68 protein-coding genes and 1 riboswitch (2 of these 69 cut by a window edge) are annotated in these 57671 nt (G+C 33.2%); of the genes, 5 read left to right on the top strand and 63 right to left on the bottom strand.

Annotated features, from left to right (window positions below; all coding sequences use genetic code 11):
• The 6 genes from PYW35_RS03360 to PYW35_RS03335 form a co-directional block, all read right to left on the bottom strand.
• Positions 1 to 723, bottom strand: the 5' portion of a protein-coding gene (locus PYW35_RS03360; RefSeq protein WP_103322392.1) for a hypothetical protein. It extends 48 nt beyond the left edge of the window; only the first 723 of its 771 coding nucleotides appear in the window; it begins with the start codon at positions 721 to 723; the stop codon falls past the left edge of the window.
• Between the two features lie 64 nt (positions 724 to 787).
• Positions 788 to 1201, bottom strand: a complete 414-nt coding sequence (locus PYW35_RS03355; RefSeq protein WP_103322358.1) for a DUF2712 domain-containing protein — start codon at positions 1199 to 1201, stop codon at positions 788 to 790.
• A gap of 186 nt (positions 1202 to 1387) precedes the next feature.
• The gene (locus PYW35_RS03350; protein ID WP_103322357.1) at positions 1388 to 2050 is read right to left on the bottom strand and encodes a DUF2750 domain-containing protein; all 663 of its coding nucleotides are present in this window, start codon (positions 2048 to 2050) and stop codon (positions 1388 to 1390) included.
• 97 nt (positions 2051 to 2147) lie between these two features.
• Complete coding sequence (gene ldmS / locus PYW35_RS03345) at positions 2148 to 3341, bottom strand: L-aspartate--L-methionine ligase LdmS (RefSeq protein ID WP_103322779.1); 1194 nt, start codon at positions 3339 to 3341, stop codon at positions 2148 to 2150.
• Positions 3338 to 4525 carry a M20 family metallopeptidase gene (locus PYW35_RS03340; RefSeq protein ID WP_103322778.1) on the bottom strand — a complete coding sequence of 396 codons (1188 nt, stop codon included), beginning with the start codon at positions 4523 to 4525 and terminating at the stop codon, positions 3338 to 3340. Before PYW35_RS03340 ends, ldmS begins: the two co-directional genes overlap by 4 nt.
• Positions 4526 to 4584: 59 nt before the next feature.
• Positions 4585 to 4684: riboswitch (SAM riboswitch) on the bottom strand.
• Positions 4685 to 4727: 43 nt separating this feature from the next.
• A complete protein-coding gene (locus PYW35_RS03335) occupies positions 4728 to 5270 on the bottom strand; it encodes a GrpB family protein (RefSeq protein ID WP_016911952.1) in 543 nt (180 codons plus the stop codon).
• Between the two features lie 136 nt (positions 5271 to 5406).
• On the opposite strand from PYW35_RS03335, the gene PYW35_RS03330 reads away from it, so the two are divergent.
• Entirely contained in the window at positions 5407 to 5874 is a 468-nt protein-coding gene (locus tag PYW35_RS03330; RefSeq protein ID WP_103322777.1) for an S-ribosylhomocysteine lyase, read from the top strand.
• Positions 5875 to 5926: 52 nt separating this feature from the next.
• Here the strand turns inward: PYW35_RS03330 and PYW35_RS03325 are convergent, their stop codons facing one another.
• From PYW35_RS03325 to PYW35_RS03305, 5 genes are all read right to left on the bottom strand, one after another.
• Positions 5927 to 6277, bottom strand: coding sequence for a DoxX family protein (locus PYW35_RS03325; RefSeq protein ID WP_016911950.1), 351 nt, complete (start codon positions 6275 to 6277; stop codon positions 5927 to 5929).
• Positions 6277 to 7461: a phosphopentomutase gene (gene deoB, locus PYW35_RS03320; protein ID WP_103322776.1), complete on the bottom strand. Its 1185-nt coding sequence runs from the start codon at positions 7459 to 7461 to the stop codon at positions 6277 to 6279. The genes PYW35_RS03325 and deoB overlap by 1 nt, the downstream gene beginning before the upstream one ends.
• 11 nt (positions 7462 to 7472) lie before the next feature.
• Positions 7473 to 8774: a pyrimidine-nucleoside phosphorylase gene (locus PYW35_RS03315; RefSeq protein ID WP_103322775.1), complete on the bottom strand. Its 1302-nt coding sequence runs from the start codon at positions 8772 to 8774 to the stop codon at positions 7473 to 7475.
• An 81-nt stretch (positions 8775 to 8855) separates the two neighbouring features.
• Positions 8856 to 9518 (bottom strand): deoxyribose-phosphate aldolase, encoded by a 663-nt coding sequence (gene deoC, locus PYW35_RS03310; protein WP_103322774.1) that lies wholly within the window; start codon positions 9516 to 9518, stop codon positions 8856 to 8858.
• Between the two features lie 84 nt (positions 9519 to 9602).
• Positions 9603 to 10538: a DNA-binding transcriptional repressor DeoR gene (locus PYW35_RS03305; RefSeq protein ID WP_103322773.1), complete on the bottom strand. Its 936-nt coding sequence runs from the start codon at positions 10536 to 10538 to the stop codon at positions 9603 to 9605.
• Between the two features lie 109 nt (positions 10539 to 10647).
• Here PYW35_RS03305 and deoD point away from each other — a divergent pair, with 109 nt between their 5' ends.
• Positions 10648 to 11358, top strand: coding sequence for a purine-nucleoside phosphorylase (gene deoD, locus PYW35_RS03300; protein WP_016911945.1), 711 nt, complete (start codon positions 10648 to 10650; stop codon positions 11356 to 11358).
• Between the two features lie 143 nt (positions 11359 to 11501).
• On the opposite strand, the gene PYW35_RS03295 is transcribed toward deoD, so the two are convergent.
• The 25 genes from PYW35_RS03295 to dhaK all read right to left on the bottom strand — a co-directional run bounded on the left by PYW35_RS03295 (position 11502) and on the right by dhaK (position 37798).
• Positions 11502 to 12758 carry a (Fe-S)-binding protein gene (locus PYW35_RS03295; RefSeq protein ID WP_103322772.1) on the bottom strand — a complete coding sequence of 419 codons (1257 nt, stop codon included), beginning with the start codon at positions 12756 to 12758 and terminating at the stop codon, positions 11502 to 11504.
• Entirely contained in the window at positions 12748 to 14157 is a 1410-nt protein-coding gene (locus PYW35_RS03290; protein ID WP_103322771.1) for an FAD-binding oxidoreductase, read from the bottom strand. The genes PYW35_RS03295 and PYW35_RS03290 overlap by 11 nt, the downstream gene beginning before the upstream one ends.
• 239 nt (positions 14158 to 14396) lie before the next feature.
• Positions 14397 to 14840 (bottom strand): Dps family protein, encoded by a 444-nt coding sequence (locus tag PYW35_RS03285; protein WP_016912487.1) that lies wholly within the window; start codon positions 14838 to 14840, stop codon positions 14397 to 14399.
• A 179-nt stretch (positions 14841 to 15019) separates the two neighbouring features.
• On the bottom strand, positions 15020 to 15934 hold the full coding sequence (locus tag PYW35_RS03280; protein WP_103322770.1) for a D-ribose ABC transporter substrate-binding protein: 915 nt from the start codon (positions 15932 to 15934) through the stop codon (positions 15020 to 15022).
• Positions 15935 to 15957: 23 nt separating this feature from the next.
• A complete protein-coding gene (locus PYW35_RS03275; protein ID WP_016912485.1) occupies positions 15958 to 16896 on the bottom strand; it encodes an ABC transporter permease in 939 nt (312 codons plus the stop codon).
• The gene (locus PYW35_RS03270; RefSeq protein WP_103322769.1) at positions 16877 to 18373 is read right to left on the bottom strand and encodes a sugar ABC transporter ATP-binding protein; all 1497 of its coding nucleotides are present in this window, start codon (positions 18371 to 18373) and stop codon (positions 16877 to 16879) included. The genes PYW35_RS03275 and PYW35_RS03270 overlap by 20 nt, the downstream gene beginning before the upstream one ends.
• Before the next feature lie 12 nt (positions 18374 to 18385).
• Positions 18386 to 18775 carry a D-ribose pyranase gene (rbsD, locus tag PYW35_RS03265; RefSeq protein WP_103322768.1) on the bottom strand — a complete coding sequence of 130 codons (390 nt, stop codon included), beginning with the start codon at positions 18773 to 18775 and terminating at the stop codon, positions 18386 to 18388.
• Positions 18768 to 19649: a ribokinase gene (gene rbsK, locus PYW35_RS03260; RefSeq protein WP_103322767.1), complete on the bottom strand. Its 882-nt coding sequence runs from the start codon at positions 19647 to 19649 to the stop codon at positions 18768 to 18770. The genes rbsD and rbsK overlap by 8 nt, the downstream gene beginning before the upstream one ends.
• A gap of 1 nt (position 19650) precedes the next feature.
• Complete coding sequence (locus tag PYW35_RS03255) at positions 19651 to 20616, bottom strand: LacI family DNA-binding transcriptional regulator (protein WP_103322766.1); 966 nt, start codon at positions 20614 to 20616, stop codon at positions 19651 to 19653.
• Between the two features lie 66 nt (positions 20617 to 20682).
• Entirely contained in the window at positions 20683 to 21069 is a 387-nt protein-coding gene (locus tag PYW35_RS03250) for a thiol-disulfide oxidoreductase DCC family protein (RefSeq protein ID WP_016912480.1), read from the bottom strand.
• 88 nt (positions 21070 to 21157) lie between these two features.
• Positions 21158 to 22579 (bottom strand): Na+/H+ antiporter NhaC, encoded by a 1422-nt coding sequence (gene nhaC / locus PYW35_RS03245; protein ID WP_103322765.1) that lies wholly within the window; start codon positions 22577 to 22579, stop codon positions 21158 to 21160.
• A gap of 126 nt (positions 22580 to 22705) precedes the next feature.
• The gene (locus PYW35_RS03240) at positions 22706 to 23068 is read right to left on the bottom strand and encodes a transcriptional regulator, SarA/Rot family (RefSeq protein WP_016912478.1); all 363 of its coding nucleotides are present in this window, start codon (positions 23066 to 23068) and stop codon (positions 22706 to 22708) included.
• A gap of 705 nt (positions 23069 to 23773) precedes the next feature.
• Positions 23774 to 25147: an alanine/glycine:cation symporter family protein gene (locus PYW35_RS03235; protein ID WP_103323438.1), complete on the bottom strand. Its 1374-nt coding sequence runs from the start codon at positions 25145 to 25147 to the stop codon at positions 23774 to 23776.
• Positions 25148 to 25368: 221 nt separating this feature from the next.
• Positions 25369 to 26739, bottom strand: coding sequence for an EVE domain-containing protein (locus tag PYW35_RS03230; RefSeq protein ID WP_103323439.1), 1371 nt, complete (start codon positions 26737 to 26739; stop codon positions 25369 to 25371).
• Between the two features lie 207 nt (positions 26740 to 26946).
• Positions 26947 to 27945 carry a LysM peptidoglycan-binding domain-containing protein gene (locus PYW35_RS03225; protein ID WP_016912733.1) on the bottom strand — a complete coding sequence of 333 codons (999 nt, stop codon included), beginning with the start codon at positions 27943 to 27945 and terminating at the stop codon, positions 26947 to 26949.
• A 244-nt stretch (positions 27946 to 28189) separates the two neighbouring features.
• Entirely contained in the window at positions 28190 to 28420 is a 231-nt protein-coding gene (locus tag PYW35_RS03220; RefSeq protein ID WP_016912732.1) for a hypothetical protein, read from the bottom strand.
• Positions 28421 to 28435: 15 nt separating this feature from the next.
• Entirely contained in the window at positions 28436 to 29377 is a 942-nt protein-coding gene (manA, locus tag PYW35_RS03215) for a mannose-6-phosphate isomerase, class I (protein ID WP_103323440.1), read from the bottom strand.
• Positions 29378 to 29556: 179 nt separating this feature from the next.
• Positions 29557 to 31092: an AbgT family transporter gene (locus PYW35_RS03210; RefSeq protein ID WP_103323441.1), complete on the bottom strand. Its 1536-nt coding sequence runs from the start codon at positions 31090 to 31092 to the stop codon at positions 29557 to 29559.
• A 754-nt stretch (positions 31093 to 31846) separates the two neighbouring features.
• Positions 31847 to 32539: a LutC/YkgG family protein gene (locus PYW35_RS03205; RefSeq protein ID WP_103322733.1), complete on the bottom strand. Its 693-nt coding sequence runs from the start codon at positions 32537 to 32539 to the stop codon at positions 31847 to 31849.
• Positions 32539 to 33969 (bottom strand): LutB/LldF family L-lactate oxidation iron-sulfur protein, encoded by a 1431-nt coding sequence (locus PYW35_RS03200; RefSeq protein ID WP_103322732.1) that lies wholly within the window; start codon positions 33967 to 33969, stop codon positions 32539 to 32541. Before PYW35_RS03200 ends, PYW35_RS03205 begins: the two co-directional genes overlap by 1 nt.
• Position 33970: 1 nt before the next feature.
• The gene (locus PYW35_RS03195) at positions 33971 to 34705 is read right to left on the bottom strand and encodes a (Fe-S)-binding protein (protein ID WP_016911144.1); all 735 of its coding nucleotides are present in this window, start codon (positions 34703 to 34705) and stop codon (positions 33971 to 33973) included.
• A gap of 380 nt (positions 34706 to 35085) precedes the next feature.
• The gene (locus tag PYW35_RS03190; protein WP_016911143.1) at positions 35086 to 35790 is read right to left on the bottom strand and encodes a FadR/GntR family transcriptional regulator; all 705 of its coding nucleotides are present in this window, start codon (positions 35788 to 35790) and stop codon (positions 35086 to 35088) included.
• Positions 35791 to 35875: 85 nt separating this feature from the next.
• Complete coding sequence (gene dhaM, locus PYW35_RS03185) at positions 35876 to 36241, bottom strand: dihydroxyacetone kinase phosphoryl donor subunit DhaM (RefSeq protein WP_016911142.1); 366 nt, start codon at positions 36239 to 36241, stop codon at positions 35876 to 35878.
• A 3-nt stretch (positions 36242 to 36244) separates the two neighbouring features.
• Entirely contained in the window at positions 36245 to 36820 is a 576-nt protein-coding gene (gene dhaL, locus PYW35_RS03180) for a dihydroxyacetone kinase subunit DhaL (RefSeq protein WP_016911141.1), read from the bottom strand.
• A 12-nt stretch (positions 36821 to 36832) separates the two neighbouring features.
• Positions 36833 to 37798: a dihydroxyacetone kinase subunit DhaK gene (gene dhaK / locus PYW35_RS03175; RefSeq protein ID WP_103322731.1), complete on the bottom strand. Its 966-nt coding sequence runs from the start codon at positions 37796 to 37798 to the stop codon at positions 36833 to 36835.
• 277 nt (positions 37799 to 38075) lie between these two features.
• Between dhaK and PYW35_RS03170 the strand changes: the two genes are divergently transcribed.
• The gene (locus tag PYW35_RS03170; RefSeq protein ID WP_016911139.1) at positions 38076 to 38534 is read left to right on the top strand and encodes a MarR family winged helix-turn-helix transcriptional regulator; all 459 of its coding nucleotides are present in this window, start codon (positions 38076 to 38078) and stop codon (positions 38532 to 38534) included.
• Entirely contained in the window at positions 38527 to 39963 is a 1437-nt protein-coding gene (locus PYW35_RS03165) for a YhgE/Pip domain-containing protein (protein ID WP_233709607.1), read from the top strand. Before PYW35_RS03170 ends, PYW35_RS03165 begins: the two co-directional genes overlap by 8 nt.
• Before the next feature lie 114 nt (positions 39964 to 40077).
• On the opposite strand, the gene PYW35_RS03160 is transcribed toward PYW35_RS03165, so the two are convergent.
• The 3 genes from PYW35_RS03160 to PYW35_RS03150 are packed head-to-tail and all read right to left on the bottom strand — an operon-like array spanning position 40078 to position 41771.
• Positions 40078 to 41082 (bottom strand): zinc-binding alcohol dehydrogenase family protein, encoded by a 1005-nt coding sequence (locus PYW35_RS03160; RefSeq protein ID WP_016911137.1) that lies wholly within the window; start codon positions 41080 to 41082, stop codon positions 40078 to 40080.
• 23 nt (positions 41083 to 41105) lie between these two features.
• On the bottom strand, positions 41106 to 41546 hold the full coding sequence (locus PYW35_RS03155; RefSeq protein ID WP_103322729.1) for a GNAT family N-acetyltransferase: 441 nt from the start codon (positions 41544 to 41546) through the stop codon (positions 41106 to 41108).
• Between the two features lie 21 nt (positions 41547 to 41567).
• Complete coding sequence (locus PYW35_RS03150) at positions 41568 to 41771, bottom strand: DUF1272 domain-containing protein (RefSeq protein ID WP_016911135.1); 204 nt, start codon at positions 41769 to 41771, stop codon at positions 41568 to 41570.
• 88 nt (positions 41772 to 41859) lie between these two features.
• On the opposite strand from PYW35_RS03150, the gene PYW35_RS03145 reads away from it, so the two are divergent.
• Complete coding sequence (locus PYW35_RS03145) at positions 41860 to 42006, top strand: hypothetical protein (RefSeq protein ID WP_016911134.1); 147 nt, start codon at positions 41860 to 41862, stop codon at positions 42004 to 42006.
• Positions 42007 to 42028: 22 nt separating this feature from the next.
• Here PYW35_RS03145 and PYW35_RS03140 read toward each other — a convergent pair whose 3' ends face one another.
• The 24 genes from PYW35_RS03140 to rplE all read right to left on the bottom strand — a co-directional run.
• Entirely contained in the window at positions 42029 to 42490 is a 462-nt protein-coding gene (locus PYW35_RS03140) for a DinB family protein (RefSeq protein ID WP_103322728.1), read from the bottom strand.
• Positions 42491 to 42946: 456 nt separating this feature from the next.
• Positions 42947 to 44623 carry an RNA-binding domain-containing protein gene (locus PYW35_RS03135; protein ID WP_204107800.1) on the bottom strand — a complete coding sequence of 559 codons (1677 nt, stop codon included), beginning with the start codon at positions 44621 to 44623 and terminating at the stop codon, positions 42947 to 42949.
• 255 nt (positions 44624 to 44878) lie between these two features.
• Positions 44879 to 45271 (bottom strand): 30S ribosomal protein S9, encoded by a 393-nt coding sequence (gene rpsI, locus PYW35_RS03130; protein ID WP_016911124.1) that lies wholly within the window; start codon positions 45269 to 45271, stop codon positions 44879 to 44881.
• Positions 45272 to 45290: 19 nt separating this feature from the next.
• On the bottom strand, positions 45291 to 45728 hold the full coding sequence (rplM, locus tag PYW35_RS03125; RefSeq protein ID WP_016911123.1) for a 50S ribosomal protein L13: 438 nt from the start codon (positions 45726 to 45728) through the stop codon (positions 45291 to 45293).
• A gap of 209 nt (positions 45729 to 45937) precedes the next feature.
• Positions 45938 to 46741 carry a tRNA pseudouridine(38-40) synthase TruA gene (gene truA / locus PYW35_RS03120; RefSeq protein WP_103322223.1) on the bottom strand — a complete coding sequence of 268 codons (804 nt, stop codon included), beginning with the start codon at positions 46739 to 46741 and terminating at the stop codon, positions 45938 to 45940.
• A 10-nt stretch (positions 46742 to 46751) separates the two neighbouring features.
• Positions 46752 to 47549, bottom strand: coding sequence for an energy-coupling factor transporter transmembrane component T family protein (locus PYW35_RS03115; RefSeq protein WP_016911121.1), 798 nt, complete (start codon positions 47547 to 47549; stop codon positions 46752 to 46754).
• A complete protein-coding gene (locus tag PYW35_RS03110; protein WP_016911120.1) occupies positions 47542 to 48405 on the bottom strand; it encodes an energy-coupling factor transporter ATPase in 864 nt (287 codons plus the stop codon). Before PYW35_RS03110 ends, PYW35_RS03115 begins: the two co-directional genes overlap by 8 nt.
• A complete protein-coding gene (locus PYW35_RS03105) occupies positions 48402 to 49208 on the bottom strand; it encodes an energy-coupling factor transporter ATPase (protein ID WP_103322224.1) in 807 nt (268 codons plus the stop codon). The genes PYW35_RS03110 and PYW35_RS03105 overlap by 4 nt, the downstream gene beginning before the upstream one ends.
• 336 nt (positions 49209 to 49544) lie before the next feature.
• Positions 49545 to 49910: a 50S ribosomal protein L17 gene (gene rplQ, locus PYW35_RS03100; protein ID WP_016911118.1), complete on the bottom strand. Its 366-nt coding sequence runs from the start codon at positions 49908 to 49910 to the stop codon at positions 49545 to 49547.
• A 16-nt stretch (positions 49911 to 49926) separates the two neighbouring features.
• Entirely contained in the window at positions 49927 to 50871 is a 945-nt protein-coding gene (locus tag PYW35_RS03095) for a DNA-directed RNA polymerase subunit alpha (RefSeq protein WP_016911117.1), read from the bottom strand.
• An 82-nt stretch (positions 50872 to 50953) separates the two neighbouring features.
• Positions 50954 to 51343, bottom strand: coding sequence for a 30S ribosomal protein S11 (gene rpsK / locus PYW35_RS03090; protein ID WP_016911116.1), 390 nt, complete (start codon positions 51341 to 51343; stop codon positions 50954 to 50956).
• A gap of 22 nt (positions 51344 to 51365) precedes the next feature.
• Complete coding sequence (rpsM, locus tag PYW35_RS03085; RefSeq protein ID WP_016911115.1) at positions 51366 to 51731, bottom strand: 30S ribosomal protein S13; 366 nt, start codon at positions 51729 to 51731, stop codon at positions 51366 to 51368.
• A gap of 19 nt (positions 51732 to 51750) precedes the next feature.
• A complete protein-coding gene (rpmJ, locus tag PYW35_RS03080; RefSeq protein WP_016911114.1) occupies positions 51751 to 51864 on the bottom strand; it encodes a 50S ribosomal protein L36 in 114 nt (37 codons plus the stop codon).
• A 32-nt stretch (positions 51865 to 51896) separates the two neighbouring features.
• A complete protein-coding gene (gene infA / locus PYW35_RS03075; RefSeq protein ID WP_001118443.1) occupies positions 51897 to 52115 on the bottom strand; it encodes a translation initiation factor IF-1 in 219 nt (72 codons plus the stop codon).
• Positions 52116 to 52423: 308 nt separating this feature from the next.
• The gene (locus PYW35_RS03070; protein WP_016911113.1) at positions 52424 to 53071 is read right to left on the bottom strand and encodes an adenylate kinase; all 648 of its coding nucleotides are present in this window, start codon (positions 53069 to 53071) and stop codon (positions 52424 to 52426) included.
• A gap of 18 nt (positions 53072 to 53089) precedes the next feature.
• A complete protein-coding gene (gene secY / locus PYW35_RS03065; RefSeq protein WP_016911112.1) occupies positions 53090 to 54391 on the bottom strand; it encodes a preprotein translocase subunit SecY in 1302 nt (433 codons plus the stop codon).
• Positions 54391 to 54831, bottom strand: a complete 441-nt coding sequence (rplO, locus tag PYW35_RS03060; RefSeq protein ID WP_016911111.1) for a 50S ribosomal protein L15 — start codon at positions 54829 to 54831, stop codon at positions 54391 to 54393. The genes secY and rplO overlap by 1 nt, the downstream gene beginning before the upstream one ends.
• Before the next feature lie 30 nt (positions 54832 to 54861).
• On the bottom strand, positions 54862 to 55041 hold the full coding sequence (gene rpmD / locus PYW35_RS03055) for a 50S ribosomal protein L30 (protein ID WP_016911110.1): 180 nt from the start codon (positions 55039 to 55041) through the stop codon (positions 54862 to 54864).
• A 16-nt stretch (positions 55042 to 55057) separates the two neighbouring features.
• A complete protein-coding gene (gene rpsE, locus PYW35_RS03050) occupies positions 55058 to 55558 on the bottom strand; it encodes a 30S ribosomal protein S5 (RefSeq protein WP_016911109.1) in 501 nt (166 codons plus the stop codon).
• Between the two features lie 18 nt (positions 55559 to 55576).
• On the bottom strand, positions 55577 to 55939 hold the full coding sequence (gene rplR / locus PYW35_RS03045; RefSeq protein WP_016911108.1) for a 50S ribosomal protein L18: 363 nt from the start codon (positions 55937 to 55939) through the stop codon (positions 55577 to 55579).
• A gap of 27 nt (positions 55940 to 55966) precedes the next feature.
• Positions 55967 to 56503, bottom strand: coding sequence for a 50S ribosomal protein L6 (gene rplF, locus PYW35_RS03040; RefSeq protein WP_016911107.1), 537 nt, complete (start codon positions 56501 to 56503; stop codon positions 55967 to 55969).
• A 29-nt stretch (positions 56504 to 56532) separates the two neighbouring features.
• A complete protein-coding gene (rpsH, locus tag PYW35_RS03035; protein ID WP_016911106.1) occupies positions 56533 to 56931 on the bottom strand; it encodes a 30S ribosomal protein S8 in 399 nt (132 codons plus the stop codon).
• Positions 56932 to 56960: 29 nt separating this feature from the next.
• Complete coding sequence (locus PYW35_RS03030; RefSeq protein ID WP_016911105.1) at positions 56961 to 57146, bottom strand: type Z 30S ribosomal protein S14; 186 nt, start codon at positions 57144 to 57146, stop codon at positions 56961 to 56963.
• Positions 57147 to 57173: 27 nt separating this feature from the next.
• Positions 57174 to 57671 carry the 3' portion of a 50S ribosomal protein L5 gene (gene rplE, locus PYW35_RS03025; RefSeq protein ID WP_016911104.1) on the bottom strand. The gene runs 42 nt beyond the window's last position, so 498 of the gene's 540 nt are visible here — the last part of the coding sequence; its start codon lies off the right edge, out of view — the gene reads right to left on this strand; the stop codon is at positions 57174 to 57176.

Raw genomic sequence — 57671 nt, 5'->3', positions numbered from 1 at the left:
TAAACTGATAAACAATATAAAAGTTAACACAATCGGTAAAACTTCTATATACATAAATTCTGTCCTTCCCATTAAGAAGTATATTGGTGGAACTATAAATGGTTTATAAGGCAAGTTTGTTAATATAATTAATAAAATTTGAAAGATAAAGGGACCAATAATTGCTAATACCCTTCTATTAGCATATATAGAAAGTGTTATCGCAAACACATTCATGATGGCACCCCAAATACCGGCCAATAAGATATATAATAAGATATATAGTAACGGCATTGCATAATATAAAGAGACACTTAAAGTCGAAGAACTATATATGCCTATTGGTTTGTTCGTAAATCTTTCCGGAAGTATATTAGGTAGTATTAAAAATTCACCTATAAAATTTATTAATAAAGGGATTATTACAAGTAGCGAAGCAACAATACTTGAGTATAAGATCACCTTTATATCTACTGACTTATTCCCGTGATTTATATATGCATGATGCAGTAAATGTTGTTTACGATCTTGTATAAAAATATCACTTACACCAACAGATACAGCTAAAGGCATAATCAATAGATAAACGATTCGAAAACCACTAGAACCATCAAATAATAAAGATTGTGTATAAGGTGTATTTTCTAACAGTCCATAAATACTGTAAGTCTGATAAGCATCGTATAAATGCAACAGAGCAATTGTCGTTAAAATGATAAATGATATAAATAGCTGCAACCTCATTATGCGTAATTTCATATATTTTAAAATTGTTAACACCTTCTTTTAGAACCACAACATGGCTTAATTACTTACTATCCGGACTCCAAACACCATTAAAATAACCATTAGAATACGATTTAGCATCAATTCTGACTGCAACACCTGATCCATATTTTTCAACGGCTAAATTATATAGCTTCGTTACTTGACCTCTAGTAACCCAATAACTATGACCATTAGATACATCACGTCCATCGTATAAGGCCGCCCATATATACATACCTCTTATTCTTCTTGAGTTCTCGCTAACTGTTCCATAGTTTTTATTGTAGTATGCAGATGTATTCAATTTTTTTCTAGCTGGCGTATGATCATAAGGACTCCATATCCTAAATTCATTTTTCCAATACGTATCTCCAGTATTCCCTTGCGCTTTAGCGACAGTTTGACATGTTAATAATAAAATCAAACAAGATATGATTAAAGAAATTCTTTTCATACAAATCACTTTCTTCCCTAATTTATTCCATCATGATGTTGGAAATATTATAATACCTTGTAAGCATTTTTACAATAATCGGATAATATTATATTATTAATTAATTACAATTAATTAATAAAACAAAAAAAGACTGTTGCTATTTAGCAAAAGTCTTTTTAAATCACTATTAGTTTGTTTAATTTTCTAGCAAGGCATTGCTTTTAATACTGCTTTTGGATCTGTAATTGTACCAATCATACCTGATTTCAAGTTAATACCTAAAGCGATATTTTCTTGTTTCAAGTCTTCTAACCATTCTTCAAATACTTCTGTTTCTACTTCGATAATATCGTATTCTTCAAAGTCATCACGTTGTACTTTTTCAGCGAGTTTACGTGTACTCCAAACAGTCATCATGTTCGGCAAACTTGCATCTTCTTCTGATACAATGATGAATTGTTTTTGCCCCTTAACTGTTAACCCGTATACATAACTTTCATAACAAATATCTTCTGCAAACTCTTCAATTCGGATATCATCTAGTTCACTCATAATTTCTTCAATAAATGAAATTGCTTCTAATTCTATTCCCTTGTTATTTTCATATTTTTCTATGATGAATTTATCTTCTTCATCTAGAATGTCATCCATTTCATATGTTACAAATCTGTCTAGGTCTAATTCCATAATTTTATCATATTGAGTTATGTTAAACTCTTTTAAATATGATTCAGCAAATTCTTTTTTTGACCAAATAAGACGGTTGTCTGTATTTTCATCTCTTAGAATCTTGCGATCAATTAAAACAACGTAAAATTTTTCTTTAGCTAATATTTGTTTGAACATAGACATATCCTGGATAGCCATTGTCATACCACCCTTATTTTTATATTTAATCCCAATAAAATATAGTATAGTTAAAAGGTATAAGTCAATAAAAATTACATTAAATGAAGAAAAATTTTTATTCGCTGTTTTTACTTAGTTCTTCAAGAAATGATTGTTCTCTTTCTAAAGCTTTAGATTCGTTTTCTGCATGCCATATTCCAGCAAATCTTGACTTCACTTTACCTTTACCAAAGTAATCTCCATCATAGTAAGAAAGTGGATATAAATATCCTTCTTCGATGTATTTTTTGATTGTATTTATAAAATGTGTATTATCCCCTTTAGCGTGATAACTTAAAAATTTGTGGAATCCTTTGTTCAATCGTTCTTTAAGTAAAAGCATGCTCGTTGAGCCATTTTGTCTAAAGTTTAAATCAATCGCAAATATTTGTTCATCTTTATCGATTAATAGGTCAAAACCTGAAACGCCTTTATACCCGTGCTCTACACCTTTTTTCATAATTTCGCACCCTGCATCTATTACACTTTTCGGTACTTCTTTTGAATTGATGTTGCCATTATAAAAGCCATATTTATCCGTGAGTTGTTTTACAGCGCCTATATATTGAATACCTGTTTTTTCACTATATGCATATTGCACACAATAATTTTCGATTTCTTCTATAAATTGCTCAATGATAATTTGCTTTGTGTCAGTAGCTTCTTTAATGCGTGCTATTGCTTTTTGTAAGTCTTCTTCATTATAACATATCATCACGCCGTAACCGCCGGCAGTGGGCAACTCATCACCTGGTTTAAGAACGACTGGTAGTTTCCAACTTTTCATTTTTTCTTCAAAGTCTTTACTATTTACTATTTCTCGCTTAGGTAAATATTTACCATCTGTCCATTGGTCTAATTTAGATTTATTATTTAAGTCTATAAACCGTGATTTATGGACTGCATATAAGTCATCTTCACACAAATGTTCTCCATGAATATATTGGAAAAATATTTTCTTATTATCACGGGTTAATTGTTGAATTAAATTCTCATAACTCTCTCTGTCTTTATAAGTATAAATATTATCTGGAATTTCCACATTTACTAATTTTAATAAACTTTTAACATTATTGGTTAAACATGCTTCATGAACGATCATAGGCATATTACTTATGATTAATTCTCTAGCAGTTAAAAAATCGGATTGTGCTTCTTCAGTTGTTAACCATGGATTATCTTCATATGAAGGTCTCGAATTATAAACGACATAATCTCCATACAAATCTTTAAGTGTTAATGTTAGTGGCTTCCCATACTCATTTTTCATAATAAGTTCTCCCTTAACGTTTGATGATGCTCGATAATTTCATTTCTAAGGGACGCGTTTTCTATAAGCTCTAAACCCATTGAGGCTAATATTTTCGCACCGCTTATTAATGCTTTATCGCCTTGCTTACTGGCAGCTGCCTGACAAAATTCTTTCGTGTGGCCGACTAGATTAGATGGTCCTATTTTAATGTGTGGATGTATAGTCGGTACGATATGACTTACATTCCCTGTATCTGTCGAACCGAAACCAAAATCATCATCAATTACTGCTTCACCAATTTTTTCAGCGTGTTTTCTAAACAATTCATCTAGAGGTTTATTAATAATGAATTCATTCACACCATTTTGTATTGGTCGTAATTCATATGTACCACCCGTTTGTATAGCTGCCCCTTCAGCTATTTTACGTACTTTATCTGTCAGCATATCTAATTGTTTACGAGAAGTCGCACGTGTATAGAAGCGTGCATGCGTGAAATCAGGAATAATATTCGCCGCTTCTCCCCCATTTAAAATAACGCCATGTACTTTATCTGTTTTTTTAATTTGTTGTCTTAACATACTTACCCCATTAAAAAATGACAACATAGCATCGAGTGCATTTACAGCTTCAAAAGCGTTCTCAGAAGCATGCGCACTTTTTCCATAGAACTTCACATCAAATACGTCAACAGCCAGTGAAGGCACTGTTACATAAGTCTCATGCCCTGGATGTACCATTAGCGCGACATCGATGTTATCTATAACGCCTGCTTTAACATAACTCGCTTTGGCACTACCGTTAATACCGCCTTCTTCAGCTGGACAACCTAGTACAACGACTTTACCACCTACTTGATCCACAACTTTAGACAAACTTATACCGGCTAAAACACTAGACGTTCCGATAATGTTATGGCCACACGCATGACCTAGTCCAGGTAGTGCATCGTATTCAGCTAAATAAGCAATCGTTGGTCCTTCTTTGTTTGAATCATATGTCGCAATGAAACCTGTTGGATGATTCGCAATGTTTTTCTCTATTTTAAAATGATGACTTTTCAATTGATCACTTAATAATCGAGATGCAAAAACTTCTTCATTCCCTAGTTCAGGACGTTCATGAATTTGATGACTCATTGATAAATACAGGTGCTTATTCTGTTCTATATAATTTATAATATTTTGTGATAAATTGCTCATTAACGATTCACCTTTCCAATATAAAGGCGCACTACTTTGTAAGGAGTGCGCCAATCGATCATTTATCTTCCAGTTAACAACTGTAGGAATTGGCACCTTTCCATCATAGGAGGTTGCTGGACTTCATCGGGCCCTTCCCTCAGTCACTCTTGATAATACGTATGAAATTTGATTTTAATTCTAACCTTACCACTCGGATATGTCAATGATTTGTCGCAATATCATTTGACTTTAAATACCATTTCTCTGCTTTTTTCTCAAACTCTTTAATCATACTATCTTTACCTTTATAGTATTCGTCACTATCACCAGGATAATCGACAACTAAATCATGTTTTAAACGACTATATCTTTCTCTCTCTCCGTTAAAAGTTCTTAAATAATCTCTAAAAGATAATAATCTTAATATATGTGGACTATCTTCATCATATATATGTAAGTGGTGAGAAACCTCTCCATAATTATCGTATTTTTTAAAGTACCTATTTCCGATGACACCACGTTCACCTTTAGATTCATATCCTAAAGCTGATAATTCTTGAGTAAACGCATCAATAGCTTTACTATCTTTTACCACTATTAATATATCTATAATCGGCTTCGCAGATAATCCAGGAATTGCCGTTGACCCAATATGTTCTATGTTTATACTATGTTCTTTCAATAACGACTGTAAATGTTTTTTCTCTTCAAGAAAAAGATGTTGCCATATACTGTCGTAAGGGACTACTTGTAACCTTTCCATCTCTTCACCTAATTTCAGAATAATTTATTATATTATCTTATAAAGTAACACATAAAGAAAGTAAAAGAAATCTGAATTGATTGTTTTTTCAAAACTTAGTTGATATAATCAATCCGAAATCAAAGGAGGAATCTTCATGACAAAAATGAATGTTGAAAGTTTTAATTTAGATCATACGATAGTAGACGCACCATTTGTAAGACTTGCTGGAATCAAAGAAGGACAAAATGGTGATGTTATTCATAAATATGATATTCGTTTCAAACAACCAAACAAAGAACATATGGAAATGCCTGCATTACACTCATTAGAACATTTAATGGCAGAAAACATTAGAAACCATACTGACAAAGTAGTAGACGTAAGTCCAATGGGTTGTCAAACAGGTTTCTATGCTTCATTTATAAACCATGACGATTATGACGATGTACTTTCTATTTTAGAAAAAACATTGAAAGATGTTGAAAAAGCAACTGAAGTGCCAGCTTGTAATGAAGTACAATGCGGTTGGGCTGCAAGTCACTCATTAGAAGGCGCTCAACAATTAGCAACTGAATTTTTAGCTAAAAAAGAGAGCTGGAAAAATATTTTTAAAGAAGATTAATAAAATAAAAGATCTCCTCATTAGGTTAAGCCTAGTGAGGAGATCTTTTATTTTACATTTTTCTTACTAATTTAATGAGTACATATTGTAAAGGTAGTCTTCCCCACAATGCCCATTTTGGTAATACTTTGCCGTTTAATGGAATATTTTTTTGTGCCATATAAACGTTTGCTGGAAATACTGCTACTAAGAACCATTCGATTAGTTTTTTAGTTAGCTCACTTGGCTTTTTCAATATTAGAAGTAAACCAAATATGATTTCCATTACGCCAGTTATCCAAATAATCGCTTTTTTAAATGGTAAATAACTTGGTACAATAGCTTCAAAACCTTCTGATCTTACAAAATGCATAACACCAGCAAAAGTAAATCCTATTCCAAAAATTCGTCTAACCCATTTCATTACTTAATCCCCATTTCCTTTAAATAACTTTTCCCGAATTTAGGTAATGTTACTTTAAAGTTATCGGCAATTGTTGCACCAATTGAGCTAAATGTATTATCTCCAGATAATTCACGATACTCATTTATACTTGGACTAAATATTAATAACGGTACATATTCACGTGTATGATCTGTTCCAGGCGCCGTTGGATCATTGCCGTGGTCAGCAGTAATGATGACTAAATCATCTTCTTGCAAGACAGATTGTAGCTCTTCTAGTCGATTGTCAAACTCTTTAATAGCTTGAGCATAGCCTTCTTTATCTCTTCTATGACCATATAAAGCATCGAAATCAACTAAGTTTAAGAAACTGATTCCTGTAAAATCACTTTTCACAACATCGATAAGTTTATCCATGCCATCCATGTTATCTTTTGTTCTAATAGATTTTGTAACGCCTTCGCCATCATAGATGTCATTAATTTTACCGATTGCGATAACATCATAGTCAGCATCTTTCAAAGTATTCATAACTGTTTCGCCAAATGGTTTCAATGCATAGTCATGTCTATTTGAAGTTCTTGTGAAATTACCTGGTTCTCCTACATATGGACGTGCAATAATTCTACCTATTAAATATTTTGGATCTTTTGTTAATTCTCTTACTTTCTCACAAATATCATATAATTCTTCTAAAGGAATAACATCTTCATGAGCAGCAATTTGTAAGACTGGGTCTGCTGAAGTATAAACAATTAAATCGCCTGTTTCCATTTGATGTTTACCATATTCATCGATAATCTCTGTACCAGAAGCTGGTTTATTAGCGACAACTTTTCTACCAGTCATTGATTCAATTTCTTTAACTAACTCTTCTGGAAAACCTTCTGGATAAACTTTAAATGGTTTATCGATATTTAAGCCCATGATTTCCCAATGTCCTGTCATTGTATCTTTGCCTACTGAAGCTTCACTTAATTTAGTGTAAAAAGCTTCTGGCTGATCCACTTTATTAACAACTGGTAAATCAGCTATATTGCCTAGTCCTAATTTTTCAAGGTTAGGCAAAGTTTCATTAAAACCTTCAAGTGTATGTTTTAATGTATGTGAACCTTCGTCACCGAATGCTTTAGCATCTGGTGCTTCCCCTATTCCTACTGAATCCATTACTATTAAATGAATACGTTTAAAACGGTTTGTCATTTGACACACTCCTAATCTGTAATCACTTTATGGATTAAAGTTGGTTGAACTTGTTCATCAGAAATTGTGATGTTCTCTAATATTTTAGACTCTACATCTTCAACATCTTTATTATTAGCATAAATAGTAACTAACGATTCACCTTTTTCAACTTTATCTCCAACTTTTTTATTTAATACTAAACCGACTGCCAAGTCAATTATATCATCCTTTGTTGCTCTACCTGCACCTAAGAGCATTGAAGCTACTCCGATTTCATCAGCTACGATATGAGATACATAACCTGATTCTTGTGCTTTAACTTCGAATGTATACTGAGCTTGTGGTAATTTAGATAAGTCTTCTACGACTGATCCGTCTCCACCTTGGTTTTCAAGGAATACTTTGAATTTTTCTAAAGCTTTACCATTTTGAATCACTTCTAAAAGTTTTTCTCTCGCTTCATCTAAAGTTTCTGCTTTTTTAGCTAGTACAACCATTTGAGATCCTAAAGTTAATACAAGTTCCGTTAAATCCTCTGGTCCTTCACCTTTTAATGTTTCAATCGCTTCTTTTACTTCTAATCCATTACCGATTGCTCTTCCTAAAGGCTGGCTCATATCCGAAATGATGGCCATCGTATTTCTACCTACATTATTCCCGATTTTAACCATTGCATGCGCAAGTAATTCAGAATCTTCAATTGTCTTCATAAATGCACCAGCACCTGTTTTAACATCTAATACAATTGCGTCTGCTCCGGCTGCAATCTTTTTACTCATGATTGATGAAGCGATAAGCGGAATAGAGTTCACAGTTCCTGTTACATCTCTTAAGCTATAAAGTTTTTTATCAGCCGGCGTTAAATTGCCTGATTGACCAATAACTGCAACTTTATCTTTATTAACTAAATTGATAAAATCTTGTTCAGTGATTTCTACATGGAAACCTTTAACAGCTTCTAATTTATCAATCGTACCACCTGTATGACCTAAACCTCGACCACTCATCTTAGCAACTGGTACATCAAGCGCTGCTACTAATGGTGCTAACACAAGCGTAGTTGTATCTCCTACTCCACCTGTAGAATGTTTATCAACTTTTATACCTTCAATTTCTGACAAGTCGATTTGATCGCCTGACTCAACCATAGCCATTGTTAAATGAGCACGCTCATCATCAGTCATATCTTGAAAGTATATTGCCATTGCTAAACTTGATGCTTGATAATCTGGTATTTCTCCCGATGTATAACCTTTAACAAAATACTCAATTTCTTCTTTCGTTAATGCTTTCCCGTCACGTTTCTTTGCAATTACATCTACCATTCTCATAGTTATTACCCTCCAGTTTATAAATGAATACGCTTACCTTCATCACAAAATATTAAAGGTACTAAAATAGTACCTTTAATTTTAGTAATCTGAATCAGATGATTCACCTTTTAAAATTTTCACGCCTGCTGAAGCGCCAATACGAGTTGCACCATTATCAATCATAGTTTTAACATCTTCGTATGATCGGATACCGCCAGAAGCTTTGACGCCTAAATCTGGACCTACTGTTTCTCTCATCAATTTGATATCTTCTGCAGTTGCACCACCAGTTGAGAAACCAGTTGAAGTTTTAACGAAATCTGCACCAGCTGCTAAAGCTAATTCACAAGCTCTTACTTTTTCAGCGTCTGTTAATAAAGAAGTTTCAATAATGACTTTAGTCGTTACGCCATTAGCTGCAGAAATGACACTTTCAATATCTTTTTTAACATCTTCATCTCTACCATCTTTCAATGCTCCAATGTTAATGACCATATCTACTTCTGAAGCACCTTTTTTAATCGCATCTTCTGTTTCGAATGCTTTAACTTCACTTGTAGTTGCGCCAAGTGGAAATCCGATTACAGTACATACAAGTACATCTGAACCTTCTAGAACTTTTTTAGCATGTGCAACATGTGTAGGATTAACACATACTGATTTGAAACCATATTCTTTCGCTTCTTCTAATAAAGCATTAATTTGTTCCAAAGTTGTATCTGGTTTTAAAGCTGTGTGATCGATATATTTAGCTAATGACATATTGAATCCTCCTAATATTTTTATATTAACTTCATTATAAATGAGCTTTGAACATTTGTAAAATGATACAAGAAAATTTGTTCATCAATCGATTAATGCCTGTGCTGTGTACTGGTCGGTGATTAAAATATTGCTCAATTGACCTTCAAGTGCACCTCTAATTGCTTCTACTTTATGCTCGCCTCCAGCAACTAACACACTATTTTCAATTTCTTTTAATGCATCCAATTCAATTCCAATTGTGCGTTGATTAATTGCTTGATCTGCTTCTTCTCCATGTTCATTATAAAATCTTGAGCATATATCTCCTACTGCCGATTTCTTAAGTCTTTCTTTTTCTTCTTCATTCAAAAATCCAAGTTTAAATAATAGGGACGAATCTCTCACTGTTCCAACTGTGAAAATAGCTATATCTACTTGTCTACCTTGTTCTAAAATAGATTTAATATGCCGATCTTTTTCAACCATTTCTTTCACTTCTTTAACATCGAAAATTACAGGCAAAGGTAAATCTCGTGGTGTGGCATTATATGCTTGTGCAAATCTTTCAAGTATTTGGTGACTTCGTGTATCTACATGAGAAAAACTAATACCACCTTTCAACTGTATAATACCAATATCTTTCAAATGACTTTGTTCCAAATATTGAGAAACTTGGTACATCGTTTTACCCCAACTGATTCCAATCTTGTCTCCGCTTTTGACAATTTTCTTTAAATATTCTGCAGTTCTTTTACCGATGGCGCTTTGTACATTTAAATAGTCATTGTATGATGCATGTTCGACAATACAATCTTTTAAATTATATTTTGATTTTATGAGTGAAGCTAAACTTTCAGCATTTTGATACGGATCATCAATCTTAATCGTGACGAAGCCATGATCTTTCGCATGATTTAATAACCTTGATACAGTAGGTCTTGATATATTCATCTTTTTAGCAATTGCTTCTTGACTCATTCCTTCTTGATAATAGAGCTTTGCAATTTTGATACTATCCTTGTTCTTTTGTAAATCCATCCCTATTCACCACTTTCTTTCATTCTTATCGTACAAAAATTCGCAAAAAATTGAAACAAATGTTATCTTTAAATTGAAAAAACTTTTATATTTAAAGGAGAAGATAGTTATGACTCAAGGGACACCACATATTCAACCAAATGGTGTAAAAATTGCTAAGACAGTACTAATGCCAGGGGATCCATTACGTGCTAAATTTATCGCAGAAAATTTCTTAGAAAATGTTGAACAATTTAACGATGTAAGAAATATGTTAGGTTATACAGGAACATATAAAGGCAAAGAAGTATCCGTAATGGGTTCAGGAATGGGTATTGCTTCAATTGGTATTTATTCATACGAGCTTTATAATTTCTTTGATGTAGATACAATTATCCGAATTGGTTCATGTGGTGCCATGCAAGAAAATATCAACTTATATGATATTATCATTGCACAAGGAGCTTCTACTAACTCACGTTATGTTGATCAATTTAATGTACCAGGTTATTTCGCGCCTATCGCAGACTTCGGATTAGTTTCAAGTGCTAAAAACAAAGCAGACGAAATCGGTGCAACAACACACGTTGGTAATATATTCTCAAGTGATATATTCTATAACGCGGATACAGAAGTAACGAGCAAATGGGCTAAATTAGGTATTTTAGGTGTTGAAATGGAATCAGCTGGATTATACGTTAACGCTGCAGCAGCTGGTAAAAAAGCTTTAGGAATCTTCACAGTAAGTGACCACTTACTTAGAGATGAAGCTACAACAGCAGAAGAAAGACAAAATTCATTCACTCAAATGATGGAAATTGCTCTAGAAATAGCTGAATAATTATAAATATAGAATAAGAGTCTGGATGCAAACACCCAACTCAAAATAAAAAACAACTCATTTCACTGATTTATTCAGCTAGAAATGAGTTGTTTTTTTTGAAATCTTCGATTTTGTTCGTGCATGCTTGCCTAGGGTACGCTTCATCGTATACCACATGCTTCTGCAACAACTTCAACAATGTGTTTTACTTTTATATTTTCTTCTAACCCTTCTTTTTTTACACCGAGCAACATTTGTAAATGACAACCTGGATTAGATGTAATGATTAACTGCGGTTCGACTTCTTTGACGTGTGACATTTTTCTATCGAGTATGTCCATTGATGCATCATAATTCACGATATTATAAATACCTGCTGAACCACAGCATATATCTTTTTCTGGCAAGACTTTATAATCAAGTCCTTTAATTCGTTGTATAATTTTCTCAGGTTCATTAAATACGTGTTGCACGTTTTGTAAGTGACATGATGGTTGATATGTTGCTTTTATGTTAATTGGAATGTCTAAATTCAAATTAATATTGTCTAATATGACTGAAATATCTCTTACTTTTCCAACAAATTTTTCTGCGCGCGCTTTCCAACTTTCATCATCTCTCAATAAATGATCATATTCAATTAATGATGCACCACATCCGCCTATAGCATTCACATAATAGTCTACATCATATTTTTCAAGTGCTTCTATATTTAGTTTAGCTAGTTTTTTTGATTTTTCCATTTCTCCTGCATGATGTTGAAGTGCGCCACAACATGTTTGCTGTTTAATTTCTACAACTTGTATATCATGTGCTTGTAATATTTTAATTGCTAAATCATTTATATTTGAGAAAAATGCATCCATCATACAACCTCTAAAGAAACCTACTGTTATTTTCTTAGTTCTAAATGGATTTTGTGTTTGCGTCTTTTCTTTTTTTACTGGTGGTAATATTGCTGCCATGTTACCCAGTCTTTCGGGTAATACATCTAATGCTTTTGTCTTATTTATGACAGTCGATATTAAAGGCGTATGATATAATTTCAATCCTTGATACATAATATCTAACATATAATTACGTTCTAAAAATAATGACATAATTCGAGTATCTAATTTTTTATTTCTTTTTTCTCTTAATACTTCAACGGCAGACTCATATATATCACCATACTTTACATCAGTTGGACAAACTGTTTCACATTGTCTACATCCTAAACATAAGTCTATGGCTTCTTCTAAATCTTTTAACGTTACTTTTCCTTCTACAGCGTATTTAACTAAATTAATCCTGCCACGTGGTGAATGTTTTTCTTCTTTCATTGTTAAATATGTAGGGCACGATGGTAAACAAAATCCACATTGCACACAATCAAAAGTCGCATCATAATCCAATTTATCTATTAAATTACTCGTCATGGACTAACACAAACCTTTCATTCTCGTCTGGGAATATTTTTCCTGGATTCAGACGATTATTTGGATCTAGTGCTTGTTTCACATCTTTCATAAACTTCATTCCAGCTTCATCAAATTCATTGTACATAAATGGCTTTTTAAATAAGCCGATACCATGTTCTCCACTTAAAGTGCCACCGAGTTTTAAGGAAGCTTTAAATATTTCAGCAACCGCTTTTTCTGCACGCTTCATTTCTTCAGGTTTACGTTTATCGATAATAATATTCGGATGTAAGTTCCCATCACCTGCATGTCCGAATACGACTAAATTTAAATCATATGCTTGCCTAATTCTCTCTATTTCTTCAAAAAATGCTGGTATTTGGCTAATAGGAACACTCGTATCTTCGCTAATTTTAGTTGGCCCAAATTTTACAATTGCTGGTGATACAAGTTTTCTAACTTCCCATAATTCTGAAGCTTGTTGCTCATCTTGTGCAATAATCATTTTACAACCTGGTAATGATGCACACGTTTCTTCGATAATTTTCATTTCTGCTTCCAAAGCTAAAGGATGTCCGTCCAGTTCAACTAATAATAACGATTCAGAATCAGCTGTAATATTCTCAATAGGATGCGTAGACAAAACGGCATCTACACAATATTTATCCATTATCTCAATTTTAGAAGGTAGTATACCTGACCTTAAAATTTTAGAAACTGCTTTTCCTGAAGTAATAAAATCATCAAACTGAAGCATAGCCGTTTTAGTATCGATTGGTTTAGGAATAAGTTGTAAAGTCGCTTTCGTAATAATACCGAGTGTTCCTTCAGATCCAACTATTAACTTAGTCATATCATAGCCTGTCACATTCTTCACAGTGCATCCCCCACAATGAATCACATCACCATTTGCCGTAACAACTTCTAAACCGACAACATAATCTTTTGTTACACCGTATTTTAAACATCTTGGGCCACCAGCATTTTCAGCTAAATTTCCTCCGATAGTCGATATTCTAGAACTTGAAGGATCTGGTGGATACATGAGACCATAAGATTCTGCTACTTTATGAATCTTTTCAGTAATAACACCAGGTGAAACTTCCATCATTAAATCATTCTCATAAACTGTAATGTCATTGTCCCATCTTGAAAAATCAAGTACGAGACCACCATGAACAGCTAGTGGACCGCCACTCAAACTCGTACCGCTTCCTCTTGGATAAATTGGCACATCATATTCATTACACAATTTTACAATATGTACCACTTCTTCTGTAGACATTGGCTGACATATAATATCAGGCATATACTCTCCAAATGAAGCATCAAAACTATAACTTGAAAGATCAGCAACTTCTATAGAAACACGCCCATCGTCCAATTGTTTCTTTAAAGCTTTATAAAGTTCTTCCATGTTATCCCCCCTAAATATCTAAATGTAATTGTGTTTATGATAGCACTGTTTTATGTAATTTTCACTTCATGTGAATACGGTTTCAACAAGGAGAATAGTAGACGCGCACGACTACACTAGGCAAGCACGCACTTTCAAAATCGTAATATTCCAAAATAAAAAAATCTCTTCATTAGGCTACAACCTAATAAAGAGATCTTTAATTCATATATAGATAATACACAGTAAATGATAATTGATTAACCTAAGAATGATTTCAACATCCAGTTATGTTTCTCTAGACTTGTTACCATCGCTAATAGCATATCACCAGTCATATCATCGTTCAGTTTTTCTGCTAATTGAATACCTTCTTCTAATTGTGCAATGACTGTTGTAAAGTCTTTAGATAATTGTTCAACCATTTGATTAGCTGATAAGTTTTTCTCTGCTTCTTCAATTTGTGACCATTCTAAAGCTTCTTTCAATGTTGCAATTGGGTTACCTTCTATTGCTAAAATACGTTCTGCTAAGTCGTCGATATAAACGCTAGCTTCATTATATAACTCTTCAAATTTTTCATGTAGAGAGAAGAAGTTTGGTCCTTTTACATACCAATGATAATTGTGTAATTTAGTATATAATACTGTCCACTCTGCTACTTGTTTGTTTAATACTTCAATTACTTCTTTATTGTTTGTCATTTACTTACACTCCTCTGTAGTTTTCTTTTCTTGATTACAATAATTATTATATTATAATCATTCTAATCTGTCAACGTTTTAGGCGTACTTATTTATAATCATTATAAATAAGGTTGGAATATAAATAAGAAGGTAAAGTCCTCATTAGGCTTATACCTTCTTTCTATATATATAAACATTTATTTAGCTTTCTCGAGTTTAAGCGGTATTTTTATCTCTTTATCGAGTTTCTTTCCATCCATTAACTTGATGATAGACTCTACGGAAGCTTTACCCATTTTATCTGGTTGTTGTGCGACTGTAGCATCCAACTTACCGTCTTTAATAGATTTCATTGCATCTTCATTGCCATCAAATCCAACAACAATGATATCTTTATCTCCAATAGCTTCTATTGCACCAAGCGCCATTTCATCATTATGTGAAAATATTGCTTCTACTTCTGGATGTGCTTGTAAGATATTTTGAGTAACATTTAGACCTTCTGCACGATCAAATTTAGCACTTTGTTTAGCTATTACATCAAGCGATTTATCTGCAACTTCATGGAACCCTTTACCACGTTCTCTAGTTGCACTAGCTCCAGGAACACCTTCTAATTCAGCTACTTTAGCATTTTTACTCAGCTCATCTAGAATAAACTGACCGCCCATTTTACCCCCTTCAACATTATCTGAAGCGATAAATGTTGCAACGTCACCTTTATCAACTGATCTGTCTAATGTGATAACTGGAATGCCTTCATTATTAGCTGATTGTACTGAACTTGAAATTGCACTTGAATCAGTAGGATTGATGACTAAATAATCCACTTGTTGTTGAACTAAGTCTTCTATATCATTAGTCTGCTTAGCTGAATCGTCTCTTGCATCTACTACTTTAACTTTCATACCTTGTTTTTTTGCTTCTTTTTCAATACCTTCTTTAATTGAAACGAAGAATGGATTATTTAATGTAGAAACACTGACTCCAATTGTAACTTCTGATTTTTTCTTATTCGTTTTTCCTTCATTGTCTTTTTTCAATGGTGACTCAAGTGAACATGCCGCTAAAAATAACATGGTTGTCATTAAAAGGATTAAAATTTTCTTCATTTGTTTCTCCTCACTTTAATTGATTATTTTTTTCTATCTATTAAGACTGCTATTAAAATAACAATACCTTTTACAACTTGTTGATAGAATGATGATACGCCCAATAAATTCAACCCATTATTAAGCACACCGATGATGAGTACCCCTATTAATGTTCCGACGATGCGTCCTTTACCACCAGTTAATGAAGTTCCACCTAGAACAACTGCAGCGATAGCATCTAATTCGTATGATGTACCTGCTGTTGGTTGTGCTGAATTTAAACGAGAAGTTAAAATCGCACCTGCTAATGCTGACATTAAACCAGAAATACCATAGATTAAAATTTTGACTCTATTTACTTTAATACCAGAAATTTTTGAAGCAATTTCATTTCCACCGATAGCATATGTATGTCTACCGAATGTTGTCTTTTGTAAAATAATTGCTAATACGATAAATACGATAATCATTGTGACTGCTGGTACTGGAATACCGAAGAAGTACCCTTTACCAAATAATTGGAACATATAACTATCACCTAAATTGGTAATAGGATTTCCATCTGTTACGACGAGTGTCAAACCTCTAAATATCGTCATCGTAGCAAGTGTTGCAATAAATGGTGCCATGCTACCAAATGTGACTAACACACCATTAAACACACCTAATAAGAAGCCTCCAAGCACACCTACTATCAATGCAACGATTGGATCTAAACCGCTTGTAATTAAAATTGCTGTAAAAGCACTAGATAACGCAAGTATAGAACCAACAGATAAGTCTATACCCCCTGTTAAAATAACAAATGTCATACCAAATGCTATTAACCCATTGATAGACACTTGTCTTAATAAGTTCAATAAGTTGGATAAATCTAGAAACGCTGAATTCATAATACTAATTACTACCACTAATAAAATAAGTCCTATAAATGGAATGATTTTTTCGACAAATGATGTCTTAGCTGCGATTTGTTGCATGTAATTCCCCTCCTGTAGCTAACGTCATAATATTTTCTTCTGTAATATAATCGCTTTCAACTTCACCTTTAATGCTACCTTCTTGAACAACAATCACGCGATCACTCATACCGATTACTTCAGGAAGTTCTGAAGATATCATAATAATTGAAACACCACGTTCTGTTAATTCATTCATCAATTGATAAATTTCCCTTTTTGCTCCAACATCTATACCTCTCGTTGGTTCATCTAAAATTAATATTTGAGCGCCAGTACCAATCCATTTTGCTAATACAACTTTTTGCTGATTACCACCTGATAGCGAAGAAACAATTGCCTTACGGTGTGTCTTAATATTTAATCTTTTACTCATTTGATCAGCAAATAAGTGCGTGGATTGCTCTTTTATAAATCCTTTATTAGAAAAACTTTTAAGTGATGGCAACACCATATTATGTTCAATTGAGAAATCTAGTATTAAACCTTCATCTTTCCTGTTTTCAGTAATTAAACCTAACCCATGCTTCATTGCATCTTCAGGCGTTTTTATGGAAACAGCTTGCCCCTTGATTTCAATATCTTTATGACCTTTATCTATTCCGAACAAACTTCGCATAATTTCGGTTCTGCCTGCTCCCATCAAACCACTAAATCCAAGAATTTCACCTTGTCTCAATGAGAATGAAATATCTTTAATACCTTGTTCATCATTGTTGAGTCTATTTACTTTCATAACCGTCTCACCTGGTGTAACAGTTCTTTCAGGAAACTGTTCAGTTAAATCTCGACCTACCATTGATTTAACAATTTCATCATAATTCGTTTCTTTCGTTTCTTTGTATAAGACAGTTTTACCATCTCTCATGACAGTTATTTCATCTGAAATCTCAAATATTTCTGCCATTCTATGAGAAATATAAACGAATGAAACACCTTGACTTTGCAATGTTCTAATCAGTTTAAATAGCTGAGTAATTTCTTTATCAGTTAAAGCTGCTGTAGGCTCATCCATTATAATTATTTTCGCATTAGTCATTAATGCTTTAGCAATTTCAATCATTTGTTGTTCCCCAATGGAACATCTACCTGCTACTTTTTTTAGTGAGATGTTGAAATTGAGCTTTTCAAATACTTTTAAAGCTTCTTGTTTCATTTTCTTCTCGTTTAAAATACCAAATTTATTTCTCACTTCTTTACCTATAAATAAGTTCTCTAGAACTGTTAACTCAGGCCATATATTTAATTCTTGATGGATAAACGTAATACCAGCGTCTTCTGACATCTGTGCATCTTTATATTCTACTTGTTCATTTTGAAACTTAATTTCCCCTTTGTCTTTTGCGTGAATACCTACAAGAATTTTCATTAATGTTGATTTCCCTGCACCGTTTTCTCCCATAAGTGCATGAACTGAAGTTTCTTTAAGATTAAAGTCTACGCCAGTTAATACTTTATTTTGGCCAAACGCTTTATGTATTCCAGTCATTTCTAACATGGAACCCCTCCTTTAAAATAAAACATCACTTTCCAATATTACATTTGCAAATGGTGTTGCTTCCCCTGTTCTAATGATGGCTACAGTATCTTGAGTTAATACTTTAAAAGTTTCATGTGATACAAATTGCTGCTCTACTTTTGTTTGACTCACTTTTTCGAAGAGTGCTTTATTTTCTGTTTTAATTTCTTCAGCAAAAATCATTTTTTGGACTGACATATGTTTTAACACAATTTCGAAAACGTTTTCAAAACTTGGTACACCAAAAGTTAGTGCCAAATCTATTTTACGCACGCCTTTTGGTATCGGTAATCCACAATCTGCTATCACAATGCGATCTGTATGTCCAAGATCGCTTAATACTTTTGATATGTCGCTATTTAATATGCCTGTTTTATACATCCCATTCTCCTTTAATATCTTCTAATGTAGGCATGCCACTTTGTGCACCCATTCCTGTAACTGAATGACTTGCTGCTAGATTAGCAAAAGCCAATGCTTTTTCTAAGTTATATTCTTTTTGAAGTGCGACAGCAAATGCACCATTAAATGTATCTCCTGCACCTGTTGTGTCTTTAACATCACGTATGAATCCATCTACTTGCACTTTTTCATGACCATTATGATAAACTGCACCTTTTTCCCCTAACGTGACGATTAATTTCATAGGATAAGCTGAAAGTGCATCATCTAAATCACCTTTAAACATAGCATCACTTTCTGTTTCATTCGGCGTTAAATAGTCTACTTTTCCAATGATAGAATCACTAATTTCTCTGTAAGGAGCTGGATTTAAAATTGACACTAAACCATTTTTCGAACAATAGTCTATTACAAATTCAACCGTCTCACTTGGAATTTCTTGTTGTAACAACACGATATCTCCTTCAGATAAAGATTCTAAATGTTTCTGTACAAATGTTGGCGTAACTTCATTATTAGCTGAAGGAACGACAATGATGCTGTTGTCTTGTTCTGATAAAGTGATATGAGCAGTTCCAGAAGGTGAATGTGTAACGGGTTCCACACCACTCACAATTACATTGTTATTCTTCAAATTTTCATATATTTCTTTGCCGAAATCATCTTCACCAATTCTGCCAACCATATGTACTTGTTCTCCTAGTCTAGCTGCAGCCACTGCTTGGTTAGCACCTTTACCACCAGGTGTCGTGAAGAAGTCATCTCCTAAAACCGTTTCTCCTTTACCAGGTCTCTTAGATGCAGAGACTACTAAATCTATAGACATACTACCGATTACTATAATATTCTTCATATTAACCTCTCCTCGTTGATTGTCTTTCTATTAAAGTTACATCTAATATTTGATGGTGATCTCTTTTCACACCTTCTAATTGTTTAATCAATTGCTGACATGCTTTTTTCCCAATTAAATATGCCGGTTGATGTATCGTCGTTAAACTTGGCGAATATGTACTTGATAAAGGTATATCGTCATAACCAACAACTTGAATATCATTGGGTACGTTGTAGTTATAGTTATAAAGTATACTCATCACTTTAAAAGCCCCAACATCATTACTACAAATAATACTATCGATATGATGTTCTATAATCATGTTGATTAAATCATCGTCAGATAGTTCTAGTTCGTTGGCTGATATGTAATGCACATGTGCTTGATCTAATGTTGTCTTAGCACCATGAAACCTTTCTCTAAATGATTTATAATTTAAATTCTGTTCTAAAATGAGAACTGACTTTGCATGACCTTTAATCATCGCTTGAGCCTGAAGTTGACCACCTTTAAAGTGATTCGTTTCAACAAATTCATGATTTTCGTACACACGGTCTAATAATACGAAAGGCATATTATATGATTTAAATGAATCAAATGTTTCTTTACTCGATAATTGAGACGCTATAATTCCACTACAATTATGAACATTAAACGTATTTAAATAAGCAAGTTCTTTTTCATCATTGTTATCTCCATTACCTAAAATAATATGATAGCCTTGTTCCATTGCTTCATCTTCAACACCTCTTGCAACGACTGTAAAAAAAGGATTACTAATATCAGGAAGTAATAGACCAATCATTTTAGACTTACGTTTATATAAAGTTCTTGCTGTTTCATTAGGACTATAATTTAAATCTTGAATTGCTTTGTCGATTTTATCTTGTGTTTCCTTTTTAACATAACCACTCTTATTTAAGGCTCTAGACACAGTTGCAACAGATACTCCTGCATATTGAGCGACTTGTTTAATTGTTGCCATCATTCAACTTCCTTTTGTGTAACCGTTTACATAAAAGAATATCACGCTATCTTTATTTATGCAATATTAATCTAAAAAATATTTTCTTTCTTCAGCAGTTGGTAACTTACATTCATTTTTAAACTGTAGTTTATGTCGGATTTGAGCAAATAAATCGTATCCAAAGTTTCGAATACATTTCGGAATGCATTTTAAAATCCAACCTAGTAATTGATAATTTTTTATATTTCGCAGTAAATGTACAATAGCATCCGATTTGATATAAACATCATCCCCATCAACAACTACAATCGTATCGACATTTTTCAAATCTGGTCTAACAGCTGTTAGATTTTTTCCGTATGCACCTTCAAGTTGAGCAAATTGAAATCTAGTAGAAATTTTATGATCAATTACCCACATAACTGCTCTATTACAATAGCCACAATCTCCATCATAGTAAACAATAGCCATCTGTATCACTCCTAATATCTATTTTCTTTAACGTAACACGTCTTAAATCCAAATAAAACCGAGACGATATTTTCGTCTCGGTTTTATTTTATGATGCTTTACTAAATTCTTTATATTCTTCTTCGTTAATTGTAATAATCTTAAATCCTAAATATCCAAATATAACTGAAATAATTGGAACTGTATAATTGAACACGGCATAAAGACCATAATCCAATACATTTACATTCAATGTTTGCGCGATAAATACCCCACAAGTGTTCCATAAGAAAAATACTGACGTTACAGTACCACCGTCTTCTAGAGCACGTGATAAATTTTTAGGATGCAATCGTCTTTCTAAAAATGTATTGATATACATTCTTGATGGTACGACGATTGATATGTATTGTTCTGAACATGAAGCGTTTGTACCTATACATGAAACGATAACTGAAGCGATAAGACCGCCAGTTCCTTTAGCTATTTTTAATATTTGCGTAATAATAGCTTTCAACATACCCGAATATTCAAGAATTCCGCCAAAAGTCATCGCGACAATTGTCATCGATATCGTATAGAACATCGATTCTAATCCACCTCTATTGAACAATTCTTTAACTAAATCATTCTTAGAATCCAGCACATATCCAGTTTGTAATGTTTGAACGCTATCATGAAGGCTTCCACCTTGAATAAATATTTGTGATAAGAACCCTAATACAATACCTACTACAAGTGCAGGAATCGCTGGAACTTTTAATGCTACTAAAATAATAACGACGACTGGTACTAATATGAGCCACGGTGAAATTGTAAATTTATCTAACATTTCAGCGTTAATGCCATCAATCTTTTCTTGATCCATATTAGCTACTGAAAATTGTTGTCCTAGTATAAAGAACACGATTAACGAAATGATCACAGCAGGTACCGTCGTATAAAACATATGTTTTATGTGATCAAATAGATCTGTACCTGTTAAACCGGCTGCTAAGTTTGTTGTATCTGATAATGGGCTCATTTTATCTCCAAAGTAAGAGCCTGAAATGATTGCACCAGCTATCATGCCAGCCGGTATATCCATACTTAAACCGATACCCATTCCTGCAACGCCTACTGTAGCCATAGTTGACCAACTGCTTCCGATTGCTAGTGAAACAATTGCACATATAACTGCTATCGTAACTAAGAATAAAGAAGGTGTTATAAGTTGCAAACCATAATATATCATTGTGGCTACAACACCGCCTCCAATCCAAGAACCGATAATTAATCCAACTAATATAATGATAACTATCGCTGGTAATGCTAACCTTATACCTTTATACATCATTTCTTCGATTTCTTTCCAACTATAGCCGTGATAGTATGCTACTATCGCCGCAATTGCTGTACCTATCATAAGCGGAATATGAGGTGCTTGTTCTAATACAACTACTGTGAACAGCATACTCATAATCATGAATGCAAAAGGCACAACAGCCCAAATGAAACTTATGCTTTTCTTCGATGTTGATTCATTTTCCATAGAGAAACCTCCTCGTAAATTAAAGCGCTTACATTTTTATATTTTAATATTTTATGACTGTTTATACAACACTATATTTACATGGACCTACAATAAAATTATAGGTCCATGTAAGTACATCCATTTTTATTGATCTTTAAGCATAAATAATACTTCTTGCATGATTTTATTAAACTCTTCTTTGTAGTCATCATTGAAACGTAATATGACTGCTCTTTCGTCAGATTTCAATCTATTTTTTAATATGTATTTCTTCTCAAATAATCTTTTAATTGCGCGAGCAGATTTGTTCTGTTTAATATAACCCTTTTCTATAGCATCTTTTAGATGAACTTCTCCCACTTCGTTTAACTTCATTAAAAAGAAGAATTCATGCTTCTTTAGACCATAATTTTGTTCAATAACTAAAAAGATGTTATCAATTTTATTTTGGTAGTCGAAAAATTCGGAACATGTTGTAATTGCTTCTGAATAAGATTGAGTTGTCATAGTCAGGCCTCCTGATTATTAGTTAATTAAATTATCTTAAAATAATTTTAACACAAAATTAAATAACATCAATATGGAATTTAATAATATATTTGACAATTTATGTATTTTTTTAGTGGTCAATTAGCAAACTGATATGACATACTCACAAAATTTATAAATGAACGATTATTTTTAAAACAAAAAAAGATTATAACAGCTTTCTTTATAATCTCAGACTGTCAACAAAGTCACTTAAAGTGAACTTGTTGGCGGTTTTTTAGTAAACAGCGTGATATGTTTTAAAATCTTAAGATTTTGTTCGTGCATGCTTGCCTAGGGGTATGGCTCGAGCCTGTAGTCTCTCACTCATACTATTCCCCCGGGCGTCAGCACTTCACAAAATCGTAGAGAATATTTTAAAGATTTTTTGCTATTTATCATGTGGACCTTCACTTGATAAATTCAATGGCTCTATTTATCATGTGGAGCCTGACTTGATAAATTCAAAATAAAATTTAACATAGAATCAACTCCTAAATAAAATTCCATCTATTTTATAATTTAATTTGTTAATATTCGGTATTTTTTTAGCGCTGACTCCTGCGGGAACAGCATGATTCGAAGACTACAGGCTGAGAACATGCCCGCGGAAAGCATGCGCATAAAAAAATGCCGGCAAAGTTTTAAAAACTTTGTCGACACACTGAAATTAAGTGATGAATGTTACTTACCTTTTTTATCTTTCAAATAAAATTCTTTTCCTGTAAAAAACTCTTTCGTTAATGCTTTAACTTTAGGTGATAGCAAGACAACAGCTATAATATTCGGAATTAAAATACATGCTAAAGCAATATCTAATAAGTTCCATAGTTGTGTTCCTGCACCAAAAGCTCCAAGCGCAATTGATAATACGTAAACAATTTTCATAATAAATCCTGCTGTGAGTCCAAATAAGTATTCTGCCATCCTTGAGCCATAATATATAACGACTATAATTGTAGAGAACACGAAGAACACCATCGAAATAGATACTATCCAGCTTCCAAATGTTCCGAAAGCATTATTAAATGCTCTCGCCGTTAGCGCTGCTGATTGTTCAGTTGCATCATCATCTTTCCATACATCTGAAACGAGCACTACGAATGCAGTCGTACTACAAATAATTAAAGTATCTACTACAATTTCACTCACACTCCAGAAAGCTTGTCTAACTGGATGATCTGTCTTTGCTGCTGCATGCGCAATTGGTGATGTACCTAAACCAGCTTCATTAGAATAAATACCTCTCGCGAATCCCCAACGAACCGTAGTCGCTAGCGCTGCACCAAAACTACCACCTAAAGCAGCATCTGGGTTAAAAGCTTTTTCAACAACTAAAGCGATGACACCCGGTACATGCTGAATATTGATCGCAATTATAATGAATCCCATAATACAATACAATCCAACCATTATCGGAACAATCATTTCAGTAAACGTTGCAATACGCTTAATACCGCCAAATACAACCATTGCCGCTGCAATAGCTAATAAAATGCCTGTAATACCCATATCGATATTGAATGTATCTTCAACTGTACTTGCTGCTGAATTACCTTGTACCATAATACTTGGTATAAGCTCAATCATTAATGCAAACGCAAATACAAAGGAAAATATGAGACCGACTTTCTTATTTTTAAAACCTTTTTTCATGTAATAAGTTGGCCCACCTACAAACTCACCTTTATCATTCTTTTCTCGATAATGAATACCTAATACGTTCTCGCTATATTTTAAAGCCATACCTAAAAAGGCGATAACCATCATCCAAAATACAGCACCTGGACCACCCATCATAATGGCAGTAGGCACACCAACAATATTTGCTGCACCAACTGTAGAAGATAACGCCGATGTTAATGCTTGTCTTGGTGTAATGGTTCCTTCACCCTTTGGCTTTTTATTAATGCTGCCAAATGTTTGTTTCATCATATATCCAAAATGTCTAAATTGAATAAAACCTAAGTATAATGTTAAAAATAAACTAGATAATAATAAAAGTGTGACGATTGGATACCCCCATAACCAATCAGAAAATGCTACGATTTTTTCCATAAAATGACCCCTTCTCTTTTTATAATAGGAATACACATAAGCATATTATCATCTTACAGAATATTCAGTATTTAATAAACCCTATTACACCAGAATGGTAAAATATCTTCTGATTCAAAATCGTAAGATATAAAAACAAAAGATCTCTTCACTAGGCTATAACCTAATGAAGAGACCTTTGTTTCGAGAATGGATATTTATGTACCAAACTGTTTTATTTATTATCCTACATGTAGCACTCTACAATGTTTTAAAAACTGATGAGAGTATTGTTGTTTAATATCTTCTAATGAGCCATAGCATAAACCGATCATTCTCCACTTTGGATTGTGACGGTAGAATGAGTCTTTTTCTAAACTCCATTTGACCATTTTTCCTTCGTGGTTATATCTCGGTACTGTCATTTCATGCCCATCAAGCACATTTAAGAATAACTGAAATATTTCTGGATCGATTCTTTCAAACTGATCTATAACGAGCCACTCTCTTTCAGAGTTCGTAATATGACCTGTGATAAATCCTTCTCTGTAATACAACGCGCCACTTTCATTCGGTAAATATCTGCCATATAACATTTCTTCTGAAAAGTCTGGATGACCGACAGTATATATACCTTTAGCAAGTTCACGTTCAACATAATGTTTAGCTTTTTTCAATCCATCTTCTTTATTATCACAAAGCATCAAAATGATAGGCTTGTCTTTTTTATGTTCAGTTTCTTGCTCTCGTTGAACAGGCATCTCATATTGTTGATTTGAGCTTTGTTGATACGTGCCGTTACTCATATCCATCATTGCGTCATATTGAGCTTTAGTTAAGTTAGCAATAGATTGCTTTGAATTTTCTTGTAAGAAGTATAATTTTTTTAAGGATTGATGTTTATTTAATTCTCCAACATTTATAGGGTTAATATCGTTATGATATTTAACTTTAATACAAGTAGAATCTGTTCTACCAGGCTGTGGTGGAAGTTTATGTATACTATCAGAAACTTCTCCAGTACCAATAATTGAGTGATTAGCGTTTCTACTTAAAAATACAATTTGGTCACCTATTTCTAATTGCGTATAATAGGTATAACCATTTCTTTTAATGCCATTTACAGTATGTGTAAATATAGTATAAGTTTCATCTTCTTCAAATGGGATTTCTTCAGATAATAGAAAATATCTTGGGATTTTAATTGCACCTTGTCCTAATCCAATAATTAAATCAAACTCTTCTTTTGAAATACGATTAAACAATTGATCTGTAATCTGTTTGATTCTTAATTCTAATTGTTCACTTCTTTTTAAATATTCAATAGATAGCATCGTTAAAGATTCCTCGAATTTAAAGTGAATACTCACCTTTTGATTGCCACCAGTTTGAACATGAACAATTTCACCATAACCTAGCAATCCTACTTGATTTTGAACTTGATAGTATATTACTTTGTCTCCAGGTCTTGCTGTTTTAAATGCATGATATCCTTGAGTAGGATTAAAACTTGCACCTGACTCAAATACCGCTATTTGTCCTTCTAATGGTTCCGTATGATTCCACCTATTATATCCACAATTTAACCAAAAGTAGTTTCTTTCTTCAGACATATGTATACTCCTTAATATCAATAATTATCGATTATCATCATCATCAAATTTGTTTTGATGTCATTGTTTTATATTCTATGAAAAGTTCACTTTGCATTTACTTTTTTAACAACACATTAATATTTACATTGTATAAGACATTCACATTCATGTCTATGTTTACACGTATAAAAAAACTGAGACAACAATGTGTCTCAGTTTTGTGTTTTAATGTATAAAATTATAACTTGATACTTGTGAAGCCGCTATTGTTCTATAAGTTAATACACCTGGAGATGAAGCAAAGTTCATTTCTGAAACTTGAATGCTACCATTTGAATTTATACGTTCTACAAATGACACATGACCGTAATATCCAGCAGATGATTGCAAGATTGATCCTACAGCTGGCGTACGATTGACTCTATAGCCATCTTTAGCTGCTGCACTAGCCCAGTTATTTGCATTCCACCAGTAAGTACTGATTGGTTTACCGATAGCTTGACGACGGTTAAAGACATGCCAAGTACATTGTCCCCAGTCATATAAATTTTGATGGTAAAACTTAGGTGCTACATAACCACTATTGTTATTAGAAGTTGAATTGCCGCCAGTGTTAGAAACAGTGCCGCTTACTTTTAGTTTTTGTCCTGGATAAATAATGAAATTTGATAATCCATTTAAAGACATAATTTTTTGGTAAGTTGTACCATATCTAGCTGCAATTGCTGATAATGAATCTCCCGATTTCACTGTATATGTAGAAGTGCTACCTGAATTATTTGACGTCCCGGTATTATTAGAACTACTACTAGAACTTGTTGTTCCATTAACTTTCAACCTTTGTCCCGGATAAATAATAGTATTGCTCAATCCATTCAATGACATAATCTTTTGGTATGATGTACCATATTTACCGGCAATTGCTGATAATGAATCTCCCGATTTCACTGTATAATATGTCGTTGATGAAGTTGAAGTAGAACCCGTGTTAGAATTCGATGAACTTGTTGTTCCCGGTACTTGCAATACTTGATTAGGGAAAATGAGATTAGAGTTTAATTTATTTAAACTTCTTATTTTCGCAATTGTTGTATTATGTTTGTCAGCAATTAACCACAAAGAATCTCCACTTTTAACTTTATACGTTGCCGCTTCAGCGTGATGAGAAGATACTGCTACTGCTACAGAAGCGCCAACGAAAGCCGCTATTGTCTTTTTCTTCAAATTAATTTACCTCCATCTTCTTTCCAGTTATTTATTTATTCTTTCTAATTATACACTGTATTTAGAGTGGTTTATATTACAGTTTTATTTCATTTTCACTAATCCTATAACTCTATATTATTTTGAAAGATTCATAATAAGATAATAGTATAAGATACTACATTTATAAAAAACTTCTCAATTTAAATAAATCACAAAACAGCCGGCAAATTTATATTTTGTCGGCTGTTTTTTCTATTTCTATTTATATAATTAATGATAGTCCGGCTAAGCATGGCATCAGATTTACTAAAATGCCTCCTAGCTTAAGCCCTGCTGAAATTTCTTTATCTTTTACTGTAGAGATAGCTAATAGCAATCCTATTAGCGCAATTATAAATGGAATGACAGGAGTAGGATATTTTGGTAAGCCAAAGAATATTCCTAGCCCGGCTATAACTGCACACGCTAATGATAAATATAAAAATTTCTTCATTTTATTTGCTCCATTCTAAACATAGCTAATAATAACTTCTAATTGACCGTTAATATGGTTATCTAAATCATCTGCAGTCATGATTAAGTGATCACCTTTATCTACTTCAAATACATTTCCGTCAGTTATAATTTCTCCGTTACCTGCAATGACACTAACTAAACAATAATCTCTCGGTTTTCTAAAGTTAAATGTTCCATTGATTTGCCATTTAGCAACTGTAAAGAAATCACTCTCAACTAACAATATACCTTTTTGTTCTTCGTCATCAATTTTTTTAGGCGGTACGTTCGGACTTTGTGAACCAACAGTAATGACATCTTGACTCTTATCTAAATGCAGCTCTCTTTTGTTTCCGTCTTGATCGATGCGATCATAATCATAAATTCTATAAGTTGTATCAGAATTTTGCTGTGTTTCTAAAATCATAATGCCGCTTCCTATAGCATGTACTGTTCCACTTGGCACATAAAAGAAGTCTCCCTGTTCTACTTTAATACGTTTAAAAAGATGATCCCAATCTTCGTTTTTTATAAATTCTTCTAATTGCTGTTTTGTATTAGCATATGTACCATATATAATTTCTGCATCTTCTTTTGCGTCAATAACATACCAACATTCTGTTTTACCAAATTCACCATTTTCATGTTCGGATGCATACGTGTCATCAGGATGTACTTGAACTGATAATTTATCATTAGCATCTAAAATTTTAGTGAGTAATGGAAATTTTTCTTCTGAAGGGTTGCCAAAAAGCTCAGGGTGTTCTGACCAAACTTGGTCTAAAGTTTGCCCTTTATACGGGCCACTTGCTATTTCGTTAGGTCCATTTTCATGAGCAGATATTCCCCAACATTCACCTATCTGTCCATTTGGAAGGTTATATCCCATTTTTTCTAAATTTCGGCCGCCCCATATGCGCTCTTTAAAGACAGGCTTTAACATTAACGGAGACATTAAATCATCCTTTTCTATTTGTTGTTATATATATTATATATTGTATATTCTTATTTGAAATGTTATTGATCTACCATTGGTGATTGTACCATATAGACAGTTATTTATGGAATAGCTTTCATACAAATATACTTGAAATAGAACTATTATAACTAACAATTAATTCGTCTAGAATAAATTTATTTATTAAAGTAAATATCTCCACCTGGACCAAGAGGTATACCTAATAAAAACCATATAATCATAAATATTGGCCAAACGATTGCTAGAACGATTGAATAAGGCATTAAACTAGAAATTAATGTTCCTAATTTCATATTTTGATCGTATTTTTGAGCATAGGAAAGTAATAATGGTAAGTAAGGCATCATCGGTGTTATTGGGTTCGTTATAGAGTCCCCTATTCTATAGATCATTTGAGTAAATGCTGGATGATATCCAAGCAACATAAACATCGGTATAAAAATCGGTGCTAATATTGCCCATTTTGCTGATGCACTTCCAATGAGTAAATTGATTAAACTACTCAATATAATAAAGCCGATAATGAGCACTACACCATTTTGCCCTTGCAACATCTCTGCTCCTTTTACAGATATCACGATACCTAAGTTGCTCCATTCTAAATATGCGAGTAATTGAGCAGCAAAGAAGACAATCACAATAAAGCTACCCATTGTCGACATTGAATCTGATAACATTTTCCCTAAATCTTTAGTATTGCCAATTCTTCCAGAAACAATACCATACACAAAACCTGGCACAAAGAAGACAATTAAGATGATAATGCCTACTCCATCCATTAATGGTGCTTTCTCAATTAAGCTACCTGTTTTAGGGTTTCTTAACCATCCGTTTTCTGGTATAGATAATGCCAGTAATACACCTACAACGATCATAAAACTAATATTCGCAAATTTTAAAGCTTTATTTTCTTTAGCGCTAATTTCATTTTTTGCTTCATCATTTTCAGTATCTTCATTTGGTTTATATTCTCCAAGACGTGGAATAACAATTTTCATACTGACATAATAAATTGCTGGGAGTAAAATAATCGTCGATGCAGCAATAAAGTACCAGTTCATCGCTACATTTAAATTAATATCTTTATCAATAATTTCTGCTGCTGGTTTAGTAAACGCATATACTAGTGCATCGCCCATTCCTAAAGTTATATTCGCTGCAAACGCACCAAGTGCTGAAGCATAAGCCATAGCAAGTCCTGCAATTGGATGATAGCCTAACTTTATAAATACTAAGGCCGTTAAGGGCGGAAGTACAACTGGCGCAGCATCGCCAGCAGCATTACCTATAATACCTACAAATATGATAATTGGTACAATAATTTTTCTAGGTGCTTTTTGTACAACTTGAATCATTAATTTATCGAAATAACCTGTTTTTTCTGCTACCCCTACACCTAACATTACAGCTAATACTAAACCTAATGCTGGAAATTCAGAAAAGTTTGTAATGGATTCACTTATAATTTTCCCAAATCCTTCTCTAGAAATAAGGTTTGTAACTTCAACTGTCTTTCCTGTACCTGGATTCTCAACTTTAATATTAAATAAAGAAACAAACCATGAAAGAAAAATTAACCCAGCACATAAAAAGAAGAATAAAATACTTGGATCAGGTAATCTATTACCTGCTTTTTCTATAAAATTGAGAAATCGATGAATGATTGAAATCTTCTGTTTTGTTTGGCTCATAAGTTTTCCTCCCAAAAATAAATTAGGAACAGTATATCATAAAACATATTATTTTTTGAAGTTTCTGATAATTTTTGTAAATAGCATACCATAAGTATTTGCGAGTCATGTCATATATGAAATTTAAGTGTAAATTTGGCATATTTTTTTATGAATTAACATTGATAATATGTAATGTTGAGCTTATACTAAATATACAGATGATAAGTTGTAATAAATGTACTTCATTATTGAATAGGCATCATACAATTTATTATTAACTGTAAGAAGTCTTTATATATGATTATGAAATGGAACGGATGGGGTTACATACCCTAAAGCGATAAGCCTCCTGAAGCTTATCGCTTTAATTTTTACATAAAAAAATTTAAAGAGTCTGGGACATAAATACCCATTCACAAAATAAAAGATCTCTTCATTAGGCTATAGCTTAGTGAAGAGATCTTTTTATCATTTTAAAATCTTACGATTTTGAAAATGCATGCTTGCCTGGGGGTATGGTTCGAGCCTGTAGTCTCTCGCACATACTATTCCCCCGGGCGTCAGCACTTTACAAAATCGTGGAGAATAATATATTTTCCATATATTTTTTTGCTTGTTCTTTTAGGTACATGCTCTATGTTGCAAGACTTACTAAACAAGCTACATAGAAGCTCTGTATGTTGCAAGACTGACCAAACAAGCAACATAGAACGTCTCTATGTTGCAAGACTCATCAAATCACAAGAAGACTCAAAAGATATCATACTCAACTTTATATATCTTCTACAACTATATATGTTGCTTTAACAGGTCCATGTACCCCTACTACTAACTCCATTTCAATATCTGCTGAATTAGATGGACCTGAAATCAAATTGATACATGATGGAAATCGTTCTTTATCTTTCATCATTTTATTCATTTCTTGTGCTGCTTGTGTATATCTCGGCACAATTGTTGATTGAGGAACGATTGCTATATAGTGTGTTGGTAATAAACTGACGCTTCTGCCTTTGCCTTTTCCTGCATATAATACGACAGTGCCACTTTCAGCTAATGTTGTGTCACTGAATGTAATACCAATATTGGCTTTTTCAGCTACTACTCTATTCTCTTCACCATTTTCTTCATTCCAAATATAAGTTTGATATTGTTCCAAATTTATACCATTTTCTTCAAAGCGCTTATCATTCCATGCAATGATTTCACCTTGATTATATGCTTTAATTACATCACGCAAAGTACTATCTAATGAAGCTTTAGTCGTCTTAACAAACCCTGTATGAATTTTTTTACATTGTTCTTCTAACAAGTCTACGAGTTGTGATGGACTAAGCCCCGTTAATGTTTTTTCTTGTGGTTGATATTCCCACTCAGGTTTGTTCACTTTTATTGGTTTCGGACGACCTAATTGCTCTGAAATATTGTTTAAGAACTTTGTTCTATTTTGTATTGTACCAGCCATTATTGATCCTCCCTTTCTTTAAGGTGTTGTTGCATCCAATCTTTAAACCTCGTTTCTTCAGGTAAAGGAAAATCTCTTGATTGTGTCCATGAGTGAAGTGGTGCAGGTCCTTTATGAATTGAATCATTATCACTGAAAGGTTTCATCATTGGTCTAGCTAACTTCATACTATACTTAAATAACGTAGGTTTAGAAGCACCAAAACCAAATCCTTTCATTAACATGCGCTCTGTTTTAGGCGTTGATTTTTGTTGTTCCGCTTCTACTTGTCTATGTTTTAACAATAAATCATGCAAAGGAATTTTAACGGGACACGCTTCTGTACAAGCTGCACATAATGAAGATGCATATGGTAATTGTCCGTAATCTTCATATCCTCCTAATAAAGGTGAAAGTACTGCACCAACAGGACCTGGATATATAGAACCATAACTATGTCCGCCTGAATGTCTATAAACGGGACAAACGTTAACGCAAGCGGCGCAACGTATACATTGTAAAATGGACTGAAATTGTGTACCTAATATTTTAGAACGTCCATTATCAATAATAACGAGATGAAATTCTTCTGGTCCGTCTATTTCACCAATGCCTCTTGGACCAGTTAAAGTCGTCACATAACTTGTTAATTTTTGACCTACTGCACTTCTCGTTAACATACCAACAAGGACTTCGAGTTCTTCATGTGTCGGAACAATTCTTTCCATTCCCATCACCGTAATTTGTGTCTTAGGTAAAGTAGATACCATTCTTGCATTACCTTCATTTGTAACTAAAGTAAAACTCCCACTCTCTGCTACAGCAAAGTTACATCCTGTCACACCAACATCTGCTGATAAAAAGTCTTGGCGCAATTTATTTCTTACGAATGAGGTCATTTCATCAGGATTTTCCGTTCCTTCATAGCCTAACTTTTCATGTAAAGTATCTTTAATTTGGTTTCTATTTTTATGTAAAGCAGGTGCAACTATATGAGAAGGTGGATTGTGATCATCAATTTGTAGAATGTACTCACCTAAGTCTGTTTCTACAACTTCACAACCAGCCTTTTCCATTGCTTCATTCAAATTAATTTCTTCTGTTACCATAGATTTTGATTTTGCGACTTTTTTAGCTTTTTTCTTTTTCAAAACGTTTGTCACATAGTCATTAGCTTCTTCAGGTGTGCTAGCAAAATAAACATGTCCACCTAATTCTGCTACATTGTGAGCTAATAAATCTAAATAATAATCTAAATTTGAAAGTGTATGCTGTCTAATTTCTTCAGCATGATTTCTCCATTCTTCCCAATTACCAAGATCTTCTTGAGCTTGTAATTTTCTATCTCTTAGCCTATCTTGTGCCGAGCTTACAGCACCTCTCATAAACGTATCTTTACTCTCTACTTTAAAAGCTTCTTTGAACGTCTTATCACCTATACGCATTGCCATGTTATTGCACCGCCTTAGCTAGTTGATTATTTAATACTTCAGCAATATGCAATACTTTAACATTTGCTCCACGTCTTTTTAAGCGTCCTTCAATATTCATTAAACAACTCGCATCTGCACCAATTAAATAATCAGCACCCGTTGCTAAAATTGAATCCACTTTTTCATCAACCATTTCAGTCGAAACATCACCCATTTTCACAGCGAACGTTCCACCGAATCCACAACAATTATAATAATGAGGCAATTCTACTAGCTCAAGTCCCTCAACTTGTTCTAATAATGCTGTTGGTTGATTCACTACACCTAGTAATCTCGTCATGTGACAAGAAGGATGAACGGTAGCCTTACCATCTAAATGTGCACCAACATCTGTAATATTCAACACATCTACTATAAATTGTGTAAGTTCATAAGATTTGTCGCTCAGTGCTTGAGCTCTTTCATACCATTCTTTATCATCTTCAAACACACTTGGATAATGTTTAAACATTGTAACGCAACTACCAGAAGGTCCAACTACATACTCAGAATCTTCAAAAGCATTAATCATAATCTTAGCTGCTTTCTTAGCTTCTTCAACATAGCCAGAATTGAATGCAGGTTGCCCACAGCAAACTTGACTAGCCGGATAGTCCACTTCACATCCTAGTCTCTCAAGCAATTCAACAGTTGCGATACCTACTCGTGTGTTTAATGCCTCTACTAAACAAGTAGAAAATAAACTCACTTTCATAATATAACCACCCTTATCAGTTTTTAAATTAGTTAATTCAATGCCCATATCATTAACTTAAAGTGATACTAATACTGCCCATATATAATTAGTACCTGCATTATATTGGTCTAACATGATCAACTATAATGTAATAGAAATATTATACCATAACTCATATAGTCATCGTATGACCTTATATGTATTTATTATATCATGTGGGGCGTGACTTGATAAATTCACGGGTAAATCACACGAAGACTTGATCTGCTCAATTCAAAATAAAAAAGCATATCACGCTACTGATATTTCTCAGTAAGTAGTGTGATATGCTTTCTTTATACAGTGTTACGATTTTGTGCATGCTTGCCTAGATGTGAATGTCCCAAGCTTTTTATTATTTAACTTTCAGTTTTTTTAATATTACTTAACACGACTTTTTCTACTTCTTCTAAATGAAAAGCCATTTTACTTTGAGCTAGTTGAGCGTTTTGAATTTTGATTGCTTCAAAAATTTCTTTATGTTCGTTATACAATTTTTCGATTGATTTACTTTTAGTATATAAGTAAATTCTTCTTGTTTCTTTCATTGTATGTCTCATGATGTCAGATACGTTTAATAGCAATTGTTTTAAAATATCATTTTTAGCTGCATCTGCTATCGCTAAATGAAATTTTAAGTCTGATGCTTCTCCTAAATCATTTTCCTTTATTGCTAATTTCATATCTTTCAATGCAGACTCTATCGCTAATAAGTCTTCATCGTTTCTATTCTTCGCTGCTAATCTTGCAACGCCTACTTCTACAATACTCCGAACTTCTAATAAATTTTCGATGTCTTTAACATCTCCGTTTATTGCTTCAAAGTTAAATCGTGGTTCTTCTCTTTCCGTTATAAATGTTCCTTGGCCATGTTTAATATCTATATATCCCATAGCTCTTAAAGCATTTAACGCTTCTCTTATAGTTGCTTGTCCTACCCCAAAGCTTTCAGACAAAGCTTTAATAGATGGTAAACGATCTCCAGTATTTAAACGTCCTTCATTAATATCCAATATGATGACATCTGCAACTTTTTCGTATAATTTCTTGTTCGATATCTTCATTTATATTTCTCCACCTTGTTAAAATCATTAGTAGAGCAATTATATCATTTAATATTTATTAAATCGTAAAAAAATTTATATACTTTTACGAAAATTCTCTTTTAATACTTTCAATTGCTTCTTCTAATGTTGCACCTGTAGATAAAGATACACTTGCTAAAAATGCACCTTCTACGATTGGACCGTCTACTTTATATAATTTATATTCTCCTTCATATAAATCCAGCGCCATTTCAAGGTTCATTTCAGATGAACCTATATCATAAAATAATAATGCATCTTCTGTTAATTCATTTATAACTTCATTAACGGTATCAATACTCGTACCGATTTCACCTTCATTTGTACCACCTTTTGCAATAACTGTTACATTAGGTGACATTTGTTCTAATAAATCTTTAACACCTTGGGCTATTTCTTTACTATGACTAATAATTCCGATAGTCGCCATAATTTACACATCCTCACTTAGAACTTTTAATACATACACCATACTTTGAGCACCTGGATCCATATGACCAATTGAATCTTTTTTAAAATAAGAAGCTCTTCCTTTAGTTGCTTCTAATGCTTTAGTATCTTCAGCAAATTGTTGCAAATCTTCTTCAGTTAATTGATGTCCATTTTCTAAATGTTCAGTTGCTTTTAACAACACATCATACATTGTCTTTTCTCCACCTGATACTTTACCTCTTGTAGCAACAGCATCTTTGAATGTATTAACATATTCTTTTAAATTTTCTTGGGTGATTTCATCATGGTCAAGACCTGCCATTTTAACAAAGCTAAATCCGTAAAGTGGACCTGATGCACCTCCAATTGAACTCATGAGTGTCATTCCCGTAGATTTTAATACATCACTAATTGTTTCACCCGACGCTTTCTCATCAACTGCTTTAAAGCCTCTTAACATATTTACACCATGGTCACCATCGCCAATCGCTCTATCTAGATTGGTTAAATTTTGTTCTTCAGTTTCAAATGTATTTTTTAAATCTTTAAGTCTATTTAAAAGCGTTTCTGCATTCATCAAAAATGCCTCCTATTTAAAATATTTACTTTCTGTCGGTGCATTAAAAGCCTCTTCTAACGCTTGTTGATATGGCACAAGTGTTATAGAGAATCCTTGCATATCAAGTGCTGTCATATAATTTCCAACAAAGTATTTTTTAATGTCTAAGTCTTTGTTTAATGCATATTCATTGAAATAATGAGCTATAATCGCAAGTTCTGAGTCCGGCGTTGCGCCCATACCATTAATCATAACAATTAATGACTTATCAGAAATTTCCTTTTCAAGCTCATGCATTAATCTATTTATGATTTCATCAATAGATTCCATATTCTCTTGATATATACCTCTTTCGCCGTGAATACCTATACCTATTTCCATTTTACTGTCATCTAAGTCAAATCCATATTGACCAGTTGTAGGTACTAAACAAGGATATATTGCCATGCCAATTGTTCTTATACTTTCAATAAACGCATCAACTTTTTCCTTAATTTCAGTTAAATTATATCCATTATCTGATAAATAGCCAGCGTATTTGTGGACTAATACCGTTCCAGCTACACCTCTTCTATCTTGTTCATTCTCTATAGAAATATCATCACGAACAATTACCGACTGACAAGAAATACCTTCCATTTCCGCCATTTCTTGAGCCATTTCAAAATTCATGACATCACCAGCATAATTTTTAATAATAAGTAATACGCCTTCATCTGTCGCAACATGTTTAATAGCCTCTAGAATTTTATCAGGTGTTGGTGACGTAAATACTTCGCCACATACAGCAGCATCTAACATACCTTCCGCAACAAAACCTGCATGTGCCGGTTCGTGGCCTGATCCACCACCAGAAACTAAAGCCACACCACTTTTTTTAAGTTTTTTTCGAACAATAACATTATCACTTATAATTTCAACTGAGTTATCCATTACTTCAATGCCTTTTAGCATATCGGCAACAAAATGTGTTTTTTCTTTCATTAATTTCTTCATAAAATAGCCTCCCGTTGAATTGTTAATCCTACATTTCTATTATAAAGCGTTTAACATAGTAAGCGTTAACAATATGAATAAAAGCATGATTGAATCCCTAGAATATCTTTGTCCTTTATCTTGTACCTTTCACATAATTTATATAAGTTCCTCTAAAAATCAGAGATACAATTTCATACTAAATCTTTGTTAATTTTAAATTTTGATCATAATCTCTTGCAATTATAGTACATAGGGTGTACTATAATCTTTGTGTTAAGTACAGGAGGTGTACTAATTGGAAGAAGATTTAAAAAGAGCATTTAATTTATTTCATGAATCTATCATTAATATCCATAGTGAAGTAGCAAAAATTTTAAATAATTCTGGATTAGATGAAGTTATTTCTAAAGAACAATATCAAACTTTAAAAATTATTAAAGATTTCCCTAAGTGTACGTATAGTTTTATTGCATCTAAACAAGGTGTTTTTAAAACAGCAATATCAAATAGAATAAACAAATTGAAAAACCTCGATCTTATTTCAATTCAACAAGGTGAAGATAAAAGAGAAAAATCTGTTCTGTTAACTGAAAAAGGATTGAAACTTGTTAACCGTACTGAAGATGTCATTTACGAAACATTCAATCGTAAACTGTCTGCTCACTTCTCTGATCAAGAAATCATCACATTTGTTAAACAATTAGAAAAAGCTAATAATCTTATAACAGGAAAGGACAATGTTAAACATGTTTGATGATATAAAAAATCTGTGGACACACAAATTTTTACTCGTTTCCTTAATCGCAATTATGTTAATCCCCTTAATTTATAGTTCAGTTTTTGTAGGTTCTTTATGGGATCCGTATGGTAAGACTGGCGATTTGAAAATATCTGTCGTTAACAATGATAGTGGCGGAGAAGTTAACGGAGAAAAAGCGAATATCGGTAACGATGTAGAAAACAAATTAAAAGATAACGATAAGTTTAAATGGGAATTTGTTAAACAAGAAACAGCAGACAAACATTTAGAAAAAGGTGAATCATTCGCTGTTATTTCAATTCCTTCTAACACGTCGAAACATGCTGGCTCTATGTTGGATAAGAACCCTGAAAAAATCGATTTAAATGTTAAGACAAACCCAGGTTATTCTTACACGGGTTCACAAATAGCATCTAAAGCAGTTACAGCTGTTGAAGATGATTTAAGCGCTTCTGTTAGAGAAAAATATATATCTGAATCATTTAAAGGTATGAACAAACTTACAGATGGTTATAAAGATACTTCTAAAGCGCTCGGACAAATGTCAGATGCTGAATCACAACTAATTGATGGCAACAAACAAGTTGAGTCAGGCTTAGAACAATTAGCACCAATGGCAGGCGCTGAAGGTCAACAACTATTACAAGGTAGCATGCAAGTATCACAAGGTTTAAACGATTTACAACAAAACAACGATAAATTAAAACAAAATATCGATAAAGCAATCAAGCAATCAGAGGGTAAATACTTTAACGAGGAAAATGTTAAAGCTATTAACAGCCCAGTAGTATCAAATGAAGATGACTTAACTGAAGTAGACAACTACGGACAAAGTTTCGCACCATATATTCTCTCATTAAGTTTATATGTTGGAGCTGTCGCATTCTCAGCAGTCTACCCTATTGATAAACGAATTGGAGATTCAACAGGATTTAGATGGTGGTTAAGTAAATTTGCTATATTTATGATGCAAGCTTTAGGATCAGCTTTAGTTTTAGCAGCCCTATGTTTATATGGTTTTGAAATTGAAATAGCTGATCCAGTATACTTCACGTTAACATTATTATTATGGAGTATTGCAGCATATATGATTGTAACGTTCTTAACAGTCGTATTAGGTAATATCGGTAAGTTCTTGGCAATCATTTTACTCATCCTTCAATTAGGATCAAGTGAAGGAACATTCCCAATACAATTATCAGGTAAGATATTCCAAAACTTACATCCATTCTCACCAATGAGTTATGTCATTAAAGCTCTAAGAGAAAACATATTTAACTTTACAAGTGATGTAACTTACGGACAATCAATGCTCATAATTGGCCTTATTGCAATAGTGTTCGCAGCACTTACGTTGCTCGTATATGTCGTACGTTCTAAATATCCACACTTAAGACGTCAAGCAAACGAAAATGACTATTAATATGAAATTAAAAAAGCACAACCTCAGCAGAGGTTGTGCTTTTAATTTTACGATTAGTTGTACATCTCCAAGTCTTCCTATGATTAAGTAGCTCATGAGAATCGCACAATACTTCTAATATTCTATTACGATCTTACCTATAGTTTTACCTTCTTCTATAAGTCTATGTGCTTCTGTCACACTTTCAACACTTAGTCCTTTTAGTTTTGTATGCAAGGTTGTTTTGATTGTACCTCTATCAAGTAAATATGTTAATTTTCTTAAATATTCATGATGTGCTTGCATATCGTCAGTTTCATATTTTGGTCTCGTAAACATAAATTCAAATGAGAATGTCACACTCTTATCTTTTAATAAATTCAAATTCACTTTATCCATAAAATTAACGAGCGCAACAATTCTACCTCTTGGTTTAATCATTTCTGCCATTACGTTAAAGTATGCATCACTACTATGTGTATTAAAAATATAATCTACTTCATTTATTTTATGTGCTTTTAATTCATCTAGTAAATGATGTTTGTGATTTAATACGATATCAGCGCCCATTTCTTCAGACCATCTTCTCGTTTCTTTTCTAGATGCTGTTGTAATGACTGTTAGCCCTAAATTTTTAGCGATTTGAGTAGCAATAGAACCAACCCCACCAGCACCATTGATAATGAGTAACTTTTTATCTTTATTATCTTCTGGATTAGTGGATATGCTTAACCCTTCAATAAGCGCCTCGAAAGCAGTGAGCGCAGTTAACGGTAAAGCTGCTGTTTCAGCATATGATAAATGTTCTGGTTTAATGCCGACAAGTCTTTCATCCACTAATTGATATTCTGCATTAGATCCTTGACGCATATTTGAACCTGAATAATATACTTCATCCCCTACATGAAATAATTCAACTTCATCTCCTACAGCTTCAACCACACCAACTGCATCATATCCTAATACTTTAAATTCACCTTCATTAGTAGTTCTCAATTTTGTATCGACTGGATTAATACTAGCTGCTTTCACATTTACTAATATTTCTCTTCTACTAGGTTCAGGAATAGGTAAATCAAGCTCTTCAAATTCATTTGTCTCTTTCAAATCAAAACTTTTTTTAAATCCTATTGCTTTCATTTAAAGTCACCTCTACCTCAATTTTATAATGGCTTACTATAATAATTATGTTCATCATCAATTTGCATGCCTAGTTTAGTATATAAACGATTACCGCCTATATTAGATTTTTCAGTTTCTAAATATATTGTCTCATAACCATTTTCTTTCCCATACTTAAATACTTGATGCATGAGTTTTTCGCCTATACGTTGACCTCTAGCCTTAGCCGTTAAATATAAATCATTTATAATAAGCAATTCCGACATTTTCATTGAAGACAACATCGTATATAGTTGTATAAATCCTATTACATCATCATTGTCTTCAGCAATAAAAATAACAGCATTGTCACTAGATAAATTCTCATATAAAAATCTTTCGGCTGCATCTATATCAGATTGTTCTCCAAAATAAACTCGATATTCGTTAAAAATGGGGATGATTTTATTCACTTCATTAACTTGTAATCTTGAAATATTCAATACATCACCTCATTTACGCCATTATCTATCTCTTATTACTGTGTTTTCATCCGCTTTCACTTTCGGTCGAACGACAAGCTCACCATTACAATTTGGACATACATAAAATAAATTTTCAGCACATTCTCTACAAAACGTATGCTCCTTCACACAAATAAAAGCATTACTTTTACTATGAAATTCATAGTCGCATTTTTCACAATTCGTTTTCATTTCTAAAGCCATTTCAATCACTCCAATAAAAATATGTTAATATATATATAATTATCATATCATTTTTAAGCACGTAAATAGAATTTAAAGGTGTGATTATATGGAAAAAGAATTTGTAGGTAAATGTGAAGCATGTGATTCAAATATTTATTGTAGTAGTGGCTTTATTGAAGGCGTCGTCCAACAAGACAAAACACTATTATGTTTTAAATGTTCAAATAAAAAAGACGAGGGAAAAGAAACATAATCGTTACTTTTCCCTCGTTTTTCTATACGCCTTGATCTAAGTTCATTAACATGTTTTTCATTAAATTAATTTGTCCAATATGATAATTTGTATGTGTAATCGCAAATGATATCGTTTCATCAAATGTCGCCATACCTGCTACAGGTTGTTTTCTTGTTTGACCCATTTTATCATCTAACGCATTTAAGATTCTTTCAAGCTGTTGCATCAAAATATCTTTTAATTCTTGGAATGTAGGTTCTACACCTGTAAAATCTTGAGGTGACATACCTGGAGAGAACGATTCACCTAATTTTTCACCAAGCACATTCCCTTCTTCCTCACTACCAAATACAAAAGCCTCATTCGCCATAATCACATGACCAAGCTGCCACTTAATATTATTTTTAGCTAACTCTAATTGAAAATCCGCTTGTTTCTCATCGACATCTTTAATAATGTTCGATAACATATTGTAAGAAACTTGGAACTGTTTTTCTATCATTTCAATTTCCTCCTGTTAATCCGTTATAGCAAACTAATTGCCCTCTATGTCATGAAAGTTGGAAACACTACCTTCAAGCATATCAATAATATCATGCCCAGTTAGTCCTTGTGCAGTTAACGGCTCATACAACGCTTCTAAATTCATTTAAGACCTTTAGAGTATTCTCTCCTTCTAATATTTTATAATCTTTATAACCAACTCCTAAAATTTCAAAAGCGTCTGTATATGAAATTTTATCTGACTTAACTGCATTTTCTACATAATTAAAAAAGTTTCTATCCTTGTTATTATATTAATTAACACGTATTAATATAATAACAATAGTAACCTAAAATCATAAATTAAATAACCTAATAAAACCTAAATATTTTTTCAAAAATCGCTATATATCAGTATTTATAGGTAAGAGTAACCTATTTTCTATTATATAATTACCTAATAATCTACTTTAGGTTATTGTTTTATCCATTTAGCACCTAATCCTCTGCCTGTAGATTTAATCTTACCTTCTCTAGAAAGAGACTGTAATAGATTATCTACTTTTTTCATTTTTTGCTGTTTATCAAGGATATTAGGTAACTTATCTTCTAGTAAAGAAAGAACCTCTTGCTTAGAGCTATTAGGATATTTTTCTAACATAGTCACAATTAATGCTTTGTAATAGTCATTATTTAATCCTGCATCTTTAAGGTATTTATTTTTTTTACCAGTTAAATCAGCTATATGCGAAGCTATAATAATATTAGGATAACGGCCTTCTATTAATTTCTTTTTTCTTAGTTTATCAGCATCGCTTTTTGCAATTCTTTCATTCTTCTGGACTTTATCCAGTAACATTACTTCTCTCAAAGATAAATCGCTATTTTGTACAAGTAACTTTGTATAGTTTTCATCTATTATTTCTCCAAAAATGGTTACCTGAACCTTCGGATGCAATGCTCCTTTTTCAGAAATATCATAGGTCGGTAATGGGAATGTTCTTTTCATCTGAATATTCATCATCTTTTTAATTCCACTACCGATAGTGTCGATCATGTTTAATGATACCATTGCATCAGCTAAAAATTGATTTCTATATATCTCACTTGGAGTATCTGAATCAATCACATATTCAATGGATTCTGGTAAAAATTCACCTACGTTTGATAACACTACTTTATTAGGATACTCCACAAGATTAATCTTTCCGTTTAAATTATAATCTTGATGCGCAATAGCATTGTTTATTGCCTCACGAAGTACATAAGAATCATATTTCTTGGTTTCTGTTGGAAATAAGGAATCATCTGCAATATATCTATAATTTAAGTTCCTTATTTTACTGTATATTCTATCAATATTAATTAGCATGGGCGCTGAAAAATGCTCATAATCAATTTCAATATTATTTTGATCTTTTAATATCCAGGATACAGTCATTCTCGCATTGTCTAATAACGAAGTAGAATCTGGATTGCCTAAAAGAATAATTGCAGTATTTGTAATTTTTGATTTTAATGTTATTTTAGCTTTATTAAGAAATGTTTCATCATCCCAATTATTAATATCATCAGCTAAATTAGCATTTTTTACTTTAAATTTTTCACGTGCTAAATTAATTGCATCTTTATTTAAGTCATTAATAGTCGCGTTTTCAACAATTTTTTTAGACCAGTCATCCGAAGTTTGACTATAAATTTTTTTCATTTCATAGTTAGACAATATATCAATCGATTCACCTGTCCTACCATAGGCTTTATCTTGATAAGTAGTTGGAATTCCCTTTAACGCAGCAGGAATTCCAAAAAAGATAACTCTTTTACCATCTATAATCTTTTCTACTACTTCCGTAAAAGATAAATTGTTATTAATTTGTTCTTTTATTTCTTGTTTAGTTTTATTCATAGCCTCCTCTTCTTTTTTAAATTGAGTACCTACTATAAATTTTTTCGTTTCTCTATATTTATGTGGATCATTAACTCCAAAGACTAACCATGCTACTTCTTTTCCATTTAAACTAGCCTCGTTACTTAAAGCTGAAAAATATTTCCCTAATTCATGTTTATTAAAATTATTCTGGGCAGCTTTAAATTCTATAGTTTCGTTTTCAGATGAATGATATAAAATATCTTCAAATTTCTTTTCTAACATTTGAAACGCTTCCCTTCACTTAGTTATTGATATTATACAATAATTTATAAGTGAATACATTGTATGAATCCTAGAGAAACACCACGTTATTGCACATAGTTCCATACAGTTGCATCTAATTGAAATGCCTCTTGAATTTAATCAAGACAATACCCTAGGGTTACTATAAAGATACTTAAATTCCTTTATTAAAACACAAAAAAGCACTTCTCGAGTATATTCGAGAAGTGCTGTAAACGTTGATATAACTTGCAATTAACGTTTTGAGAATTGTGGTGAACGACGAGCACCTTTAAGACCAGGTTTTTTACGTTCTTTCATACGTGGGTCACGAGTAAGTAATCCAGCGCGTTTTAATGATCCACGGTATTCTGGATCTGCTTCTAACAATGCACGTGCAATTCCGTGACGGATAGCTTGTGCTTGTCCTGTGAAACCTCCACCATGAACGTTTACTAAAACATCATAGTTTCCTTTTGTTTCAGTTACATCAAATGGTTGATTTAAATCTAAAATTAATGATTCAAATGGTAAGTAGTCACGTACGTCACGATCATTGATTGTTACGTTACCTTCACCAGGTACTAAACGTACACGTGCTACTGAATTTTTACGACGACCTGTGCCTTGATATTCAACTTGTGCCAATGTAGTATCCTCCTCTTAATTAACCACGTAACTCGTAGTTTTCAGGTTGTTGTGCAGCATGTGGATGCTCTGCACCAGCATATACGAATAATTTTTTACCTTGTTTTTCACCAAGTTTATTTTTAGGTAACATACCTTTGATAGATGTTTCTAATAAACGAACTGGGTTTTTCTCTTTTAATTCACCAGCAGAAACTGATTTGATTCCACCTGGGTGATTTGAGTGACGGTAGTAAATTTTATCTTGTTCTTTGTTACCTGATAAGTAGATTTTTTCAGCGTTAATAATAATAACGTTATCTCCTGTATCAACGTGTGGTGTATAAGTTACTTTATGTTTACCGCGTAAGATTGTTGCGATTTCTGATGATAAACGACCTAACGTTTGTCCTTCAGCATCAACAACATACCATTTGCGATCGATGTTTGCTTCATTAGCCATAAATGTTTGACGCATTATAGAGTCCTCCTAAAATTTAAAAAAGTTCTTGGTTAAGATGTATGTATTAACCTGTACCAAGGAAATAAATACATCTTAAATTCCGTTATCTGATTCCTGCTTATATATCTTAAAACACAATAAGATTCCGGGGCTTATCGTGGTGGTGGATATAAAACAATACCGTTAACTATAATATAATTTATTTATCATTTTGTCAATTGATTTCAAACATTTTCTGTTGAATTTTTATTATATATTTCGATATTTGTTCCGAATTCATTGACCAGCTCTTGTTTGTCTAAATATATCTTTTCTAAATATAATCCATGTGCTGGTGCAGTAAATGGTATTTTCTTTCTATCTCTCTCTTCAAGCAGCGTATGAATTTCTTCACCGCTTCTCTTACCTTCTCCGACAAGTATTAAATAAGCGACCATAACTCGAACCATATTATAAAGAAATCCTGATCCTGTTACGACAAATTCAAATCCATCTTCTGTTTCATTTACTTCACTTTGATAGATTGTACGAATTTTATTTTGTATTTCTGTTTTTTGTGAACAAAAACTTGTAAAATCATGTGTGCCTAAAAAGTGTTGTGCGGTTTCATTCATCTTTTTGATATCTACTGGTTTCTTCTGTTGAACTTTTGTATCAATTTCAAAAATATGTCTTTCTTCGTCTATATAGACTTTATAACGGTATTTCTTACCTACACAATCATATCTACAATGGAAATCGTCACTGATTTGTTCGACACTTTGTACATATATATCTTTAGGTAATGCAGAATTAAAAATGTACTTCCATTTATCTGGTGGGATATTTAAATGTGTATCAAAATGAAAGCACTGTTCTATTGCATGGACACCTTTATCTGTCCTACTTGAAGGGTTTATTCTAACAAATTTCTGATGCATTCTTTTTAGAATTCTTTCAAATTCATATTGCACAGTACGTTCATGATGTTGAACTTGAAATCCCATGAACTTTCCACCGTGATATGAAATTTTAACTAACATCCTCAAAGTCTGTACCTCAATTCCTTAATAAATATAATATTATTGCTATTATAAGGATAGTCGCTAATGCGAGGCTATCTTTAAATTTCCATTTTAACTTACGATAAGTCGTTCGTTGATTCGATGCATTATAACCTCTAGATTCCATGGCTACTGCCAAATCATCCGCTCTCTTAAAGGCAGAAATAAACATAGGTATTAATAAAGGGATAATGGCTTTTAACCTATTAAATATACTCCCTGCTGTTACATCTGATCCTCTTGAAGTTTGAGCTTTAATAATTCTATCTAGTTCATCCATTAATGTAGGTATAAACCTTAATGAAATTGACATCATCATTGCTAATTCATGCACTGGAAACTTGATTTTCTTAAGCGGTCTTAACATAGATTCTATAGCATCCGTTAAACTTATAGGACTTGTTGTTAAAGTCATAATAGTCGATATCATCACTAACAACACAAGTCTTAATACAATAAACGCACCTTGTTGTATTCCGTTCTGTTCAATCGTAAATAACTTTAAGTCTAATACAACTGGTCCACCTTTAGTCACAATTAAATGCATGACGAACGTAAAGATGAATAAAAGCATAACAGGCGTAAGACCTTTAATAAGAAACCAAAATCTTATTTTCGCTAAATACATAATGACTAATACAGTTAACAGCATAAATGCATATGAAGACCATGTGTTACAAAAGAAGATTAAAATCATAAATAAAAATACATATATCATTTTCATCCTAGAGTCTAAGCCATGAATAATTGTATTACCAGGTATATAACGTCCAATTATCATTTTATCAGTCATGACGTTTCACCTGCTTTTCATACATATCTTTAAACATCTCTTCACAAGTTGCAACTTGATCAAATTTCATATTGTATTTAGTTTCTACAGCTCGTTGTAGTTGAATAATCTTAGGTGCTTGCAAGTGTGTTTGATTAAGAAGTTCTTGATTAGTAAATATATTAACAGGTTGATCTTCTGCTACGATTTCACCAGCTTTAATCACTTTCACTTCATCAGCATACTTAAGTACAATATCCATTTGATGTGAGATTAAAATAATCGTAATGCCTAATGTTTGATGTATTTCATTAAACAATTCCATCATGTCATGTTGTCCTCTAGGGTCTAAGCCAACTGTAGGCTCATCAAGGACAAGTATCTCTGGTTCCATAGCTAACACACCAGCGATTGCTATTCTTCGCTTTTGGCCTCCTGAGAGCTCAAAAGGTGATCTCTTTAATATACTTCGCTCCATACCAAGTAAATCTATTAATTCTTCAGCTTTATGAATGGCTGCTGCTTTTTCCATTCCGTAATTAAGCGGACCGAATATAATATCTTTTTCTACTGTATCTTCAAATAATTGATGCTCAGCAAATTGAAATACGATACCAACCTTTTTACGAACTGGAGCAAGTTTTTTGGACTTTGTCTTTTTAGTAATGACTGTATCATCAATTGTGATTTGTCCTTCAGTAGGTTTTAAAATCGCATTTAAATGTTGGATCAATGTAGATTTACCTGAACCTGTTTGCCCAACTATTGCATAAAATTTAGATTCGTTGAACGTAGTCGAAATTTCATTTAAAGCCCTATATTGATAAGGCGTTTTTATACTATAATCATAAGTTACGTGATCAAAGATTATTTTCATAGGCGATTCACCAACTGTTCGAAAGTAGTAAATTCGTAGTTGTTATATAACAAATAATTCATTCTCATTGAGAAAGGTAAGTCTAATCCTATTTCATTCAAATATGCACCTTCTTTAAATATTTCTTTAGGTACATCTTGTTTATAAACTTCACCTTTATTCATGACGATCATGTCATCAGCGTTGATTGCTTCTTCTAAATCATGCGTAATAGAAATCACGGTTAAATGATGTTCTTCCTGAATAGATTTAATTAAATTCATGATGCTTTCTTTACCTTCAGGATCCAACATGGCTGTTGCTTCATCCAAAACCATAACATCCGGAGACATTGCTAAAATACCAGCAATTGCTACACGTTGTTTTTGACCACCAGACAAATGGCTCGGCTCAAATGATTTCATATCAGACATACCAACTTCATTCAATACTTGATCCACTATATCATGCATAACACTATACGCAACACTTTGATTTTCCATGCCGAAAGCAACGTCATATTCTACAGTAGAACCAATAAACTGATTATCTGGATTTTGAAAAACAATACCTATATGCTTTCGTGCTTCTTCAATTGTTTTCTCAGAAAGCGTTAAGTCACCTACTTGAATATTACCATCATATTTTTGATTAATTCCCATTAATAATTTGGCAATTGTAGACTTTCCTGAACCATTATGCCCTACAATTGACGTCCACTTACCTTTTTGGATGCTAAATGAAACATCGTGTAATGCAGCTGGTTCATTTTCATCATATTTAAATGTAACGTTAGAGAACCTAATTATTTTTTCCTGCACCATTTAAATTCATCCTTCAACAAGTTAATTACTACTTCATTTTACAGTATAGATAAGAAATTGTAATCATTAATTGCTTTAAAAGTCCGATGCGTTATTATAGATAAATTTGCACATAAAAAAAATCCGTATAAACGGATTTCAAAATAAAAAAGCGCGCACTCCACCATAGACGAGTTCACGCTATAAGTCATTCAAATGTGGTGGAGTACTCTGAGCTAGACAATATCTATGTGTGGGTAAACATTATCATTGCACTCATTTGCTTTGTGTGTGTTAAATAAATTGTATTTATAAAGAATGATTGAAGTGACTTACGTCACTCCAATAAAGAGTAAATTATACTAATTCAATAATTACTGATTCAGCACCGTCACCGCGACGTGGACCAACTTTCATGATACGAGTATATCCACCTTGACGCTCTTCATAGCGTGGCGCAACATCATTGAATAATTTTTGTAATGCAGTAATTGTTTTGTCATCTTCTAAGATTTTAACATCGCGCAACGTTTCACCAGCTCTACGACGTGAAGCTAAGTCACCTTTTTTACCTAAAGTAATCAAGTTGTCGACAACTTTACGTAGTTCTTTAGCACGAGATTCTGTAGTCTCAATGCGTTCAGAAACGATAAGTTGAGTAGCTAAGTCACGTAACATTGCTTTACGTTGATCAGAAGTACGACCTAATTTTCTGTAACCCATGAATTAACCTCCTTTATTAGTCTTCTTTTCTTAAACCAAGACCAAGATCTTCTAATTTATATTTAACTTCTTCAAGAGACTTACGACCTAAGTTTCTAACTTTCATCATATCTGCCTCAGATTTGTCTGCTAATTCTTGTACAGAATTAATTCCTGCACGTTTTAGACAGTTATAAGAACGTACTGATAAATCTAATTCTTCAATAGACATCTCAAGTACTTTTTCTTTTTGATCTTCTTCTTTTTCAATCATGATTTCAGCATGTTGTGCTTCATCAGTTAAATTAACAAAAATGTTTAAGTGTTCAGTCATGATCTTAGCACCTAAAGAAACTGCTTCTTGAGGAGATAAAGAACCATCTGTCCAAACATCAAGTGTTAATTTATCATAATCACTACTTTGCCCTACACGAGTATTTTCAACTGTATAGTTAACACGATTTACTGGAGAATAAAGTGAATCGATTGGAATAACACCAATTGGCAAATCACTTGTGTTGTTTACTTCAGCTAAAGCATAACCGCGACCTTTATTAGCAATTAAGCGCATCTTAAGGTGTCCACCTTTAGAAACTGTTGCAATTTTTAAATCTGGATTTAATATTTCAACATCACTGTCATGCATGATATCTTTCGCAGTAACTTCACCCTCATCATTAATATCGATTTCAAGTGTTTTGTCTTCTTCTGAATATATTTTAAGAGCCAATTTCTTGATGTTCATAATGATAGTTGTAACATCCTCAACTACATTTTCAACTGCTGAAAATTCGTGAAGAACACCTTCAATTTCGATATTTTTAACTGCCGCACCTGGTAATGAAGATAATAGGATACGACGTAAGGAGTTGCCTAGTGTTGTACCATAACCACGTTCTAGCGGTTCAACAACGAACTTACCGAATGTAGAATCATCACTAACTTCAATTGTTTCAATTCTAGGTTTTTCGATTTCAATCATTTAAATATATCCTCCTTATAAACGTCGATTAAACTTTATTAATTTCTATCCAGTGATTCTTGAACATAAGAACTAACAAAAATTATACGCGACGACGTTTTGGTGGACGACATCCATTATGAGGAACTGGTGTTACATCTCTAATAGCTGTGATTTCTAAACCAGCAGATTGTAACGCACGGATCGCTGATTCACGACCTGGACCAGGACCTTTTACTGTAACTTCTACAGCTTTCAAACCATGTTCCATAGCAGTTTTTGAAGCTGTTTCTGAAGCCATTTGAGCTGCGAATGGAGTTGATTTTTTTGAACCTTTAAATCCTAACGCACCTGCTGAAGACCATGATAATGCATTACCGAAATCATCAGTGATCGTTACGATTGTATTGTTGAATGTTGAGCGAATGTGAGCTATACCACTCTCAATATTCTTTTTCACTTTACGTTTACGAGATACTTGTTTACGTGCCATTTATATGTGCCTCCTTTACTTATTATTTTTTCTTGTTCGCTACTGTTTTAACTGGTCCTTTACGCGTACGCGCATTGTTCTTAGTGTTTTGACCACGAACTGGTAAACCACGACGGTGGCGAATTCCACGGTATGAAGAGATTTCCATTAAACGTTTAATGTTTAAGTTTCTTTCACGACGAAGGTCACCTTCAACTTTGTAACCATCTACAACTTCACGGATACGACCTAATTCGTCATCAGTTAAATCACGAACACGTGTGCTTTCTGATACGTTTGCTTCTTTAATAATTTTTTGTGCTGTTGTTTTTCCGATACCATATACGTAAGTTAACGAAATTACTACGCGTTTCTCACGTGGTACATCTATACCTGCAATACGAGCCATTTAATTACACCTCTCTTTATTAGCCTTGTTTTTGTTTGTGTTTTGGATTTTCACAAATCACCATTACTTTACCTTTACGACGAACAACTTTACATTTTTCGCAAATTGGTTTTACTGATGGTCTTACTTTCATCTTTGTATACCTCCTTGTATTTGGAGTGACGATTATTTATAACGATAAGTGATTCTTCCGCGTGTTAGGTCATACGGAGACATTTCAACTGTTACTTTGTCGCCAGGTAGAATTCTAATATAGTTCATACGGATTTTACCACTAACGTGTGCTAAAATTTCATGTCCATTTTCTAATTCTACTTTAAACATAGCGTTAGGTAAAGTATCTAATACAGTACCTTCTAATTCGATTACATCTTGTTTAGCCATGATCATTTCCCCCTTTTTCTTTTCATTCTCGTGAAATACAAATGTATTTCATGTTTTAAAACCTGGTCCAAAATTAGAGACATACTTTAGGTGATCAAATCACATAGAATAAGCACAGGTTTATAAAATTGGGATGATTTAATACTTAAGATTTGCATTCGACAACACTTCAAATACTTATCGCTTCTCGTAATCACTCCGATTGTATTTCAAAAACCTAAATACTATCTTGATTCTTCAAAATTGAACGCATTCACGCGTTCAAGAATCACCTAAAGTTAGGCGAATTCGGGGTGAAAGCGTCATTACTATAATGATTCAAGAATTTGAATAACATCTTCAGTAACATTATCAATTTGTCGAGAACCATCGATGTTTTTAAGGACACCTTGATTTTCATAGAAATCTAAAAGTGGTTTTGTTTGTTTAACATTAACACTTAAACGATTTGCTACTGTTTCAGGATTGTCATCTTCACGTTGATATAATTTACCACCGTCAAGATCACAAACACCATCAACTTTTGGTGGATTGAATACTAAATGATAAGCTGTACCACATTCTTCACAAATACGTCTGCCTGTTAAACGATTCATAAGTTCTTCTTCTGCAACTTCGATGTTGATAACAGCATCTACTTTGCGTTCTAATTCACTTAAAATTTCATTTAATGCATCAGCTTGTTCAACTGTACGAGGAAAACCATCTAGCAAGAATCCTTTTCTTGCATCTTCTTCAGCTAGTCTTTCTCTAACGATACCTATAGTCACTTCATCTGGTACAAGTTCCCCACGATCCATGTAAGATTTAGCCTCTTTACCAAGGTCAGTCTCTTCTTTGATCGCTTTACGGAACATATCACCAGTTGAGATATGAGGAATAGGGTATTTCTTAACAATTTCACTCGCTTGAGTTCCTTTACCTGCTCCAGGTAAACCCATTAAAATGATGTTCATAAAAACCCTCCTACTTGCTTATCGTCTTCTAAAGCCTCTATATTCTCGTTGATTGAGTTGAGCTTCTAAAGTTTTCATTGTTTCTATTGCAACACCGATAACGATTAGTAAGCTTGTACCACCAACTTGTATAGCTTGAGGTAAACTCATTAACTTAATAGCTAATATTGGAACAATAGATATTAAAGCTAAGAAGATTGAACCAACAAACGTTAAACGATAGAGCACTCTAGTGATGTATTTTTTAGTTTGTTCTCCAGGTCTAATACCTGGAACATAACTACCTTGTTTTTGTAAGTTTTCTGCCATTTTTTCAGGATTAACCTGAACAAATGCATAAAAGTATGCGAACGCTATAATTAATATAACATAAACAATCATACCTATATTATGAGATGGATCAGCGTAAGTTGTAACAGTTTGCGCCCAATCTTGATCAGGGAAGAACAACGTTAGTGTCTTCGGAAGCATGAAAAATGCCATCGCAAATATTACAGGAATTACACCAGCTGCATTAACTTTTAAAGGTAAATATGTTGCGTTTGCAGATAAGGAACTACCAGTACCTTGTTGTTGACGCTTAGCATATTGAATAGGAATTTTACGAATAGCTTGAAGTACATAAACTGCACCAACTGTTAGTAAAATCATTCCAACAAATAAGCCAATCGCTTTTAACCAAGCCATAGTTGTATCATCTGCACCAACAAAACTTTGTTGGTAAAACTGAATTAATGAGTTTGGTATTGAAGATAATATACCAGCGAAGATAATAATAGAAATACCATTACCAACACCGAATTGAGTTATCTGCTCACCTAACCACATTAAGAAAGCTGTTCCTGCAGTTAAAACAAGTGCGATTAACAAGTAATTTAACGTTGAAGTATTTTCAATCAAATTACCGCCCAGCATATTATTAAATGAATAAGACATACCTAAGCCTTGAACAAACGCTAGAACAATTGTGAAGTAACGCGTAAATTGATTAATCTTTTTACGTCCAACTTCACCTTGTTTAGCCCATTCAGTAAATTTAGGTACAACATCCATTTGTAATAATTGCATTACGATTGAAGCAGTAATATAAGGCATAATACCCATTGCTAAAATTGAGAAGTTCTGCAAGGCACCACCACCGAATGTATTGAACAAATCGGTAATACCTTGAGAACCTTTATTTTGATTAAATGCATCTGGATTAACACCAGGAGCTGGAATGTAAGTTCCAACTTTAAATATAACGAGCATTGCTAGTGTGAATAATATCTTGTTACGAATATCTTTAGTCTTTAAAAAACTAACGATCGTTTCAAACATTAGATCACCTCATGCGTTCCGCCCTTACCTTCGATTGCTTCAATTGCTGAAGCTGAGAATTTATGAGCTTTTATTGTTAATTTTTTTTCTAATGAACCGTTTCCTAAAACTTTAACGCCTGATTTTTCAGATTTAACAACACCTGATTCTACTAATAACGCAGGAGTAATTTCTGTTCCATCTTCGAAACGATTTAATTGATCAAGATTAACAATTGCATATTCTTTACGGTTGATGTTAGAGAATCCACGTTTTGGTAAACGACGGAATAATGGTAATTGACCACCTTCGAAACCTAAACGAACACCGCCACCTGAACGTGCTTTTTGTCCTTTAGTACCACGACCACTTGTTTTACCATTACCTGTAGCCATACCACGACCAACACGGTTACGTTCTTTACGAGCACCTTTAACTGGTTTCAACTCATGTAATTTCATTTTGGCACCTCCTTAATACTTATGATGAATTTATTTTTCAGTAACTTTTACTAAGTGACTTACTTTATCGATTTGCCCACGAGTAGCAGGATTATCTTCAACTATTGCAGTTGAATTTGTTTTTTTAAGTCCTAGCGCTTGAACTGTCTTGCGTTGTGTTTCAGGACGACCAATAACGCTACGAGTGAGGGTGATTTCTAATTTAGCCATAGTGTTTGTTCCCTCCTTAATTTAATAATTCTTCTACTGATTTACCGCGTAGACTAGCTACTTGTTCGGCATTTTTAAGTTCTTTAAGTCCTTCAATTGTAGCACGAACCATATTGATTGGTGTGTTAGAACCTAATGATTTACTTAAGATATCAGTGATACCAGCAAGTTCTAATACCGCACGAACTGGTCCACCTGCAATAACACCTGTACCAGGTGCTGCTGGTTTAATTAAAACACGACCTGCACCAAAACGTCCAATAACTTGGTGAGGAGTAGTTCCTTGAACACGTGGAACAGTTACTAAATCTTTCTTAGCATCTTCCACTGCTTTTTTAATTGCTTCTGGTACCTCTTGTGCTTTACCAGTACCGAAACCTACGCGACCATTTTTATCTCCAACAACTACTAAAGCTGTAAAACGGAAACGACGACCACCTTTAACTACTTTAGCTACACGGTTAATCGTAACTACGCGCTCTTCAAATTCTTTAACTTCTTGTTCTTTACGACGCATGAGTGTCCCTCCTTTAAATTAAAATTGAAGTCCGTTTTCACGAGCTGAATCAGCTAATGCTTTGATACGTCCGTGGTATAAATATCCCCCACGGTCAAATACTACAGCTTCAACGCCTTTTTCAGACGCGCGTTTTGCAACGAATTCGCCAACTTTAGCTGCTGCTTCTACATTACCTGATTGCTCTAGGTTTAATTCTTTATCTAAACTTGATGCTTGAGCGATTGTTACACCGTTTAAGTCATCAATAATTTGAGCATAAATATGTTTGTTTGAACGATATACATTTAAACGTGGTTTTTCGCTTGTTCCAGCTAATTTAGCACGTACGCGAGCATGTCTTTTCAAACGAACTTTATTTTTGTCGATTTTAGCGATCATGTTAGTGCTCCTTTCTTATGTTAATGATTACTTACCAGTTTTACCTTCTTTACGACGAACATGTTCGCCTTCGTAACGAATACCTTTACCTTTATAAGGTTCTGGTGGACGGATTGAACGGATGTAAGATGCGATAGCACCAACACGTTCTTTAGAAATACCTTCTACTTTAACTTTAGTGTTTTTCTCTACTGATAATGTAATTTCATCTTCAGCATGGATTTCTACAGGATGAGAATAACCAACGTTTAAGATGATATTTTTACCTTGCATTTGGGCACGGTAACCAACACCAATAAGTTCTAAGTTTTTCTCGAATCCTTTAGATACACCTTCGATCATGTTAGCGATCAATGCACGAGTTGTACCATGTACAGTTTTGTGCTCTTTAGAGTCAGATGGACGTACAACTTCTAAGCTGTTGTCCTCTTGTTTATATGTCATTTCTTCGTTAAATGTACTAGTTAATTCACCTTTTGATCCTTTAACAGTGATTACGTTACCTTCGATAGTAACAGTAACGTCTGCAGGAATCTCAATTATTTTCTTACCAACACGGCTCATTATGTGGGCACCTCCTTATAATTTTATAATTACCAGATATAAGCTAATACTTCTCCACCGATTCCACGTTGTCTAGCATCTTTATCAGTTAAAACACCTTCAGATGTAGAAACAAGTGCAACACCTAAACCGTTAAGAACTTTTGGAAGTTCGTCAGCTTTAGCATAAACACGTAAACCTGGTTTAGAAATACGTTTTAAACCTGTGATAACTCGCTCGTTGTTTTGACCATATTTAAGGAACATACGGATTACACCTTGCTTATCATCTTCGATAAATTCTACGCTTTTTACGAATCCTTCTTTTTTAAGGATTTCAGCGATTTCTTTTTTAATGTTTGATGCAGGTAACTCTAATTTTTCGTGGCGAACCATGTTAGCGTTACGCACGCGAGTTAACATATCTGCAATTGGATCTGACATTGTCATTTGTGTTTCCTCCTTTCATTCTTTTGAGTTTACCAGCTAGCTTTACGTACGCCAGGGATTTGGCCTTTGTATGCTAGTTCACGGAAACAAATACGGCAAAGTTTGAATTTACGGTATACTGAGTGTGGACGTCCACAACGTTCACAACGAGTGTATTCACGAACTCCGAATTTTTGTTGACGTTGTTGTTTAGCGATCATTGATTTTTTAGCCACTTAATTAGCCTCCTTTATAATTAGAGATTACTTTTGAAATGGCATACCGAATTGTGATAACAATTCACGAGCTTCCTCGTCAGTGTTAGCAGTTGTAACGATAACGATATCCATTCCTCGTACTTTACTTACTTTGTCATAATCGATTTCAGGGAAAATTAATTGTTCCTTAACACCTAAAGTGTAATTCCCACGACCGTCGAATGCTTTTTTAGAGATACCTCGGAAGTCACGTACACGTGGTAATGAAACTGAGATTAATTTATCAAAGAATTCATACATTCTTTCTCCACGTAATGTAACTTTTGCACCGATAGGCATTCCTTCACGAAGACGGAAAGTCGCAATTGATTTTTTAGCTTTAGTTACTAATGGTTTTTGACCAGTGATTGTTTGAAGTTCTTCAACAGCAGAATCTAAAACTTTAGAGTTTTGAACTGCATCACCGATACCCATGTTTACAACTATTTTTTCGATTTTTGGTACTTGCATAACTGAATCATAGTTAAATTTCTTAACTAACTC

Origin of the sequence: Mammaliicoccus vitulinus, assembly GCF_029024305.1 — a bacterium.
Taxonomy (GTDB): domain Bacteria; phylum Bacillota; class Bacilli; order Staphylococcales; family Staphylococcaceae; genus Mammaliicoccus; species Mammaliicoccus vitulinus.
Note: the sequence above shows the minus strand (reverse complement) of the source record. Positions and strands in the feature narration are given on the sequence as shown.

Coding starts and splice junctions, on each gene's coding strand:
- rpsH (WP_016911106.1), bottom strand. CDS start 56,931: ATGACAATGTCAGATCCAATTGCAGATATGTTAACTCGCGTGCGTAAC.
- PYW35_RS03200 (WP_103322732.1), bottom strand. CDS start 33,969: ATGGCAATGCGTATAGGTGATAAGACGTTCAAAGAAGCTTTTAAAGTA.
- PYW35_RS03305 (WP_103322773.1), bottom strand. CDS start 10,538: ATGGATTTACAAAAGAACAAGGATAGTATCAAAATTGCAAAGCTCTAT.
- PYW35_RS03275 (WP_016912485.1), bottom strand. CDS start 16,896: ATGCAACAAATCGCAGCTAAGACATCATTTGTCGAAAAAATCATTCCA.
- rplR (WP_016911108.1), bottom strand. CDS start 55,939: ATGATCGCTAAAATCGACAAAAATAAAGTTCGTTTGAAAAGACATGCT.
- nhaC (WP_103322765.1), bottom strand. CDS start 22,579: ATGGAAAATGAATCAACATCGAAGAAAAGCATAAGTTTCATTTGGGCT.
- rpmJ (WP_016911114.1), bottom strand. CDS start 51,864: ATGAAAGTAAGACCATCAGTAAAACCAATTTGCGAAAAATGTAAAGTT.
- PYW35_RS03165 (WP_233709607.1), top strand. CDS start 38,527: ATGTTTGATGATATAAAAAATCTGTGGACACACAAATTTTTACTCGTT.
- deoB (WP_103322776.1), bottom strand. CDS start 7,461: ATGACAAACCGTTTTAAACGTATTCATTTAATAGTAATGGATTCAGTA.
- rpsM (WP_016911115.1), bottom strand. CDS start 51,731: ATGGCTCGTATTGCAGGTATAGATGTACCACGTGAGAAACGCGTAGTA.
- manA (WP_103323440.1), bottom strand. CDS start 29,377: ATGTCTCCGTTAATGTTAAAGCCTGTCTTTAAAGAGCGCATATGGGGC.
- PYW35_RS03095 (WP_016911117.1), bottom strand. CDS start 50,871: ATGATTGAAATCGAAAAACCTAGAATTGAAACAATTGAAGTTAGTGAT.
- PYW35_RS03140 (WP_103322728.1), bottom strand. CDS start 42,490: ATGATAGAAAAACAGTTCCAAGTTTCTTACAATATGTTATCGAACATT.
- PYW35_RS03255 (WP_103322766.1), bottom strand. CDS start 20,616: ATGGCAACAATTAAACAAGTCGCTCAATATGCAGGAGTATCTGTTGCA.
- rbsK (WP_103322767.1), bottom strand. CDS start 19,649: ATGAAGAATATTATAGTAATCGGTAGTATGTCTATAGATTTAGTAGTC.
- PYW35_RS03210 (WP_103323441.1), bottom strand. CDS start 31,092: ATGAGCCAAACAAAACAGAAGATTTCAATCATTCATCGATTTCTCAAT.
- PYW35_RS03220 (WP_016912732.1), bottom strand. CDS start 28,420: ATGAAGAAATTTTTATATTTATCATTAGCGTGTGCAGTTATAGCCGGG.
- secY (WP_016911112.1), bottom strand. CDS start 54,391: ATGTTTGAAACGATCGTTAGTTTTTTAAAGACTAAAGATATTCGTAAC.
- rpsK (WP_016911116.1), bottom strand. CDS start 51,343: ATGGCACGTAAACAAGTATCTCGTAAACGTAAAGTGAAAAAGAATATT.
- dhaL (WP_016911141.1), bottom strand. CDS start 36,820: ATGAATGCAGAAACGCTTTTAAATAGACTTAAAGATTTAAAAAATACA.
- dhaM (WP_016911142.1), bottom strand. CDS start 36,241: ATGGCGACTATCGGAATTATTAGTCATAGTAAAGAAATAGCCCAAGGT.
- dhaK (WP_103322731.1), bottom strand. CDS start 37,798: ATGAAGAAATTAATGAAAGAAAAAACACATTTTGTTGCCGATATGCTA.
- rplM (WP_016911123.1), bottom strand. CDS start 45,728: ATGCGTCAAACATTTATGGCTAATGAAGCAAACATCGATCGCAAATGG.
- PYW35_RS03070 (WP_016911113.1), bottom strand. CDS start 53,071: ATGAACATCATTTTAATGGGTTTACCTGGAGCAGGTAAAGGAACTCAA.
- PYW35_RS03355 (WP_103322358.1), bottom strand. CDS start 1,201: ATGAAAAGAATTTCTTTAATCATATCTTGTTTGATTTTATTATTAACA.
- PYW35_RS03280 (WP_103322770.1), bottom strand. CDS start 15,934: ATGAAGAAAATTTTAATCCTTTTAATGACAACCATGTTATTTTTAGCG.
- PYW35_RS03105 (WP_103322224.1), bottom strand. CDS start 49,208: ATGGTGCAGGAAAAAATAATTAGGTTCTCTAACGTTACATTTAAATAT.
- rplO (WP_016911111.1), bottom strand. CDS start 54,831: ATGAAATTACATGAGTTGAAACCAGTTAAAGGTGCTCGTAAAGAACGT.
- PYW35_RS03110 (WP_016911120.1), bottom strand. CDS start 48,405: ATGAAAATAATCTTTGATCACGTAACTTATGATTATAGTATAAAAACG.
- infA (WP_001118443.1), bottom strand. CDS start 52,115: ATGGCTAAACAAGATGTAATCGAATTAGAAGGTACTGTATTAGATACT.
- PYW35_RS03325 (WP_016911950.1), bottom strand. CDS start 6,277: ATGAAATGGGTTAGACGAATTTTTGGAATAGGATTTACTTTTGCTGGT.
- rpmD (WP_016911110.1), bottom strand. CDS start 55,041: ATGGCTAAATTAGAAATCACCCTCACTCGTAGCGTTATTGGTCGTCCT.
- PYW35_RS03270 (WP_103322769.1), bottom strand. CDS start 18,373: ATGTTAGAAATGACTGGAATACATAAAGCGTTTGGCCAAAATAAAGTA.
- PYW35_RS03350 (WP_103322357.1), bottom strand. CDS start 2,050: ATGGCTATCCAGGATATGTCTATGTTCAAACAAATATTAGCTAAAGAA.
- PYW35_RS03115 (WP_016911121.1), bottom strand. CDS start 47,549: ATGACTGATAAAATGATAATTGGACGTTATATACCTGGTAATACAATT.
- PYW35_RS03235 (WP_103323438.1), bottom strand. CDS start 25,147: ATGGAAAAAATCGTAGCATTTTCTGATTGGTTATGGGGGTATCCAATC.
- PYW35_RS03195 (WP_016911144.1), bottom strand. CDS start 34,705: ATGAAAGTGAGTTTATTTTCTACTTGTTTAGTAGAGGCATTAAACACA.
- PYW35_RS03240 (WP_016912478.1), bottom strand. CDS start 23,068: ATGACAACTCAATCTTATTCAGAAGCAATTACAACATGTTCCGAATTT.
- rplQ (WP_016911118.1), bottom strand. CDS start 49,910: ATGGGTTACAGAAAATTAGGTCGTACTTCTGATCAACGTAAAGCAATG.
- ldmS (WP_103322779.1), bottom strand. CDS start 3,341: ATGAAAAATGAGTATGGGAAGCCACTAACATTAACACTTAAAGATTTG.
- PYW35_RS03295 (WP_103322772.1), bottom strand. CDS start 12,758: ATGACGAGTAATTTAATAGATAAATTGGATTATGATGCGACTTTTGAT.
- PYW35_RS03205 (WP_103322733.1), bottom strand. CDS start 32,539: ATGGCTGGTACAATACAAAATAGAACAAAGTTCTTAAACAATATTTCA.
- PYW35_RS03315 (WP_103322775.1), bottom strand. CDS start 8,774: ATGAGAATGGTAGATGTAATTGCAAAGAAACGTGACGGGAAAGCATTA.
- deoC (WP_103322774.1), bottom strand. CDS start 9,518: ATGTCATTAGCTAAATATATCGATCACACAGCTTTAAAACCAGATACA.
- rplF (WP_016911107.1), bottom strand. CDS start 56,503: ATGAGCCGTGTTGGTAAGAAAATAATTGAGATTCCTGCAGACGTTACT.
- PYW35_RS03150 (WP_016911135.1), bottom strand. CDS start 41,771: ATGGCTTTAGAAATGAAAACGAATTGTGAAAAATGCGACTATGAATTT.
- PYW35_RS03330 (WP_103322777.1), top strand. CDS start 5,407: ATGACAAAAATGAATGTTGAAAGTTTTAATTTAGATCATACGATAGTA.
- rbsD (WP_103322768.1), bottom strand. CDS start 18,775: ATGTATAAAACAGGCATATTAAATAGCGACATATCAAAAGTATTAAGC.
- PYW35_RS03230 (WP_103323439.1), bottom strand. CDS start 26,739: ATGTCTGAAGAAAGAAACTACTTTTGGTTAAATTGTGGATATAATAGG.
- deoD (WP_016911945.1), top strand. CDS start 10,648: ATGACTCAAGGGACACCACATATTCAACCAAATGGTGTAAAAATTGCT.
- PYW35_RS03340 (WP_103322778.1), bottom strand. CDS start 4,525: ATGAGCAATTTATCACAAAATATTATAAATTATATAGAACAGAATAAG.
- rpsE (WP_016911109.1), bottom strand. CDS start 55,558: ATGCGTCGTAAAGAACAAGAAGTTAAAGAATTTGAAGAGCGCGTAGTT.
- PYW35_RS03285 (WP_016912487.1), bottom strand. CDS start 14,840: ATGACAAACAATAAAGAAGTAATTGAAGTATTAAACAAACAAGTAGCA.
- PYW35_RS03335 (WP_016911952.1), bottom strand. CDS start 5,270: ATGGAAAGGTTACAAGTAGTCCCTTACGACAGTATATGGCAACATCTT.
- PYW35_RS03145 (WP_016911134.1), top strand. CDS start 41,860: ATGGAAAAAGAATTTGTAGGTAAATGTGAAGCATGTGATTCAAATATT.
- PYW35_RS03190 (WP_016911143.1), bottom strand. CDS start 35,790: ATGAAGATATCGAACAAGAAATTATACGAAAAAGTTGCAGATGTCATC.
- PYW35_RS03250 (WP_016912480.1), bottom strand. CDS start 21,069: ATGGCTATTGTTTACTATGATGGAGATTGTGGCTATTGTAATAGAGCA.
- PYW35_RS03290 (WP_103322771.1), bottom strand. CDS start 14,157: ATGGAAGAACTTTATAAAGCTTTAAAGAAACAATTGGACGATGGGCGT.
- PYW35_RS03135 (WP_204107800.1), bottom strand. CDS start 44,623: ATGTTAGAAAAGAAATTTGAAGATATTTTATATCATTCATCTGAAAAC.
- PYW35_RS03160 (WP_016911137.1), bottom strand. CDS start 41,082: ATGAAAGCAATAGGATTTAAAAAAAGTTTTGATTTGAAAGAGACAAAT.